52 protein-coding genes (2 of these 52 only partly in view) are annotated in these 56509 nt (G+C 70.7%); 30 read left to right on the top strand and 22 right to left on the bottom strand.

From position 1 onward, the window contains the following. On the top strand, window positions 1-634 hold the end of the coding sequence (locus IAI59_RS20970) for an NAD(P)H-dependent oxidoreductase (protein ID WP_207415329.1). 737 nt of this gene lie to the left of the window's left edge; only the last 634 of its 1371 coding nucleotides appear in the window; the start codon falls outside the window, past its left edge; the stop codon is at window positions 632-634. Here the strand turns inward: IAI59_RS20970 and IAI59_RS20965 are convergent. From IAI59_RS20965 to IAI59_RS20945, 5 genes are all read right to left on the bottom strand, one after another. Then, the gene (locus IAI59_RS20965) at window positions 631-1035 is read right to left on the bottom strand and encodes a DUF6525 family protein (RefSeq protein WP_207415330.1); all 405 of its coding nucleotides are present in this window, start codon (window positions 1033-1035) and stop codon (window positions 631-633) included. The two genes, IAI59_RS20970 and IAI59_RS20965, sit on opposite strands and share 4 nt — an antisense overlap. A gap of 52 nt (window positions 1036-1087) precedes the next feature. Next, on the bottom strand, window positions 1088-1498 hold the full coding sequence (locus IAI59_RS20960) for a DUF2000 domain-containing protein (protein WP_207415331.1): 411 nt from the start codon (window positions 1496-1498) through the stop codon (window positions 1088-1090). Between the two features lie 35 nt (window positions 1499-1533). After that, the gene (locus IAI59_RS20955; RefSeq protein ID WP_207415332.1) at window positions 1534-2391 is read right to left on the bottom strand and encodes an AraC family transcriptional regulator; all 858 of its coding nucleotides are present in this window, start codon (window positions 2389-2391) and stop codon (window positions 1534-1536) included. 64 nt (window positions 2392-2455) lie between these two features. Further along, a complete protein-coding gene (locus tag IAI59_RS20950) occupies window positions 2456-3058 on the bottom strand; it encodes an RES family NAD+ phosphorylase (RefSeq protein ID WP_207443945.1) in 603 nt (200 codons plus the stop codon). 1 nt (window position 3059) lies between these two features. Beyond that, on the bottom strand, window positions 3060-3722 hold the full coding sequence (locus IAI59_RS20945; protein WP_207415333.1) for a hypothetical protein: 663 nt from the start codon (window positions 3720-3722) through the stop codon (window positions 3060-3062). 158 nt (window positions 3723-3880) lie between these two features. Here IAI59_RS20945 and IAI59_RS20940 point away from each other — a divergent pair, with 158 nt between their 5' ends. Beyond that, a complete protein-coding gene (locus tag IAI59_RS20940) occupies window positions 3881-4552 on the top strand; it encodes a uracil-DNA glycosylase (RefSeq protein WP_207415334.1) in 672 nt (223 codons plus the stop codon). A gap of 70 nt (window positions 4553-4622) precedes the next feature. Here IAI59_RS20940 and IAI59_RS20935 read toward each other — a convergent pair whose 3' ends face one another. Genes IAI59_RS20935 through IAI59_RS20920 form a run of 4 tightly spaced genes read right to left on the bottom strand, consistent with a single transcriptional unit; the run spans window position 4623 to window position 7211 of the window. Next, window positions 4623-5384, bottom strand: a complete 762-nt coding sequence (locus IAI59_RS20935; protein ID WP_207415335.1) for a VOC family protein — start codon at window positions 5382-5384, stop codon at window positions 4623-4625. Beyond that, window positions 5381-6295, bottom strand: coding sequence for an SMP-30/gluconolactonase/LRE family protein (locus IAI59_RS20930; RefSeq protein WP_207415336.1), 915 nt, complete (start codon window positions 6293-6295; stop codon window positions 5381-5383). The genes IAI59_RS20935 and IAI59_RS20930 overlap by 4 nt, the downstream gene beginning before the upstream one ends. Window positions 6296-6300: 5 nt before the next feature. Further along, window positions 6301-6747 (bottom strand): cupin domain-containing protein, encoded by a 447-nt coding sequence (locus IAI59_RS20925; RefSeq protein WP_207415337.1) that lies wholly within the window; start codon window positions 6745-6747, stop codon window positions 6301-6303. Continuing rightward, window positions 6744-7211, bottom strand: coding sequence for a DoxX family protein (locus IAI59_RS20920; RefSeq protein WP_207415338.1), 468 nt, complete (start codon window positions 7209-7211; stop codon window positions 6744-6746). Before IAI59_RS20920 ends, IAI59_RS20925 begins: the two co-directional genes overlap by 4 nt. Before the next feature lie 137 nt (window positions 7212-7348). Between IAI59_RS20920 and IAI59_RS20915 the strand changes: the two genes are divergently transcribed. The 5 genes from IAI59_RS20915 to IAI59_RS20895 are packed head-to-tail and all read left to right on the top strand — an operon-like array spanning window position 7349 to window position 12881. Then, entirely contained in the window at window positions 7349-8932 is a 1584-nt protein-coding gene (locus IAI59_RS20915; protein WP_207443943.1) for a GMC oxidoreductase, read from the top strand. Next, window positions 8929-9858, top strand: a complete 930-nt coding sequence (locus IAI59_RS20910) for a cytochrome ubiquinol oxidase subunit II (RefSeq protein WP_207415339.1) — start codon at window positions 8929-8931, stop codon at window positions 9856-9858. The genes IAI59_RS20915 and IAI59_RS20910 overlap by 4 nt, the downstream gene beginning before the upstream one ends. Continuing rightward, the gene (locus tag IAI59_RS20905; RefSeq protein WP_207415340.1) at window positions 9851-11938 is read left to right on the top strand and encodes a cbb3-type cytochrome c oxidase subunit I; all 2088 of its coding nucleotides are present in this window, start codon (window positions 9851-9853) and stop codon (window positions 11936-11938) included. The genes IAI59_RS20910 and IAI59_RS20905 overlap by 8 nt, the downstream gene beginning before the upstream one ends. Next, window positions 11926-12573 (top strand): cytochrome c oxidase subunit 3, encoded by a 648-nt coding sequence (locus tag IAI59_RS20900; protein WP_207415341.1) that lies wholly within the window; start codon window positions 11926-11928, stop codon window positions 12571-12573. Before IAI59_RS20905 ends, IAI59_RS20900 begins: the two co-directional genes overlap by 13 nt. After that, window positions 12570-12881, top strand: coding sequence for a cytochrome o ubiquinol oxidase subunit IV (locus IAI59_RS20895; RefSeq protein ID WP_207415342.1), 312 nt, complete (start codon window positions 12570-12572; stop codon window positions 12879-12881). The genes IAI59_RS20900 and IAI59_RS20895 overlap by 4 nt, the downstream gene beginning before the upstream one ends. Before the next feature lie 148 nt (window positions 12882-13029). Here the strand turns inward: IAI59_RS20895 and IAI59_RS20890 are convergent, their stop codons facing one another. Genes IAI59_RS20890 through IAI59_RS20875 form a run of 4 tightly spaced genes read right to left on the bottom strand, consistent with a single transcriptional unit; the run spans window position 13030 to window position 18117 of the window. Then, a complete protein-coding gene (locus IAI59_RS20890) occupies window positions 13030-14085 on the bottom strand; it encodes a glycosyltransferase (RefSeq protein ID WP_207415343.1) in 1056 nt (351 codons plus the stop codon). Then, window positions 14082-15005, bottom strand: coding sequence for a galactosyltransferase-related protein (locus IAI59_RS20885; RefSeq protein WP_207415344.1), 924 nt, complete (start codon window positions 15003-15005; stop codon window positions 14082-14084). Before IAI59_RS20885 ends, IAI59_RS20890 begins: the two co-directional genes overlap by 4 nt. 2 nt (window positions 15006-15007) lie before the next feature. Continuing rightward, on the bottom strand, window positions 15008-16144 hold the full coding sequence (locus IAI59_RS20880; protein WP_207415345.1) for a hypothetical protein: 1137 nt from the start codon (window positions 16142-16144) through the stop codon (window positions 15008-15010). Further along, window positions 16141-18117: an HAD-IIB family hydrolase gene (locus tag IAI59_RS20875; RefSeq protein ID WP_237181246.1), complete on the bottom strand. Its 1977-nt coding sequence runs from the start codon at window positions 18115-18117 to the stop codon at window positions 16141-16143. Before IAI59_RS20875 ends, IAI59_RS20880 begins: the two co-directional genes overlap by 4 nt. Before the next feature lie 264 nt (window positions 18118-18381). On the opposite strand from IAI59_RS20875, the gene IAI59_RS20870 reads away from it, so the two are divergent. After that, the gene (locus tag IAI59_RS20870) at window positions 18382-18801 is read left to right on the top strand and encodes a hypothetical protein (protein ID WP_207415347.1); all 420 of its coding nucleotides are present in this window, start codon (window positions 18382-18384) and stop codon (window positions 18799-18801) included. Window positions 18802-18814: 13 nt separating this feature from the next. Here the strand turns inward: IAI59_RS20870 and IAI59_RS20865 are convergent, their stop codons facing one another. Genes IAI59_RS20865 through IAI59_RS20855 form a run of 3 tightly spaced genes read right to left on the bottom strand, consistent with a single transcriptional unit; the run spans window position 18815 to window position 21748 of the window. Continuing rightward, a complete protein-coding gene (locus tag IAI59_RS20865) occupies window positions 18815-19945 on the bottom strand; it encodes an NAD(P)/FAD-dependent oxidoreductase (RefSeq protein WP_207415348.1) in 1131 nt (376 codons plus the stop codon). 2 nt (window positions 19946-19947) lie between these two features. Further along, window positions 19948-20631 carry a methyltransferase domain-containing protein gene (locus IAI59_RS20860; protein ID WP_207415349.1) on the bottom strand — a complete coding sequence of 228 codons (684 nt, stop codon included), beginning with the start codon at window positions 20629-20631 and terminating at the stop codon, window positions 19948-19950. A 31-nt stretch (window positions 20632-20662) separates the two neighbouring features. Next, complete coding sequence (locus IAI59_RS20855; RefSeq protein ID WP_207415350.1) at window positions 20663-21748, bottom strand: type III polyketide synthase; 1086 nt, start codon at window positions 21746-21748, stop codon at window positions 20663-20665. Window positions 21749-22023: 275 nt separating this feature from the next. Between IAI59_RS20855 and IAI59_RS20850 the strand changes: the two genes are divergently transcribed. After that, window positions 22024-23298, top strand: a complete 1275-nt coding sequence (locus IAI59_RS20850) for a hypothetical protein (protein ID WP_207415351.1) — start codon at window positions 22024-22026, stop codon at window positions 23296-23298. Window positions 23299-23305: 7 nt separating this feature from the next. On the opposite strand, the gene IAI59_RS20845 is transcribed toward IAI59_RS20850, so the two are convergent. Beyond that, window positions 23306-24472 carry an aminotransferase gene (locus IAI59_RS20845; protein ID WP_207415352.1) on the bottom strand — a complete coding sequence of 389 codons (1167 nt, stop codon included), beginning with the start codon at window positions 24470-24472 and terminating at the stop codon, window positions 23306-23308. Between the two features lie 577 nt (window positions 24473-25049). Between IAI59_RS20845 and IAI59_RS23410 the strand changes: the two genes are divergently transcribed. The 3 genes from IAI59_RS23410 to IAI59_RS20815 all read left to right on the top strand — a co-directional run bounded on the left by IAI59_RS23410 (window position 25050) and on the right by IAI59_RS20815 (window position 29724). Continuing rightward, window positions 25050-27608 (top strand): carbohydrate-binding domain-containing protein, encoded by a 2559-nt coding sequence (locus IAI59_RS23410; protein WP_207415353.1) that lies wholly within the window; start codon window positions 25050-25052, stop codon window positions 27606-27608. A gap of 174 nt (window positions 27609-27782) precedes the next feature. Continuing rightward, a complete protein-coding gene (locus tag IAI59_RS20820) occupies window positions 27783-28166 on the top strand; it encodes a VOC family protein (RefSeq protein WP_207415354.1) in 384 nt (127 codons plus the stop codon). 154 nt (window positions 28167-28320) lie between these two features. Beyond that, complete coding sequence (locus tag IAI59_RS20815; RefSeq protein WP_207415355.1) at window positions 28321-29724, top strand: L-serine ammonia-lyase; 1404 nt, start codon at window positions 28321-28323, stop codon at window positions 29722-29724. Window positions 29725-29740: 16 nt separating this feature from the next. Here the strand turns inward: IAI59_RS20815 and IAI59_RS20810 are convergent, their stop codons facing one another. Together IAI59_RS20810 and IAI59_RS20805 are read right to left on the bottom strand one after the other, a co-directional pair. Then, entirely contained in the window at window positions 29741-29977 is a 237-nt protein-coding gene (locus IAI59_RS20810) for a hypothetical protein (protein ID WP_207415356.1), read from the bottom strand. A 53-nt stretch (window positions 29978-30030) separates the two neighbouring features. After that, window positions 30031-30651 carry a TetR/AcrR family transcriptional regulator gene (locus IAI59_RS20805; protein WP_207415357.1) on the bottom strand — a complete coding sequence of 207 codons (621 nt, stop codon included), beginning with the start codon at window positions 30649-30651 and terminating at the stop codon, window positions 30031-30033. Window positions 30652-30832: 181 nt separating this feature from the next. Here IAI59_RS20805 and nhaA point away from each other — a divergent pair, with 181 nt between their 5' ends. After that, window positions 30833-32020: a Na+/H+ antiporter NhaA gene (gene nhaA, locus IAI59_RS20800; RefSeq protein WP_207415358.1), complete on the top strand. Its 1188-nt coding sequence runs from the start codon at window positions 30833-30835 to the stop codon at window positions 32018-32020. A gap of 26 nt (window positions 32021-32046) precedes the next feature. Here the strand turns inward: nhaA and IAI59_RS20795 are convergent, their stop codons facing one another. Further along, on the bottom strand, window positions 32047-32958 hold the full coding sequence (locus IAI59_RS20795; RefSeq protein WP_207443939.1) for a LysR substrate-binding domain-containing protein: 912 nt from the start codon (window positions 32956-32958) through the stop codon (window positions 32047-32049). Between the two features lie 96 nt (window positions 32959-33054). On the opposite strand from IAI59_RS20795, the gene IAI59_RS20790 reads away from it, so the two are divergent. After that, a complete protein-coding gene (locus tag IAI59_RS20790; protein WP_207415359.1) occupies window positions 33055-34089 on the top strand; it encodes an aldo/keto reductase in 1035 nt (344 codons plus the stop codon). 122 nt (window positions 34090-34211) lie between these two features. After that, complete coding sequence (locus IAI59_RS20785; protein WP_207415360.1) at window positions 34212-35372, top strand: MFS transporter; 1161 nt, start codon at window positions 34212-34214, stop codon at window positions 35370-35372. A gap of 10 nt (window positions 35373-35382) precedes the next feature. Here the strand turns inward: IAI59_RS20785 and IAI59_RS20780 are convergent, their stop codons facing one another. After that, a complete protein-coding gene (locus IAI59_RS20780; protein WP_207415361.1) occupies window positions 35383-36234 on the bottom strand; it encodes a LysR substrate-binding domain-containing protein in 852 nt (283 codons plus the stop codon). 122 nt (window positions 36235-36356) lie between these two features. Between IAI59_RS20780 and IAI59_RS20775 the strand changes: the two genes are divergently transcribed. From IAI59_RS20775 to IAI59_RS20710, 14 genes are all read left to right on the top strand, one after another. Next, on the top strand, window positions 36357-37337 hold the full coding sequence (locus IAI59_RS20775) for a Bug family tripartite tricarboxylate transporter substrate binding protein (protein WP_207415362.1): 981 nt from the start codon (window positions 36357-36359) through the stop codon (window positions 37335-37337). Continuing rightward, window positions 37334-38323 carry a D-2-hydroxyacid dehydrogenase family protein gene (locus tag IAI59_RS20770; protein ID WP_207415363.1) on the top strand — a complete coding sequence of 330 codons (990 nt, stop codon included), beginning with the start codon at window positions 37334-37336 and terminating at the stop codon, window positions 38321-38323. The genes IAI59_RS20775 and IAI59_RS20770 overlap by 4 nt, the downstream gene beginning before the upstream one ends. Further along, window positions 38320-39147, top strand: coding sequence for an enoyl-CoA hydratase/isomerase family protein (locus tag IAI59_RS20765; protein WP_207415364.1), 828 nt, complete (start codon window positions 38320-38322; stop codon window positions 39145-39147). Before IAI59_RS20770 ends, IAI59_RS20765 begins: the two co-directional genes overlap by 4 nt. Beyond that, window positions 39144-41213 carry an acetate--CoA ligase family protein gene (locus IAI59_RS20760; protein ID WP_207415365.1) on the top strand — a complete coding sequence of 690 codons (2070 nt, stop codon included), beginning with the start codon at window positions 39144-39146 and terminating at the stop codon, window positions 41211-41213. Before IAI59_RS20765 ends, IAI59_RS20760 begins: the two co-directional genes overlap by 4 nt. Beyond that, on the top strand, window positions 41210-42559 hold the full coding sequence (locus IAI59_RS20755; RefSeq protein ID WP_207415366.1) for an MmgE/PrpD family protein: 1350 nt from the start codon (window positions 41210-41212) through the stop codon (window positions 42557-42559). The genes IAI59_RS20760 and IAI59_RS20755 overlap by 4 nt, the downstream gene beginning before the upstream one ends. Window positions 42560-42787: 228 nt before the next feature. Beyond that, complete coding sequence (locus IAI59_RS20750) at window positions 42788-43813, top strand: alpha/beta hydrolase (RefSeq protein ID WP_207415529.1); 1026 nt, start codon at window positions 42788-42790, stop codon at window positions 43811-43813. Window positions 43814-44160: 347 nt separating this feature from the next. Continuing rightward, on the top strand, window positions 44161-45099 hold the full coding sequence (locus IAI59_RS20745; protein ID WP_207415367.1) for an ArsR/SmtB family transcription factor: 939 nt from the start codon (window positions 44161-44163) through the stop codon (window positions 45097-45099). A 112-nt stretch (window positions 45100-45211) separates the two neighbouring features. Continuing rightward, window positions 45212-47119: an ABC transporter substrate-binding protein gene (locus IAI59_RS20740; protein ID WP_207415368.1), complete on the top strand. Its 1908-nt coding sequence runs from the start codon at window positions 45212-45214 to the stop codon at window positions 47117-47119. A gap of 4 nt (window positions 47120-47123) precedes the next feature. Continuing rightward, window positions 47124-48128, top strand: coding sequence for an ABC transporter permease (locus tag IAI59_RS20735; RefSeq protein WP_207415369.1), 1005 nt, complete (start codon window positions 47124-47126; stop codon window positions 48126-48128). Window positions 48129-48130: 2 nt separating this feature from the next. Next, window positions 48131-48991, top strand: a complete 861-nt coding sequence (locus IAI59_RS20730; RefSeq protein WP_207415370.1) for an ABC transporter permease — start codon at window positions 48131-48133, stop codon at window positions 48989-48991. Further along, a complete protein-coding gene (locus tag IAI59_RS20725; protein ID WP_207415371.1) occupies window positions 48991-49986 on the top strand; it encodes an ABC transporter ATP-binding protein in 996 nt (331 codons plus the stop codon). Before IAI59_RS20730 ends, IAI59_RS20725 begins: the two co-directional genes overlap by 1 nt. Beyond that, a complete protein-coding gene (locus IAI59_RS20720; RefSeq protein WP_207415372.1) occupies window positions 49983-50810 on the top strand; it encodes an ABC transporter ATP-binding protein in 828 nt (275 codons plus the stop codon). Before IAI59_RS20725 ends, IAI59_RS20720 begins: the two co-directional genes overlap by 4 nt. Then, on the top strand, window positions 50807-52351 hold the full coding sequence (gene arfA / locus IAI59_RS20715; RefSeq protein ID WP_207415373.1) for an arabinosylfuranosidase ArfA: 1545 nt from the start codon (window positions 50807-50809) through the stop codon (window positions 52349-52351). Before IAI59_RS20720 ends, arfA begins: the two co-directional genes overlap by 4 nt. A 547-nt stretch (window positions 52352-52898) precedes the next feature. Beyond that, window positions 52899-54824 carry an oxidoreductase gene (locus IAI59_RS20710; RefSeq protein WP_207415374.1) on the top strand — a complete coding sequence of 642 codons (1926 nt, stop codon included), beginning with the start codon at window positions 52899-52901 and terminating at the stop codon, window positions 54822-54824. A gap of 2 nt (window positions 54825-54826) precedes the next feature. Here the strand turns inward: IAI59_RS20710 and IAI59_RS20705 are convergent, their stop codons facing one another. Further along, the gene (locus IAI59_RS20705) at window positions 54827-55792 is read right to left on the bottom strand and encodes a Bug family tripartite tricarboxylate transporter substrate binding protein (protein WP_207415375.1); all 966 of its coding nucleotides are present in this window, start codon (window positions 55790-55792) and stop codon (window positions 54827-54829) included. Window positions 55793-55827: 35 nt separating this feature from the next. Here IAI59_RS20705 and IAI59_RS20700 point away from each other — a divergent pair, with 35 nt between their 5' ends. Beyond that, window positions 55828-56509, top strand: the start of a protein-coding gene (locus IAI59_RS20700) for an FAD-binding protein (protein WP_207415376.1). 737 nt of this gene lie beyond the right edge of the window; the window shows 682 of its 1419 coding nt (coding positions 1-682); its start codon is at window positions 55828-55830; its stop codon lies beyond the right edge, outside the window.

The raw sequence follows: 56509 nt of genomic DNA, 5'->3' as shown, positions 1-56509 counted from the left end.
CACGGGCCTGCTGCCGTCCCGCGACGCGCTGAGCTACCCGGTATGCCGCATCACCGAGCTGGCGGACATCTTCGTGCCACGCGAGCACGGCGGCATCCTGGACCGCACCGGCGTGGTGGATGTGTTCAACTGCCTGCGCCGCACCGACGAGGTGAGCTTCGGCGGCGGTGTCTTCGTGATCGTGAAGTGTGGCGACAGCAAGGTGTGGGAGATGCTGCGCGGCAAGGGTCACGTGGTCAGCCGCGACGGCCGCCACGCCTGCATCTTTCTGCCGTATCACTTCATGGGCCTGGAAACGCCGCTGTCGCTGCTGTCCGCCGTGGCGCATGGCCGAGCCTCCGGCAGCGACCGGCAGCGCGCCCATGCGGTGATGGTGGCACGCGCCGACCGCGACTTTCGTGCCGGCGAGGTGCTGCACATGGGTGGCCACCACCACGTGATGACCGACACCACCGCCTTGCTGCTGCCGGCGGCGGAAGCCACGGGGCTGGCACCCTTCTACCTGGCCGCCAACAAGCCGCTGAGCGCCCCTGTGCGGGCGGGCGAGCTGATCCCGGAAAGCGCGGTGGAGCTGGACGGCTCCTTTCTGCACAACCTGCGCCGGACCGTGGCGGTGCCGGAACAGGCGTCCTAGCGCCGGCGGCGGCGGCCCGCGGGGGGCTTCTTGCCCCGCGCCTTGACCGGCATGGGCGCCGCTGGCGCAGGCAAGGGCGCGGGAATGCCCGCCGCCCCGGCATAGCGCTGCAGCGTGGCCCCGGCCGCGAGATGCGGGTAGGCCGGGGCCCCCGCCGGCCACAGCTTGGCGAAGGCCGCCACCTCCGCATGGTCCTGCCCACGGATGGTCTGCACCAGGAACGATGCCGCCTGCGCCGGCTTCAGCCGCCGGTCCCGCAGGAGGTGCAGGTGCCATTCGCGGGCGCGCAGCGGGCACCAGTCCACCAGCGCCTCCCGCAGTGCCGCGCGCACCTCGGGCGGCAGGGCCTCGAAGGCCCGGTAGGGGTCGCCCTTGAGGCTGCTGCGGGGCTTGGCGGCCATGCTGTTGTCCATGGCGGCCTTGTAGCCAGACGTGGCGCGGAGGGAAACGGCGTCAGGGATGCATCGCGGCGCCCTTGGTGGCCTTGTCCACATCCTTCTTCGGGCCGCGCAGCGCCAGGCCCACGAAGTCCGGCGCATCGGCCGGCTCGGCCGCGAAGGCCGCGCGGTTGGCGGCATCGTGCCCGGTGGAGAACATGGCACGCACGTAGACGGCGCGTGTCAGGCCCCGCTCGTTGGCCTGGCGAAAGGCGCGCTGCAGCACCTCGGGCGTCGCGGCCAGGATCAGCATGGGCTGGCCCAGAAGGGCGGCGTGGCGGCGGCCGGCGGCGTCCTCGTAGGGCTCGCCCATGGCTTCCGGCGCGGCGCCGGCGATGCCGGTGGCCAGGAATGCCGCGACATTAAGCTTCTGCCACACGGCCAGATCCTGCAGCACCAGGATCGCCACCTTGGTGTCGAACGTCATGCCGGCTGCTCCTCCCCCCGGGTTGAGGGGGCATCTCAGCCGCCTTGCGCCGCTCTGTCTGGAACATCCGTGCACAGCGCGCGGTAGGCCGCCGGGGTGATGCCGTAAGCGCGGCGGAAGCGGCGCCCGAGATGGCTCTGGTCCGCGAAGCCGCAGGCGGCGGCCGCCGCCGCCGGCCGTTCCCCGCGCGCCAGCAGCCGCCGCGCCCTGAGCAGGCGGATCTGCACCAGGTAGGCGTGCGGCGAGGTGCCGAAGGCGGCGCGAAACGCGCGGGACAGGTGGAAGCGGTCCGCCGCACCCGCCGCCCGGGCCAGGGCATCCGCGCCGGGGTCTTCCGCCAGCAGGGCATGCAGGCAATCCCGCGCGCGCTCCGCCACGCGGCTGTCGCGCCGCGCCGCCGCCGCGCGGGAGGCCAAGCCCAGATGCGGCCGCAACAGGTGCAGCACGGCGTCCATGGCGGCATCGCGCCGCAGCCGCTCGTTCGGCTGGAACAGCGCCAGGCTGGCGGCGCGGATGGCGGCGCCGAGCGCCGGATCGTCATGGAGGCAGGCGGCGAAGCCCGGTGCGCCACGCGCGGCGTGGTCCAGGCCGTGCCGCAACCACGCCTGGGGAAGATACAGCATGCGGTAGCTGAAGCCGCCCGGCGCGCCGGCCTGCCCGTCATGCGCCTCGCCCGGCTCGATCAAGATCACCCGGCCGGCGGTGCTGCGTTGCCGCACGCCGCGGCACAGAAAATCCTGCACCCCATGGTCGGTGACGCCGACCAGCCATTCGTCATGGCGGTGCAGGTCATAGGCATGCGCGGCGAAGCGGGCGCCGACCGCCTCCACGCCCGTCGCGTCGTCGCGCACGATCCGGACGTGGTCGGGGGTAGCGGGGGCATCGGCGGTCATCGCCCGAGATCATAGGCCGGGCGGGGCCGCCCGATCGAGGCCCGGAGCGCGGGCGGCAGCGCTATCAGCGGAGGGCGATGCCGAGGTCGTCCAGGATGGTGGCCAGCTCATCGCGGCAATCCAGCAGGGGTTCCGACGCCACGGCCTGCAGCTTCGGCACGGCCCGGTCGTAGACGGCGATGCAGCGGTCCTCGTTCAGCCGCGACGGATAGAAGATGCCGTCGGGTTGCTCGGCATGGGCATGAAAGGCGGCCGACCAAGCCTGCGCCAGCCGCTGGTCCCTGGCCCCGACCACGTCCGACGGCACGCCCATCCGCAGGCCGCCGTCACCGGTGAGGTCGACCAGGCGCAGCGCCACAGTGGGGCGGATGCGCGCCAGCGACCGCGCGGCGATCTCCGCCATGGCGACAATGCAGCTCTCGCCCCTGCCGTCGGCCCGGTCGCGCAGAATGGTTTCCACAAAGGCGACCTTGGCGGTGGCACCCAGATACACCAGGCCGAAGGCTGTGCCCGTGGGGTCGCTGAACCGGCTCCGGCCATGGCCCCACCCCAGCGGGTCCGGAAAGCGGGTTTCGAACATCCGGCGCCAGACCGCACCGGCCGGAATGGTTTTCAGCACAAGGGCGCGCCCGGCCAGCGCCGGGCCCGGCAAAATCGGCGGCAGCATGCTAGGCGAAGGCGCCGCCGGCCTGGTTGCGGGCCACCTGCAGAACCGCGTCGAGGCGCCCGGCCTTCAGGGCGTTCAGCGCCGTCATGCCGCCGAGCTCCGCATGGGCGGTACGAAGAAAGCGGAACACGGCCCAGGGCTGGCCGCCCAGCAGGGCGAACACATCCGGCAGGCCGGGCAGCGGCAGGCCGGCATCCGTCACCTGCCACGCGGGATACCGCACGCCGCGGGTGGTGCCTTCCAGGCCCAGCAGCTCGTGCCGCCGCCGCTTGGCGTTGACCGTCTCGTGCGATGCCCCGATCAGCGCTCCGAAGTCGCGGGCCGTCAGCATGTCGGGGCCCCGCAGGATCTCGGCCGCCTTGACCGCGCCGCGCGCCCTGGCCCGCGCCAGGGCGGCATCCAGCCGGTCCCCATCCGGGGGGGGCGCGGCGGCGTCGCCGACCGCCTCGGCCACGCCATCCGGGGTGATCTTGTAAGTGATGGTGATGGTTTGGCCGGTCCGCCGCGCCTTGGCCGCGACATCGGCGAAGCCCGAGATCACCGTCCCGATGCTTTGCCCCATGCTGCCGATATGGCGGTACAGCGCCCGGGGCACCCGGATCTCCGCCACGTCGTCGCCGGCCTTGAGGGCAAGCGGCCGGCCGCCGGTCCGCTTGGCGGGCACGCGCCGGGTAAGCGCCTGGGGTTGGGTCGCGGCGTCCTTCATGGATGATAAACTCGGCATTCCTGTCAGGTTTGTCAAGTTCGTCAAGCTGGTCAACCGGCTGTGGCATCCCGCGCCCATGCCTTTTCCCCACATGACCCGGCCCCACATCCTTTCGCATGGGCCACCGCCTTTCCAAGACCGCTTCCCACAGCAACAGCCCTGGCCAGCCGGAGCCACTATCGGACGCTGCAGCCGCCGTGCCGATGGCCGGGCGGGAAGCCTTGCTGGGCGCGCCACATATGCGCAGCCTGGAAGCCTATCGTGCCGCGCTGCTGCCGCGCTGGCCCCGGATGCCGCATTTCGATCCGCTGGACGGCGGCGCCGGCGCCCGCATGCTGGTGTTGCTGGAAAGCCCGGCACCGGGCGCAGACGAACTTCGCTTTGTGTCGCGCGACAATGCCACGGGCACCGGGCGAAACCTGCGGCGCTTTCTGGCCGCCGCCGGCATCGCACGCGAGCACACGGTGCTGTGGAACGCCGTGCCCGGCATCCTGCATGCCCCCGGGGCCCGCAACCGCGCACCCCGCGCCGCGGAGGTGGCGGCCGGCCTGCGGGAACTGCCGGCCTTGCTCGACCACCTGCCACGGCTGCGGCTGGTGCTGCTCGCCGGGCGGGTCGCGGCGCGGGCGGCGCCGCTGCTGTCCAGCACCCGCCCGGCGCTGGCCATGCTGACCATGCCGCATCCCAGCCCGGTCTACGTCAACACCAACCCGACCATCGCCGCCGGCATGCTGGAGGTGCTGCGGCGCGCCCAAACGCTGCTGGCAGCCGACGGGGCAGGGGAGTGATGCCCTTCGGCGGCTCGCTGCCCCCCCCTTTCGGAGCGCGTAAGCGCCACGGATCAAGGACGGCCGGGTGCTAGGCACTTCCGGCGAGGTCCGGGGATGCCGGGCACAGGCGGTGTCCATCGGGGTCGGTCGTGGCCTGCTCCTGCCCATGCAGCAGCACGGCGGTGGCCGCCGCACTGCTCGCCGCGGCGGCGGCGGGCACCGGCACCGGCCGGCGGTAGCACAACAGTTCCAGGTGCGGCGGGCCGCCGGTGCCGGGCCGCAAGGCGGTCACTTCCACCACCGCCTCGTCCAGCCCGTCCAGCCGTGCCTGTTCCGGGCCATGGTTCAGCTGCGTGGCGTCGGCCACAAAGCCCAGGGTGTTGTAGAAGGCGACGCTGCGGGCGGTATCGGCGATGCTGATGGCCGAATGGTCGATGCCCGCGAACAGGGCCGTTGCACCCCGCCAGGCCGGGGGCACGGCGTCCGGCGGGAATTGCAGCAGCTCCAGCGGATGCCCGTCCGGGTCGCGGAACTTGAAGGCCGTGGCGCCGCCGGATGAAAGGGGCAGCCGCTCCGGCCCATGGCGGGAGATCGCGGTCCAGCCAGGAACGGTAACCAGGTGGCGCATCGCCGACGCCATGTCCGGCACCACGATGGCGCAATGCTGAAAGCCCGCCTCGAAGCCCGCGAAGTCGCGGCGCGCCGTGCCCGCCGCCGGGCGGAGCAGCAGCCGCTGGCTGCCCAGCCGCAACGCCGGCCCTTCCGTGAGTCCGCAGCCGAAGGCGCGGGCATAGAACGCCGCCGTGGCCTGCGGGTCCGGGCAACGCAGCAGAACGGCGGCGATGCTCACGGCCACGTGGCGCCCCGCCGGTTCAGGAACACCGCGTACAGCGCATGCGAGGCGCCGATGAACAGCCGGTTGCGTTGCGGCCCGCCGCCGAAGCACAGGTTGGACACCCGCGCCGGCAGCAGGATGCGCCCCAGCAGCGTGCCATCGGGGGCGATGCAATGCACGCCGTCGGCGGCGCTGGACCAAATGTTCCCGTCCTCGTCCACCGCCATGCCATCCGTGTAGCCGGGGTCGACCTTGTGGAAATCCCGGAGCGGGCCGCACACCGCGCCATTGGCCGACAAAGGCAGCACCCGCAGCACCTGCACCGGGTCAAGCCGCGTCTGGTCACCCGTTTCGGCGACGTAAAGCAGCCGCTCGTCGGGCGAGAAGGCGAGGCCGTTCGGGCCATCAAAGGCGTCCGACACCCTGACCAGCGGGCCACCTTCCGCCGGCAGGCGGTACACGGCCGGGCGCAGCTCGCTGGGCTGCCGCAGGCCCTCGTAGTCGTTCGCGATGCCATAGACCGGGTCGGTGAACCAGATGCTGCCGTCGGAGCGCACCACCACGTCGTTGGGCGAATTCAGCCGATGACCCTCGAAGCGGTCGGCCAGGGTGGTCAGGCTGCCGTCATGCTCCACCCGCTGCACCGCGCGTGCCAGGTTGCTGCACAGCACGATCCGGCCCTGCCGGTCGCGTGCCTGGCCGTTGGCCTTGCCGGAGGGCTGGCGCCACACCGAAAGGCCGGTGGCCTCGCTCCACAGCATGGTGCGGTCACGCGGCAGGTCCTGGAACAGGAGGGCGTTCCAGTCGCCCATCCACACCAGCCCCTCCACCCAGCGGAACCCTTCGGCCAGCTTTTCCACCGGCGCGTTGTCCAGCACCAGCTTCCGGAAGCGCGGGTCGTGCGGCAGGAAGCCGGGCTCGGCCATGGCGGCTAGCCGAAGCGGCAGGGGGTGGTGGCATCCCGGCGGCTGTCGAACTGCACCACCATCAGGACCGCCGGCGCGTCGCCCACCGTGCCGGACAGGTGGCCCTTGCGGCCATCCCGTTCCCGGCAACCCTGGTCCTCGCCGAAGGAAATCTCGCCCGGGCCCATTTCCACGCGGCTGCCATCCATCGCTTCCACGAACCAGCGGCCGGACAGCGGGATGATCCATTGCGGGGATGGGTTCTCATGCCACGCGCCCTGCCACCCCACCGGCTGCACCGTCACCATCACGGTCATGCCGTCATGGTGCTTGCGGCCCTGCCATTGCGGTGCCGCCGGGGGCTGCATGGACTTCAGCTCGAACTCCGTCATGTGGCAACGCCGATGCCGGCTGACGCCGTCCGCGTCGGTGTAGAGGTGCCAGTAGGGCACGGTGGGGCTGGGATCGCTCATGGCAGGGTCCGGTGCTGGTAGGGATGGGTGGAGGACAGCGGGTCGGCCAGCAGCCCTCGCAGCCCCACGCCGCCGCTGAGCGCCAGGGCCACCAGAGCGCCCGCCAGGGCGATGTTCTTGAGGAAGTCCCAGAACACGTCCCGCCCCTGGCTGGGCCCGCGCAGGCGGAAATCCGGCGCCGCCCAGAAGCGCTTGAACAGCAGCGCGGTGACGGCGCAGTAGCCGGCCAGCACCACCGCACCGAGCCGGTCGGCCACGCCGGTCAGCAGCGACAGAGAGCACAGCACTTCCGTCGCCAGGCCGAGCAGCACCATCGCCCCCGCCAGGGCGGGCATGGCCACCGCCTGCTTGGCCTGCGTCACGGCGCCACGGAAGTTCAGCAGCTTGTCCAGTGCGCTGAACGGCAGAAACAGCAGCACCAGGGCGCAGCGCGACAAAAGGACGGCGAGGTCATCGAGGCTCATGGGACGGGCGCTGCCGGTACGGTTCGCTTTCACAATGCCGCGCCGCGGTGCCGGGTTCCGCACGTGACAAACACTTCAGAATGGAACGCCGGGGCGGTCACGGGCATTCTTGCAGCGATGAAACCGGGGGCGCGGCCATGATCCAGGAACGCTACGACGTGGTGATCGTCGGCTCTGGCCCGGGCGGCGGCACCATGGCCTGGAAGCTGGCGCAAAGCGGCAAGCGCATCCTGCTGATCGAGCGTGGCGACTACCTGAAGCGCGAGCGGGAAAACTGGGACACCCGCGCGGTGTTCGCCGAGGGCCGCTATCAGGCGCCCGAAACCTGGGCCTCCTCCTCCGGCGACCACTTCCATCCGGGGCTGCACTACTTCGTGGGTGGCAATTCCAAGGTCTATGGCGCCGCGCTGTTCCGGCTGCGGCAGGAGGATTTTGGCGCGGTGCGCCACCCGAATGGCGTATCCCCGGAATGGCCGGTCAAGTACGACACCTTCGAGCCGTATTACCAAGCGGCCGAGGAACTGTTCCAAGTGCGTGGCCAGCGCGGCGAGGACCCCACGGAGCCGCCCGCCCCGCGCGGCTACGCCCACCCCCCCATCCGCCACGAGCCGCGCATCCAGCAACTGGCGGACGACCTGGCCGGCGAGGGGCTGCACCCGTTCCACCTGCCGATCGGCGGGCTGATGGAGCAGGACGAAACGGGCGCGGCCACGCCGCATTCCCCCCTGCTGCGCTGCGACCCGTTCGATGGCTACCCCAGCCTGACCAACGGCAAGGCCGACGCGCAGATCATCTGCGTCGACCCTGCCCTGAAGCAACATCCGAACCTGACGCTGCTGCGCAAAGCCTATGTGGAACGCCTGCTGACCGACCCGGCCGGGCGGACCGTGACGGGGGTGGAAACCGTGGTGGACGGGCAGCGGCACGTGATCCAGGGCGACCTGGTGGTGGTGGCCTGCGGCGCGCTGTCCTCGGCCCTGCTGTTTCTGCGCTCGGCCACCGATGCGCATCCGGACGGGCTGGCCAACCGCTCGGGGCAGGTGGGGCGCAACTACATGCGGCACAACAACGCGACCGTGCTGGCCATCTCCCGCGCCCCCAATCCGACTGAATTCCAGAAGACGCTGGGGCTGAACGACTTCTACCACGCGCATGACCGCAGCCCCGCCAACCCGCATGACTTTCCGCTCGGCCATATCCAGATGGTCGGCAAGTCGGACGGCACGCAGATCGAGGCGGAGGGGCTGCCAAGCTTCCTGCAATGGCTGCCGGAAAAGCCCTTCGGCTGGATCGCGGAACATTCGATCGACTTCTGGCTGACGTCGGAAGACCTGCCGCGCCAGGAAAACCGTATCTTCTACCGCGACGGGCAGGTGCATCTGGACCTGACGCCCACCAATATGCAGGCGCATCACCTGCTGCGCGAAACCCTGCGGCAGATCTGCGACAAGACCGACATCCACCCCCACCTGTTCAACCGCACCCTGTACCTGGGCAAGAACACGCCGATCGGTGGCACTGCCCACCAGTCCGGCACCCTGGTCTTCGGCGAGGACCCGGCGGCATCCGTGCTGGACCTGGATTGCAAGGCCCACGGCATCGACAACCTTTACGTGACGGATGCCAGCTTCTTTCCGTCCATCGGCGCCGTGAACCCGACGCTGACCATCATCGCCAACGCCTTGCGGGTGGCCGACGTCATCGCCGGCCGCTGGGCATGACGGGGCGCTCCGCCCGCGCCGGGCGGTGTTGCGGCGCGCTGGCCACGGCGCTGCTGCTGGGCGGCTGTGATGTGCTGGACCGGGGCTTCCTGTCGCCCGCGGGCCCGATCGCCTCGGCCATCCGCGACGAATTCGTCCTGGTCTGCCTGATCATGCTGTTCGTGGTGGTGCCGGTGCTGCTGCTGGTGCCGCTGATCGCCTGGCACTACCGCCTGTCCAACACCCACAACGCCTACCGGCCGCAATGGGGGTTCAGCTGGCCGCTGGAAGGCTTCATCTGGATCCCGCCGGTGCTGATCGTGATCGTGCTGTCGGTGTTCCTGTGGCGCAGCACGCACCGGCTGGACCCCTACAAGCCACTGCCGGGCGAGGCCATCACGGTGCAGGCCATCGCGGCGGACTGGAAATGGATCTTCATCTATCCCGAGCAGGGAGTGGCCAGCGTGAACCGGCTGGTCATCCCGGCCGGCCAGCCCGTCCACCTCGACCTGACCAGCGCCACGGTGATGCAGTCGCTGATGATGCCCCGGCTGGCGGGTCAGATCTACGCCATGGCCGGCATGCGCACGCAGCTCAACTTCGCGGCCGACATGCCCGGCAGCTTCCGCGGTGAGAACACGCAGTTCAACGGCGCGGGCTTCCAGCAGCAGAAGTTCGAGGTCGCGTCGCTGGACCGCGAGGGCTTCGCGCGCTGGCTGGCCGAGGCACGGGCGCAGCCTGGGCGGCTGGACGCGGCGGCATACCAGGGCTTGTCGCGACGTTCCGTGCTGCCGCGCCCGCTGCTGTTCGGGGCGGTGGAACCTGGATTGTTTGACCGCGTCCTGTCGCTGGAGCAGCCCAGCGGCCACGCGCTGGACCTGCAGCGCCTGCCGCCCCGCCCCTTGCCGATGGACACCCACCAGGACATGCCCCAACACCATGACTGACACCGACATCTGGCAGATCCTGTTCGGCAAGCTGAGCTGGGGGGCGCTGCCCTTTGTCCGTGCCTGGCAGGACCCGAGCCTGAGCGAGATCATCGGCGCCGGCGCCGGGGCCGCCGTGATCCTCGGCGCCGCCGGGGCTATCGTGGTGATCACCTGGCTGCGGGCCTGGCGGTACCTGTGGACCGAATGGTTCACCAGCCTGGACCACAAGAAGATCGGCATCATGTACGTCGCCCTGGCCGGGGTGATGCTGCTGCGGGCGCTGATCGAGGCGGTGCTGATGCGCGTGCATCAGTCCATGGCGGTCAATGCACCGGGCATCGTGCAGCCAGAGCATTTCGCGCAGCTGTTCAGCACGCACGGCTCCATCATGATCTTCTTCATGGCAATGCCGTTCCTCACCGGCCTGATCAACTACGTGATGCCATTGCAGATCGGCTCGCGCGACATGGCCTTTCCTTACCTCAACTCGGTGGGCTTCTGGCTCACGGCGGGGGGGGCGGGGCTGATGATGGTGTCCCTGGTGGTGGGTGCGTTCTCCACCGGCGGCTGGAGCGGCTATCCGCCTTATACCGAGCTGGCCTACAGCGGCGGGCCGGGGCCGGACTACTGGATCTGGGCGGTGACGCTGTCCTCGCTGGGCTCCATGACGGTGGGCATCAACGTCGCCTGCACCATCTATAAGTTCCGCGCGCCGGGCCTGCACTTCCTGCGGATGCCGATGTTCTGCTGGACCTCGCTCTGCACCGCCATCCTGATGATCTTCGCCATGCCGCCGCTGACGGTCGCCACCCTGCTGCTCGCCGCCGACCGATACATGGGCATGCACTTCTTCACCGACGATCTCGGTGGCAACATGATGAACTACGTCAACCTGTTCTGGCTGTTCGGCCACCCGGAGGTCTACATCCTGATCCTGCCGGCCTTTGGCGTATATTCCGAGGTCATCTCCGCCTTCTCCTCCAAGGAACTCTACGGCTACAAGTCGCTGGTGCTGGCGACCATGGCCATCGCGGTGCTGTCCTTCACCGTGTGGCTGCACCACTTCTTCACCATGGGGCAGAGCGCCAGCGTCAACGCCGCTTTCGGCATCGCCACCATGACCATCGGCGTGCCCACGGGCGTCAAGATCTATGACTGGATCTGGACCATGTTCCGTGGCGAGGTCCGCTTCACGCCGCCCATGGTGCTGTCGATCGCCTTCATGATGACCTTTGTGATCGGTGGCTTCACCGGCATCATCCTGGCCACGCCGCCGCTGGATTTCATGGTGCACAACACGGTGTTCCTGGTGGCGCATTTCCACAACATGCTGATCCCCGGCCTGCTGTACGGCATGCTCGCCGGCTACATGTTCTGGTTTCCCAAGGCCTTCGGCTTCCGCCTGGACGAGCGTTGGGGCTGGATCAGCGCCGGCTGCTGGATCGGCGGCTTCTACCTGGCCTTCTTCCCGCTCTACGTGCTGGGCGCGGCCGGCATGGCGCGGCGCACGCAGCAGGTGTTCGACCCCGCCTTCCGCCCCTGGCTGTTCGCCGCCCTACTGGGCGCGCTGCTGCTGCTCGCCGGCCTGATGTCGCTGTTCGTGCAGCTGGTCGTTTCGATCCGCCGCCGCCATGCCTATGCCGTGCCGGTGGGCGACCCCTGGGACGCGCGCGGCCTGGAATGGTCGGTATCCGCACCGCCGCCGGAATGGAACTTCGCCACCATCCCGCAGGTCGGCAACCTCGACCCCTTCTACTGGCGCAAGCGCAACCACGGGGCCTACCGCCCGGCCGACCATTACCACGACATCGAGATGCCGAAGCCCAGCGCCTGCGGCGTGTTGATCGGCATCGCCGCGGCCACCTGCTGCTTCGGGCTGGTGTGGCGCATCTGGTGGATGGCCGCGCTGTTCGGGGCCGCCGTGCTGGCCGTCGTCATCTTGCGCTCCTTCATGCGCGACGTGACGCGCATCATTCCAGCCGCGGAGGTCGAGGCGGTGGACCGGCGCTGGCTGGCCCGCGCCGCGGCCGCCCACCCGGTGCCGCGCCAGCTCGAAACAACGACGCAGAACCGGGGGCTCGCCAAATGGATGTCCTAGGGGCGGAACGCCGCCATGTCGGCCTGAACCTCGCCAACGACCCGCGCGACACCAGCCAGCACGCGGAAAGCGACGTCTTCGGGTTCTGGATCTTCCTGATGAGCGACGCGGTGGTCTTCGCGCTGCTGTTCGCCATCTACGGCACGATGCTGGGTGCCACCGCGGGCGGGCCCGGTGCCGCGGACGTGGCCAAGATCGGTCCGGCCTTCGCGGAAACGCTGATCCTGCTCACCTCCTCCTTCACCTTCGGCATGGCGTCCATCGCGCTGAAGCGCGACCACCGATCCCGCCGGCTGGTGCTGTGGCTGCTGGCAACGCTTGCCCTCGGACTGGCCTTCATGGCGATGGAGGTGAATGACTTCGTGGGCATGGCGGCGGATGGCGCGACGGCCGGCCGCAGCGGGTTTCTGTCGGCGTTCCATGTTCTGGTGGGCATGCACGGCCTGCACGTCGCCGCCGGCATCGTCTGGTTGCTGGTGATGCTGGCTCAGCTCGCTCTGCTGGGAAAGGACGAGAAGGTGAAGGTCAACCTGGTGCGGCTGTCACTGTTCTGGCACTTCCTCGACATCGTCTGGATCGCGATCTTTTCCGTCGTCTACCTGCAGGCGCTGATCCCGCCGGGGGGCACGCCATGACGTCGCCGCGCCTGGAGCGGACGGAGACGCTGCTCTACGTCACCGGCTATCTGCTGGCCCTGATGCTGACCTGCGCGGCCTTTGCCCTGGTCTGGTTGCAGTGGATGTCAGGCCGGGCCGCTTTTTTCACGGTGCTTGGCCTCGGTCTGGTGCAGATGCTGGTGCATTTCCGATGCTTCCTGCACATCGACCTGAAGCGGAACGCCCGCCCCGACCTGCTGCTCCTGCTGTTTTCCTCGCTGATCATTCTGCTGATGGTCGGCGGCACGCTGGTGGTGCTGTTCAACCTGCACCACCGGATGATGTAGCCTTCGCCCTGCCGGCTGCGGCTCGCCGCATCAGGTGTTTCTGGATAGGCTCAGGCTGTGCGCAACGCGGTCACGGCCCGCGCGCCTCCCGGTGGCCTTCTGGACCGGGCGGCGCGCAGGCGGCAGCGCGGACGGCGCGGCGCATCACCTAGGCGGCGACGACCTCATCGTACAGCGCTTCGCACCGGTCGAGCCAAAGGTCGCGGGCGAACATGCCGGATGCCCGCGCGTGGGGCACGTGGCGGGGAATGGCCAGGGCCGCAGGCAGGGCGTCGGCCAGGGCCGCCACGTCGCCGGGGGGCACGAATACACCGGCTTCGGCGATCACCTCGCGCGCCGCGCCCATGTCCGTGCTGGCCACCGGCAGGCCGCAGGCCATGGCCTCGGCGGCCACCAGCCCGAAGGGCTCGTCCCAGCACGGCGTGAACAGAAAGGCCGAGGCCCGTCCCATCGCCTCCGCCAGCTCCGTGCCGCCGAGATGGCCGCCGTAGCGGATGCGCTCGCCGAGCCACGGCGCGACCTCGGCTTCCCAGTAGGATTGCTCCTCGATCGCGCCGTACAGCGTCAGCGAAAGCCCGGCCCGCCGCGCCGCCTGCACCGCGAGGTGCGTGCCCTTGTTGGCCGTGATGCGGCCGCTCCATGCCAGGCTGCCATCGCCCTGCGGCGTGAACGGCCAGGCGGCGATGTCAATGCCGTTGTGCAGGATCCCGGCGCCGGCCGGCGCGCCATCCGGCCACCAGGCGTGCAACTGGCTGGCCGAGGTGACCGTCAGCCGGTGCCGCGGGGCGTCGCTGGCCTTGACGAACCAGTGCAGTGCGTCGAATGGCGGCACGTGCAGGGATGTCACGGTGGGCACGCCGTGGTCGGCGGCCAGCCGCAGCGGAAAGCGGTGCAGGCTGTTGTTGTGCACCACGTCGAAGTCGCCGGCCACGATGCGCTCGCAGGCGCCCGCGTAGCCGGCATCCACATGCGCGATCAACGGCGCGCTGCCCTTGTGCTCGGCCCAGGGGAAGGTCCGCTCGTAGTGCTCGTGCAGTACGGGGTCGAGGGTGAAGCGCGCGTCGCTGTCGCCGCTGGCGAACAGCACCACCTCGTGCCCGCGCGCGCGCAGCCCGGCGGCGAGGTTCCAGCTATGGGCCTCCATGCCGCCCATGAACGGTTCGGCGATCGGCTGGCGGACATGCGCCAGAATGGCGATCCTCACGCCGAGATCGGCGCCGCGGCGGCCTGGCGCTGTTCCAGCAGGCGGATCACGCGGGCGGTATTGGCGTAGGGCTGGTCACTTTGCTGACCGGTCAGTGCCAGGTCATCCGGCCCCGGGCGGCGCAGGATGCGGATGGGCCGGCCCGGCGCGTCGTCGATCAGCCCCATCAGGCGGAAGGCATGCAGCCAGTGCCCCATGGTCCGGTAGCCCCACTTGGTTTCGAACAGCTGCGCGTTGCGAACGACGCTGTCCAGGTGGTGCACCGGCGGCATGTGGTGCGGGTGGTACTGATGGTAGGCGAGGCCACCCTTCAGCCATGCGATGGGCACGCCCAGGCCATCCAGCCCCTTGCCGAAATCCGTGTCCTCGCCACCATAGCCGGCGTAGCGCTCGTCGAAGCCGCCGGTGGCCAGGAACCGGTCGCGCCGCATGGCGAAGTTCAGCGACCAGAAGCAGCGGTAGTCCTCGCAGCGCTCGATGCCCTGGGGCGGCGGGCCGCGCCGGTCGGAATGGCGCACGGCGACCCGGGCGAAGCCGTCGAAGTCCAGGCCGCCCGCCGTGGCACCGCCGGGCAGGTACATCACCTCGCCCATCAGCAGCCCGTCCAGTTCCTGCAGGGCCGCCGCGTAGTCGGCCACCAGCCCGGGCGCCGGGATGCAGTCCATGTCCAGAAAAACCAGCACGTCGCCGGTCGCCGCGCGGGCGGCGGCGTTGCGCGCGGCGGCCAACGGCAGCGTGCCACCCTCCACGGGCATCTGGCGGATGGGAAAGGGCGCGTCCGGCAGCACGTAGGGCGCATCCTGCATCACGCCCACGATCAGCTCGACCGGAAGCTGGCTTTGTTGCGCGATGCCGAGCACGAGGTTGCAGAGGTGCTCCGGCCGTCCGCCGGCCAGGGTCACGATCGAAACGCTGTGCATGGTCAGGCAGGCTCCAGAGGCAAGGGGGTGGTGGTGGCCGGGACCGGCCAAAGGGTTTCGGCCAGGCGTTCCAGCCATGCGCCGGCGATCAGGGCGGGCTCCGGCTCGATCATCAGGCGCTGCGCGTCCGGGCGGTGGCCGGCCAGCGTGTCAGCCAGGGCCTGCCGCCAAGCGTCGGCCGAGGATGGCAGGTGCGGGCGGACACAGGCCAGACCGGCGGCGGCTAGCGCTTCCGCCTTGCGGTGCTGCTCGTCGAAGTACCGCCATTCCGGCACCGCGAGCCACGGCCGGGCGGCCGCCAGCACCTGCCCGCAGGTGGTGTTGCCGGTCGAGGCGATGACGATGTCGGCGGCGGCGACGTAGTCGCCGGCGCCGGACACCCAGCCGCGGTGCTCGATATTCGCCGGCTCGGTCGCGTGCCAGTCGCGTTCCACCGGGCCGATGGTGATCCAGCGCGCGTCCGAACGGCTACGGGCCCCGACGCCGAGCGGCGCCTGCGCGAAGCCGCTGCCGCCGCCGCCGGCCATCACCAGGATCATCTCCTCCGCGGCATCGATGCCGAGCCTGCGGCGGGCTTCCAGGCGGTCGGCCACGCGGGTGTCGATGCCCAGGCCCCCGGCGAAGCAGGTGCGGGCGCGCATCGCCGCCGTCCATTCCGGTTGCGCCAGCGCGCCGTGGAACGGTGCCAGCAGCCCGGCGGCGCCGTCATAGGCGGCCTGGTGCCCGGCATCTCCCCGGTCGCCATGCTGCAGGACCTTGACGTGCGGCACGGAGCAGATGCGGCACAGCTGGGCGATCTCGGCCGACACGTCGCAGATCATCAGCGCAGGGTTCGCCTCGTCGAACCAGCCGGCGAGCACGGCCATGGCGCGGCGGATGCCGGGCCAGCCGAGCGGCGCGCAATGCAGCGTGTCCGGCGTCGGCAGGTGGTCCATGGTGTTCACCTCGTCGCCGCGCGGCTCGAATAGCGAGGGAATGACCACCACCCGGGCCTGTGGCGGCAGGACGGGAAAGATGTCGTCGCGCGCGCAGAAGATCACCAGCGGCCGGTCGGCCGGCAGGGCGTGGGCAATGGCGGCGCAGCGTTCCGCGTGGCCGCGCCCCTGGTGGTGGACGAAATACCCGAAGGGACGCTTCATTCCGCCACGCCCAGGGCCGTGAGGCCTTCCATCACCCCTGCCGCGTGATGCGCCCGCACGCGCTGCAGCCCGGCGCGCGGGGCAAGGCCATCGAGCTCAGCCGAGGCATTGCCGACGACGATGGCGTGCCCGCAGGCCTGCAGCATGTCGGCATCGTTGCCGCTGTCGCCGGCGGCGACGCAATGGGCCAGCGTCATGCCCCGCATGTTGGCATAGGCCGCCACGGCGGCGGCCTTGCCGCCCTGCGGCGCCAGTACGTCGATCAGCCGGCCGTGCGAGAACACCACCCGTGCGCCCAGCGCCGCCGCCGCCAGGGCCAGGCGGATGTCCTCCGCTTCCTGCTGCGTGCCAAAGAAGCTGAGCTTGTGGGGGCCTTCGGTTTGCACGGGTTGCGGCGTCAGCGCGAGTGGCCGCAGGGTGGCGGCCACCGCCTCGCGGTCCCAGCCGGTGTCGAGCCGCGCCGCGTAGCGCGGGCATTCGCGCCATTCACCGTCCTCGCCCGGCAGCATGATGCGCGTGCCGACATCGACCACATAGGCGTCGGGCTGCGGCAGTTGCCAATCCCGCAGCACGGCGCGGGCTTCGGCGAAGGAGCGCCCTGTCGCGACGATGAAGGGGAGGCGCTGTTCCGCGCGCCAGCCGCTAAAGGCAGCGGCGCCGGCGGGGCAGCCGGTCAGCGTGTTGTCGATGTCACTGGCCAGCAGGCCCGGTGCCTGACGCAGCGACGCATAGACACGCGTGGAGGCTGCCGCGTAGCGTGCCCAGTCATAGGCCGACACGTTGCGCCGCGCCGCGTTCGCGCATTGCGCGTGCAGCACCGGGTCCGTCGTCAGGCGCAGGCAGGCAGCGGCGATGGCGGCGTCGTCGCGCGGGTCGACCAGCAGGCCGTGGCCAATGGTGGCAAGGATCTCGGCCGGCCCGCCTTCGCGCGTCGCGACCACGGGCACGCCGGCGGCGGCGGCCTCGATCAGCGTCAGGCCGAAGGGCTCGTGCAGGGCGGGGTTCACGAAGGCGCCGCCCGCCGCCGCGCGGCGGTACAGCGCCGCGACGTCGGCTGCGTCATGCCGGGGCGGCAGGGCCACGCGGCCACGCAGTTCAGCCGCGCCGCACAGTTCCTGCAATTCGGAAATCACCGCGTGCTCTTCTTCCGAGCACGCACCGTGATGCTGGCCGGCCAGGACCACCAGATTGGCATGCGTCGCCAGTGCCGGGGTGGCGGCGTAGGCCCGCACGAGCGCCTGCAGGTTCTTTTTGCGCACCGGACGGGCGATGGCCAGCAGGATGGGCTTGTCCGCATCGTCCAGCCAGCCCTGCAGCAGGGCCGCCGCAGTACCCGGCTTCGCGGCCTGCAGATGCCCCGGCACGCCGGGCGGCAGGCAGTGGATGCGGCCATCGGTCTCGACGCCATAGGCGCGCACCTGCCGCCCGGCCTCGTCCTGGGTGGAAACGATCAGCGCATCGGCCTGGGCAATGGCCTCCCGCTCCGCCGCGATGCGTGCGCGCAGGTCGCCGCCGCAGTGTTGGCGCAGCTTGTCGATGCCCAGGGCATGCGGCGTATACACGAAGGGGATGCCAAAACGGGCCCGCGCCGCGGCGGCCACCGCGGCAGCGTCCGAGAAATGCGCATGGATGACATCGGGGCGGCGGGGCAGGGCGGCGAGGTGACGCAGAAACCCGCTGGTGAAGGATGGCAGCTCGGCGGCCAGCGCCTCTTTTTCCAGGTAGAGGGAGGATGCCGTGGCGATGCGGTCGATGGACAGCTTGGGGGCAAGCGGCTCGTGCGCGCGGCAGTGCGAAGCGCCGAGGCCGGGGTCTTCAAACAGCCGCGTAACCACTGAGACCCGGGATACGGTGGGCTGCGCCGCCTGGGCTGCCGCGGCGTCCAGCACATAGGCGATGTGGCCGCCCGTGTCGGTCGTGATACCGAAGTTGACCGGCGGCGGCCGAAGGCACCCCCCCAGTGCCAGATGCAAGATAAACAAACCGCCCTCCATATTTCGCCGGGACAACGTTCGGCGGCACGGAATGACGGCATGGCGAAAATATTTATTTTTACTACGTTGAAATTTTCCGGATCGACCCAGAGTTGGTCATCTTCATCGCAGGTATTCCACTACGCGAACCATCGCCTGCAAGCGCTTGAATCGCTGCTTCTCGGCATTGGCGAATATCCGTTCTATACTTTGCGCGATACGCAAATATGGCCAGGGTTGCGTCGCTTCCTGAGGATAAGTCGCATGGAGATCGAGATCCCGCCGATGCTGGAGCGCATCGAGAACCGGCTGGAGCGGCTCGACACCGCGCCACAGGAGGCATTCCGCCTTGCCGGCCTGCCGGAGGATTTTCCGCAGCGCCTGCGCGACGGCCGGGCGCCGGTGCCGCGTGGCAAGCGCCTCGTGGCGCTGGCGGAGGCGCTCGGCACCTCCGTGTCCTATCTGGTCGGGCTGGACCCCGATACCGAACCGCCATCGGAGCTGCTGGAAGAGGACCAGGCATCACTGGGCCTTCTGGCCGGTGACGAGGAGGCCCTGTTGCGGGCGTATCGCCGCCTGGACGTGCCCGGCAAGGCCGCGATCGTGCAGGTCGTGGTGCGGATGGCGGGGCCGGAGCCGGAGGAGCCGGCCAAGGCGAAGGCCAGGGCCAGCCGGCGCCTGTGATCCGGCCGCCCGGTCAGGCCCCGCTGCCGCCGGCGACCAGGGGGCGCAGCGCGGCGGCGGGCAAGCGCGTCGTGGTGGCGGCCAGGGCAAGCGTGCCAGGGGCGACGCGCAGGCCGCCCAGCAGCATCGACTGGCCCCAGCCACGCACCAGCAGGCGCGACATCGCCGTTGCCCGCCACACCAGGGCGGAGACGTCCCGGCACAGGCGCTCCTGAAACTGCGCGGCCGTGGAGCCCGCCAGGTAGCATTGCGCCGCCAGCGCGGCGCTGTGCAGCGCGATGGACATGCCCTCGCCCGCGAAGGAGGGAATCACCGCTGCCTGATCGCCCAGGCGCCAGCAGCCATCGCCCCGCCGCCGCACGAAGCCGTAGGGGATGCCCGCGATGGATAGCGGCCGCGACTGCAACGCCACGGCGCCATCCATGCGGTGGGACAGGCCGGGCGAGACGGCCAGCATGGCGGCCAGCAGCGCCGGCCATTGGCCACCCCGCGCGGCGAAGTGACCGCGGCGAACGACGAGGCACAGGTTGGCCCGCGCATCCTCCACCGCCTGCAGGCCTGCATAGCCGCCGGGAAACAGCGTGATCTCCACCGCGCGTCCCAGGGCCGCCGCCTGCCCGGGGCGCAGCCGCAGGTGCTGCTTGAAGCCCAGCAGGTCGGGTTGCGGGCCGGGCGGGCGGCGCCAGCCACGCAGGTCGTGCTTGCCCGTGCACAGAAAGGCCTCGCGCGCCGCGATCTCCTCGCCGCTGCTCAGCCGCGCGCGCCAGCTCCCGTCCCGCCACTCCAGCGCCTTGACCGCGACGCCGCGGCGCAGGGTGGCGCCCGCGTGCCCGGCGGCGGCCAGCAGCGCCTCGTCCAGCCGGCGGCGCGACAGGCTGAGGGCGGGAAAGGGCAGCGCACAGCCATGCGACCGATGGCCACGCGCAACGGACACGGCCTCCACCGGCACGGCGCCGAGCGCGGCGAGATCCAGGCCGAGCTGCCGCAGATACAGCACCGCCTCGCCCGACAGGAACTCACCGCAGACCTTGTCATGCGGGCCCGCCTGCCGCTCCACCAGCAGCACGTCGCGCCCGGCTCCGGCGAGGTGCCCGGCCAGAGCCGCACCCGCCAGCCCGCCGCCGACAACCAGTGCATCGTGCATGGTCATCCGGCGCGCAGCCGCGTCACGCACAGACGGAACGGCATCCACCACGACACGCCGGCCGCCCCGGCCGGGATGCCCGCCTGCGCAAGCAGCGCGTGCCATTCCGTGGCCGTGAAGCCGCGCGCGATGGAGACCGGACCGTCATGCCGCACGAAGCGATGCAGCCGCAGCGCGCGGGATGCCCTCGCGAACAGGTGGAACGGCAGCGGGTGGCGGTGCAGGTCGTTGACGAACCAGCCCAGCCCGGCGGTGGCTTCCATCCAGCGCAGGAAGTCCCGCAGCACCGGGTCCGGCAGGTGGTGGGCGAACAGCGCGCTCAGCACCACGTCCACCGGCGCGTCCGGCCGGAAGCGCAGCACGTCCGCCGTGTGCCAGCGCACCGGCAGGCCGGGCGGCGTGGCGTCCCGCGCCGCACGCGCCGACCAGGGGCTGAGGTCCACCCCGTCCAGCGCCACGTCCACGCCGCGCCGCCGCGCCCAGTGGGCCACCTGCCGCAGGGTGTCGCCATGGCCGCTGCCGGCATCGAGGATGCGCAGGGGCCGCCCGCGTGGCAGCCGGCCGCGGCGCCACAGCCCGTCCAGGAAGTTCAGCGTCGGCCGGTACCCCAGGGTCAGGCGGTTGACGCGTTCCAGGTCGACCAGGCAGGCGCGAAAGGTCTCGTAGTCGCATGACTGGTCGTCCATCAGCTCCGGTTCCGCCGAGCGGCGGGAAAAGTCACGCCGGCTCATGTTGCCCGACGGTGTGGAACAGCATGGTTTCCGCCACCATGCCGGGGCCGAAGGCCATGGCGCAGCCCCGCTGCCGGGGTGCGGCGTCGCGCAGCATGGCCTTGAGCACGAACAGCACGGTGGCCGAGGACATGTTGCCGTTGCCGCGCAGCACGGCGCGGGAGGTATCCAGCGCGTCGGGCGGCAGCCGCAAAGCGGCTTCCACCGCGTCCAGCACCGAGCGCCCGCCGGGGTGGATGGCCCAAAGAGCGATGTCTCCGGGCGCCGCACCGCGCAGCACCGCGCCGGCACCCTGGCGTAGCCCCTCCGCCACGCCGGCCGGCACCTGCCCGGACAGCACCATGTCGAACCCCGTGTCGCCGATGCGCCAGGAGATGTTCTCCTCCGTGCCGGGCACCAGCAGGGCCTGGAAGCTGTCCAGCGCCAGGCCTTCGGGCTCGGCCGTCACCAGCGCGGCGGCGCAGCCGTCGCCGAAGATCAGAAAGGACAGCACGTCCTCCAGGCTGCCGCCTTCCTGCAGGTGCAGGGTGCAAAGCTCCACGCACACCAGCAGCACGCGCGCGTCCGGCTCGGACCGCACGATGTGGCGCGCGAGCTTCAAGGCGTTGATGGCGGCATGGCAGCCCATGAACCCGACGCCGCTGCGCTCGATGCCCGGGTCCAATTCGAAATGCCGCATCAGCGCGAAGTCGAGTCCCGGCGCCGCGAAGCCGGTGCAGCACACCGTGATCAGGTGGGTGATGCGGGCGGCATCGTCGCCCAGCCCGAGATCCTCCACCGCCCGGATGGCCAGCGGGGCCGCTTCCTGCTCGAAGCGCCGCATCCGCGCGGCGGTGGAGGGAAAGGCGCCCAGGGTGTAGAAGCCCGCCTCGTCGATGCGCCCGGCGGTGTCGGCCCCGCAGGGCAGACAGGACCAGCGGTGCGCGATATGGCTGCGGTCCGCCATGCGGCGGAACAGCGCCTGCACGCGGCGGTCCGGCAGGATGCGCCCGGCGCGCTGCACAAAAGCATCGTGCACGTCATGGGCCGGCACGGCGGTGCCGATGCGGTTCACATAAGCCGTGGCTGGCAAGGTCGGGCCTCCGGTTCACTGCGCGGGCCGCGGGGGTCCTCGCTGGTTGTCCGTCGGGTTTCCAACGCCGGGCGGGATCACAAGCCAGGACGCGCCGACGCGGGGGCGACCGCCATGGCGGCGGACGGAAAGCCCTGGTCCTCCTACATGGGGGCTGGGCCGGGTCTGCCAATGCGTGGCGGGGGGCGTGCCTCGCCATCGCGGCCGCCCGCGCTATGCTGGCGCCGGGAACCGCGCCGCGACCCGCAGCCGGAACAACAAGGGGAAACCCCGCCATGCGGATCCTGGCGATCGGCCCGCGCATCTATCTGGGCGACATCTACCTCGCCCTGCAGCGCGAAGGGCATGAGGTGCGGGTCTTCGCCGAGGACCCTCCGGCCGAGCGATCCTTCGGCGGGATGATCCATGGCGTGGCGGACTGGCGCGCGGAACTCGACTGGGTGGGGCGCGACGGCATCGTGTTCTTTGAGCGTGTCGGCCATGGCGAAACCCAGGACGCGCTGCGCGCCCAGGGCTTCCGCGTCGTGGGCGGCAGCACCTTCGGCGACCGGCTGGAGCAGCAGCGCGCCTTCGGGCAGGAGGTGCTGCGGGACGCCGGCATCGCCGTCGCGGGCAGCATGTCCTTTTCCGGGCCCGGCGCGGCGCTGGAATGGCTGGCCCGGCACCCCGGCCGCTACGTGCTGAAGCATGACACGGCCGGCCGCAACACCTTCGTGGGCGAGCACCCCGAGGGCGCGGATGTCGCCTTCATGCTGCGCCGGGCGGGTGCCGGGCGCGTGCTGCTGATGCAGCGGATCGAGGGGGTGGAGGTGGGCATCGGCGCCTATTTCGACGGCACCGGCTTTCTGCACCCACCCTGCATCGACTTCGAGCACAAGCGCTTCTTTCCCGGCGAGATGGGCGAGATGACCGGGGAAATGGGCACCCTGGCTTCCTTCCAGGACGCGGAAAGGTTGTTCGAGGCGACGCTCGGCCGGATCGCACCGCTGCTGGCCGGGGCGGGGCATGTCGGCTACGTGAACCTCAACCTGATCGTCAACGAGCAGGGGACCTGGCCGCTGGAATTCACCTGCCGCTTCGGCAATCCCGGCTTCGCGGTGCTGGCCGCGCTGCAGCCGGACGGCTGGGGCGATCTGCTGGGCCGGATGGCGGGGCTGGTGCCGCGCGGCGACGGCCGGTTCCGCGCCGGACCGGGCTGGTCGGTGGCCATCGTGCTCACCACCCCGCCGTTTCCCGCCACGCTGGACGGCTGCGCGCCCGGGGACGACCCGCCGGTCTTCTTTCTGGAACAACCGCGGGGCGACGAGCTCGGCCACTACCATCTCGTGGATGTCAGGACCGAGGCCGGGCAGTTGCTGGCGCGGCGGCGCTCCGGCCACGCCATGATCGTCACGGGGACCGGGGCTACCGTCCAGGACGCGCAACAGGCCGCCGCCGCCGCGGCATGCAACGTGGTGATCCCGGAACTGCGCTGGCGCGCCGATATCGGCGAGCGGTTCCTGAACGGCGAGCGGGACCGGCTGCGCGCGCTCGGATGGTTGCCGGGGTGAGGGTGCCTTAGCGGCCGGCGGCGCGCAGCCGCCGTTCCATCAGGCCGATCCCGGCCCCGTCGACATTGGCGAAGGCGATGCGCAGGTGGGCTTCCTCGCCGGCGAAGGCGGGGCCCGGCAGGCACATCAGCCCATGCTCCACCGCCAGCCGCCGCACCACGTCCCAAGCCGGCACGGCCCCGAAGGGGTGGCGCACATAAGCGAAATACGCGCCGAGCGCGTCCAGCCGCCAGCCCGGCAACCGCTGGAACGCCGCGCGCACGGCGTCCGCGCGGCGGTGCATCTCTGCCCGGTTCTCCGCGCGCCACGCATCCAGCGCTTCGAGCCCCCAGGCCAAGGCGGCCTGCCCCGCCCGCGCGGCGCAGATCTGCACGCAATCCATGACCTTGCCGAGGTCTGAGGCCAGCGCCGCCGGCGCCACCAGCGCCCCCAGGCGATGCCCCGGGATCGCGAAGCCCTTGGAAAAGCTGTAAAGCTGAACGAGGTTGTCCGGCCAGGCCGGGCCGCACGCCAGCTCATGCGGGCGCGACTGGCCGGGCGGCAGGAAGTCGCGATAGGTTTCGTCCAGCACCAGCCAGATGCCGCGATCGCGGCACAGGGCATGGAAGCGGGCAATCACCTCCGGCGGGTAGATCGCCCCCGTCGGGTTGTTGGGCGTCACCAGCACGATGGCCCGCACCCGTCCGTCGATCAGCGCCGCCGCGGCATCGGGGTCCGGCACGAAGCCGTGCTCCGCCCGGCATGGCAGCGGCCGCGCCTCCACCCCCAGCATGTCCAGCGTCATGCGGTGGTTGAAGTACCACGGCGTGGGCAGCAGCACGGCGTCGCCGCGCTGGACCAGCGCCATCATGGCCACGAAGTAGGCTTGGTTGCAGCCGGCGGTGATGGCGATCTGTGCTCCGTCGCAGGCACCGCCGTAGCAACGGCTCAGTTCCGCCGCATAGGCATCCTGCAGGGCCGCGTCGCCCATGATGGGGCCGTAGGATGAGGTGGCGGGGTCGGCCGCGGCCTGGGACAGGCGATGGAGAAAGCCGGGTGCCGGAGCATGCGAAGGCACCGCCTGGCACATGTTCAACAGTGGCCCGTCCGCCCCGTCATATTGCTGGCCCCAGGCCTGGATGGTCGGGATGGGCGGGCTGCCCGTGTCATGAACCAGCGGATTGACGGGGGGCATCGAAACTCCTGACGGAGGTGAACAGGAGCAACGCCGCGAAGCTGCAATGGTGTCGGTGGACCGGGCGGTGTGCCGCTGGCCGGACTGCTTCGCGGACACTGATTGCATGGCGGACCAAGGCGCCACCAGCCCGTGGCGGAGGGTGCCTGCCTCGAGCTTGGCAGAACCTCATGATTGCATGGCGGCTGAATTGATCATCGCCTGAGGCGATATTCGGCACGCGGATCCGGCAGCGGCACAGCACTGCGCATCGCGCTATCAATGGTATCCAAATACAGCAAAGACAGCAGGGCCGCCCGGTCCCACGATTTACCGGTGGCCCAGGCCTGCGCCTCGCACGCGGCCGCGCCGACGAACCCCAGGACATTGGCAGGCCAGGATTGTTACATGTCATCCACGATAATTTTTCGATTTATACATCATTGACCATTGCGCTCACGAGTCCGTGATAATAGGGTCCGCCGCCACCAAAGCCTCGCCGCCTTTGTCAGGCGGGTCCGGTGGGTTGGATTCTTGCGCAGCCATGGGGTGCCGAAAGGCAGCCGGGGCGCGGGCGCACAGGAAGGGACTTCAGACCATGGCAACCCTGACCGTCGGCAAAGGCCAGCAGTATTCGACAATCGCATCCGCCGTCGGCGCATCGCGGGATGGCGACGTGATCGCCGTCAATGCCGGCACCTATGTCGATGATTTCGTGACCATCAACACGCGCATCACGATCCAGGGCGTGGGTGGCATGGTGGAGCTGGTCGCGTCCCATGCGCCGCCGAACGGCAAGGGCATCTTCGTCACCAACACGGATGTGACGCTGGACCACCTGTCCTTCTCGGGCGCCGCCGTGCCAGATGGCAACGGCGCCGGGGTCCGCTACCAGGGCGGCAATCTCACCATCCTGAACTCATACTTCCACGACAACGAGAACGGGCTGCTGGCCAACCCTTCGGCCACCGGGACCATCACCATCAAGGGGTCCGAGTTCAGCCACAACGGGCGCGGGGACGGCTACACCCACAACCTGTACGTGGGGGAGATCGCGAGCCTGACCATCGATCGCAGCTACTTCCACGACGCCGTGGTGGGGCATGAGATCAAGAGCCGCGCGCATGCCACGACCATCACCAACAGCCGCATCACGGACGGCAACGATGGCACCGCGAGCTACAGCATCGACCTGCCGAACGGCGGCCGTGCCGTGCTCAGCGGTAACGTGATCGGGCAGGGCGCGAAGTCGGGCAATCCGGCCATCGTGCATTTCGGCGGCGAGGGCTCCGCCTACGGGGATTCCAGCCTGCAGATGACGGGCAACACCGTCGTGAATGACCTGTCATCGGTCAGCTCGCGGCTGGTGGTGAACCAGACCTCCGTCGCGGTGGGTGTTGCCGACACCAAGGTGATCGGCCTGTCCGCGGTGCAGATCGCGACCGGGCCGGCCAATGTGTCCGGCACCGAGATGCTGTCGTCCCGCCCATCCCTGGACACCTCGTCGCCCTGGTCGGCGGGCGGCGCGCAGGCGGCGCCCGCCAACCCGCCGGCCACGGCGCTGCCCGCACCGTCCGGCAGCAGCACCACCGTGGGCGCTGGCCCCGACAGCCTCGTGCTGAAGGTGTCCGAGCAGGCGTGGAACGGCGATGCGCAGTTCACCGTCAAGGTGGACGGCAAGCAGGTGGGCGACGTCTTCACCGCCAGGGCCGACCACGCCGCCGGCGTCTCCGACACCTTCACCCTGAAGGGCAACTGGGGCGCGGGCGCGCACAAGGTCGAGGTCAACTTCGTCAACGATGCCTGGAACGGCAACTTGGCGGAGGACCGCAACCTCTACCTCGATGGCCTGACCTTCAACGGCAAGGCGGTGCCATCCAGCGTCGTGCCGATGCTCGGCGGCGGGGCGGTGCAGCTGGACATCGCGGCCACCGCGGCATCCGCCTCCCCGGCGGGCAGCAGCACCACCGTGGGCGGCGGCCCCGACAGCCTGGTCATCAAGGTGTCCGAGCAGGCGTGGAACGGCGATGCGCAGTTCACCGTCAAGGTGGACGGCAAGCAGGTGGGCGATATCTTCACCGCCAAGGCCGACCACGCCGCCGGCGTTTCCGACACCTTCACCTTGAAGGGCAACTGGGGCGATGGCGCCCACAAGGTCGAGGTCAACTTCGTCAACGATGCCTGGAACGGCAACCTGGCCGAGGATCGCAACCTCTACCTCGATGGCCTGACCTTCAACGGCAAGGCGGTGCCGTCCAGCGTGGTGCCGATGCTCAGCGGCGGGGCGGTGCAACTGGACATCGCGGCGAAGACGGCGGCGGCCACCAGTACCAACGCTGGCAACGGCAAGGATGCCCTGGTCATCAAGGTGTCCGAGCAGGCCTGGAACGGCGATGCGCAGTTCACCGTCAAGGTGGATGGCAAGCAGGTGGGCGACATCTTCACCGCCAAGGCGGACCACGCCGCCGGCGTTTCCGACACCATCACCCTGAAGGGCAACTGGGGCGACGGCGCGCACAAGGTCGAGGTCGACTTCGTCAACGACGCCTGGAACGGCAACCTGGCCGAGGACCGCAACCTCTACGTCGATGGCATGTCCTTCAACGGCATCGCCGTGCCGGCGGGCTCGGCCGAGATGAAGCAGGGCGGGGCGGTGCTCTTTGCCATGCCATCCGTCATCACCGGCGACGCGGCGGACAACACGCTGGTCGGCGACAGCCAGGCCAACGTGCTGAACGGCCTGGCGGGCAACGACCGGCTGCAGGGCGGCGGCGGCAATGACATCCTGATCGGCGGCGCGGGGGCTGACATCCTGCAAGGCGGCGCAGGGGCCGACGCCTTCCGCTTCGCAAGCCCGGCCGAAGGGGGCGACACCATCCTCGACTTCGTGTCGCGGGAGGATTTCATCGAGATTTCCGTGGGTGGCTTCGGCGGCGGGCTGTCTGCCGCCACGAACCTCGCCTCCGCCGCCCGCTTTGTCAGCAACACCACGGGCCTGTCCAACGCACCCGCCGGGACGGGCCAGTTCATCTACGAAACGGACGCGGCGAAGCTCTGGTGGGATGCGGACGGGGCGGGGTCCGGCGCAGCGACGGTGATCGCCACCTTCTCGCCGGGCACCACCCTGGCGTCCGGCGACATCCACCTGATCGGGTGATGCCGGGGGGCAGGGCGCCCGGAGATATCCACAGTTCAGGGGGACAGAGCTGTGGACGACTGGGTGGACAGCTTGTGCCAGCCCCCGGAAAGCCGGGCTTTCGGCCGCAGTCCGCGGCCCTGACCTCTGCCCCATGCCCGTGTTAGGCTGCGACGCCAACAACAAGGAAACGCCATGTTCAGCCATGTCATGATCGGCAGCAGCGACATCTCGCGCTCCAAGGCGTTCTACGACGCGCTGTTCGCCGCCATCGGCGGCACACCGGGCACGCAAGACCCCAAGGGGCGGCTGGTCTATGCCCACCGGGGTGGCCGGTTCCTGATCACCCCGCCGATCAACGGCGAGCCGGCGACCGGCGCCAATGGCGGGACCATCGGCTTCACGGTCGACAACCCGCAACAGGCCGATGCGTGGCACCAGGCCGGCGTGCAGCATGGCGGCACCTCGGTGGAGGATCCGCCGGGCATCCGCCAGGGTGGCGCCGGGAACCTGTACCTGGCTTATCTGCGCGACCCGGACGGCAACAAGCTGTGCGCGCTGCACCGCATGGCAGCCTGACCGGCTGTGATGGGCAAAGCCGCCACGGCGGGGGGCGCCCCGCGCGGCCGCCGCGCGTGGCGGCGGCTGGCCTAGCCGCCGGCGCCTTGGCCTCGCGCGGCCACGCCCTGAACCCGGGTGCCTGAGGCCGGGGGAGCGGCTATGGAAGGGTGCGATGGCCCAGAACCCTGACCCCCGGTCCCCCGCCACGCCGCTGCCCTGGGCAGGGCTGTTCGACCTGTTCCGCATCGGCATAGGCCCTTCCAGTTCCCACACCGTCGGGCCGATGGTGGCCGCCGGGCGCTTCATGGCGCAGCTCCCCCCGGGGGACTACCTGTCCGTGGTGGTGGAGCTGTTCGGCTCGCTGGCGCTTACCGGCAAGGGGCATGCCACGGACACCGCCGTGGTGCTCGGCCTCCTGGGCCAGAAGCCGGACCGCATCGACCCCGACGAAGCGCCGGCCTTGCTGGAGGCGCTGCGCCGCTCCGGCCTGCTGCCGCGCCCGGGCGGCCCCGGCGTGCCGTTCCGCCCCGAAGCCGACATCCTGTTCCACAAGCGCGAGGTGCTGCCGCGCCATGCCAACGGCATGGCCTTTACCGCCACGGCGGCGACGGGCGAGACCATCCGCCGCGTGTTCTATTCGATCGGCGGCGGCTTCATCATCGAGGATGGGAATGACCACGAGGCGGCGGGCTTTGTCGCCCCCGCCGTGCCGTTTCCCTTCGCCACCTCCGCCGAGCTGCTGTCCATGGCCGCCGCCGCCGGGCTGAGCATCGCCGAGCTGCAACGGTGCAACGAGCGCGCCTTTCGCGATGACGCGGCGATCAGCGAAGGCATCGCCCGCATCTGGGCCGCCATGCGCGACTGCGTCGGCCGAGGCCTGCGGCAGCGCGGCGAACTGCCGGGCGGGCTGCGGGTGCGGCGGCGGGCGCCCGGGCTGCACGAGCGGCTGCAGGCCCGCGCCATGAGCAACGACCCGGACCCCATGCGCGGCATGGACTGGGTCAACCTTTACGCCCTGGCGGTGAACGAGGAGAACGCGGCCGGCGGGCGGGTGGTCACGGCGCCGACCAACGGCGCCGCGGGCATCGTGCCCGCCGTGCTGCATTACTACATGGAATTCGTCCCCGGGGCCGATGCGCGCGGCATCGAGACCTTTCTGCTGGCGGCCTCGGCGGTGGGCTCCCTGATCAAGCGAAACGCCTCGATCTCCGGGGCGGAAGTGGGGTGCCAGGGGGAGGTGGGCGCGGCATCCGCCATGGCGGCGGCGGGGCTGGCGGCGGCGCTGGGCGGAAACAACCCGCAGGTGGAGAACGCCGCCGAGATCGGGCTGGAACACAATCTGGGCCTGACCTGCGACCCGATCGGCGGGCTCGTGCAGATCCCCTGCATCGAGCGCAACGCGATCGGCGCGGTCAAGGCCATCAACGCGGCGCGCCTCGCGCTGCATGGCGATGGCCAGCACCATGTCAGCCTGGACCAGGTGATCCGCACCATGCGCGAAACCGGCTACGACATGCTGTCGAAATACAAGGAAACCTCGGAAGGCGGGCTGGCCGTCAACGCCGTGGAATGCTGACGGGGGCGGCGGCCTGTCAGGGCGGGGGCGGGTTGGCCTGCCAGTCCAGCCACCAGGGCTGCTCGGCCACCATGTCCGGCCCGGCGCCGCTGATCAGCATGCTCAGCTCCAGCAGGCGGATGGTGGCTTGCAGCGCCTCCAGGCTGACGGTGACCAGGCTGTCGGGCGGCATCAGTCGGACCACATCTTCCAGGTGGCGCAGCTCCTCCAGCGTAGCCCAGGCCTCGCCGGCCTGCATCGGATCGAACCTCAAACGCATGGCCTCCCGGCAATAAGGAAATGACCGTTTCCTAATGGCGCCGGAGTTCAATCCAGCAGGCGCACCGCCTGCCTGACCACCGCCATCACGTCCTCGCGCTTCATGCCCACTTTTCCGACCACCCGTAAACCCTGAACGACGCACAGCAGCGTCTGGGCCAGCGCGGCGGGGTCGACGGCGAGGGAAACCGACCCGTCGGCCTGCCCCAGCCGAACCAGTTCCAGCAGCTTGGCGTCCACCCGCCGCAGGGCGGTGGCCACCATGTCGGCTAGGTCGGCATCGAAGGTGGCCATCTGCGAGGCGCTGCCCACCACCAGGCAGCCCCGCCGGCCTTCCAGCCCGTGCGCGACCTCGGCGTAGTGTTCCAGCATCGCCTGCAGCTTGCCGCGCCCGGTGGTCTCCTCCGCCAACCGCTCCTGCAGCCCGGCGTAGCGCAGGTGCAGGTAGCGCTGGAACGCCAGGGCGAACAGCGTCCGCTTGTCGGTGAAGGCCTTGTAAATGCTGCCGGGCGTCAGGGCCATCGCGGTGCTGAGGTCGGCGACGGAGGTGGCATGGAAGCCGCGCTGGCGGAACACCAGCAACGCGGCGTTGAGCGCCGCGTCCGCGTCGAATTCCCGCGGCCGCCCGGGGCTGCGACGGGGCGGTGCTGAAGGCGGCGCTAGGGACATGCCTTCCCGATAGGGGCATTCGCCGTCCCGGATCAACGCCGCGCCGCGCGGGGCAGGGCGTGTTGCCAGCCATGGCCCCCCGGTGCGATACAGCGCGCGGGTGTTCGCGCCGCCCCGGCACGGGCAGGTTTCAGGCGCTGGTCGGGCCGTCAGCGCGTCGAATCACGCCCGGAGGTCCGCCATGACTTCGAATCACCTGTCCCACCCCAGCGCCCTGCGACGGTTTCTCCAGGCCCAGTCCTCTGCCGGGTTGGTGCTGATGGGCGCCGCCGCGCTCGCGCTGGTGATCGCCAACTCACCCTGGGGGCCGGGCTACGAGGCGCTGTTGCACGTGCCGGTCGGCCCGCTGTCCCTCGGCCATTGGATCAATGACGGCCTGATGGCCGTGTTCTTTCTGCTGGTCGGCCTGGAGATCAAGCGCGAGGCGCTGGACGGCCAGCTCGCCACCTGGCCGCGCCGCATCCTGCCGGGGGTCGCGGCCGCCGGCGGCATGGCGATCCCGGCCCTGGTGTACCTGGCGCTCAACACCGGCCCGACCCTGCGGGGCTGGGCCATCCCGGCGGCGACGGACATCGCCTTCGCTCTGGGCGTCATCTCGCTTCTGGGCCGGCGGGTGCCGGCGTCGCTGCGAGTGTTCCTGACGGCCCTGGCAATCATCGACGACCTGGGCGCCGTGGTCATCATCGCGTTGTTCTACACGGCGGGCATCTCGGTGCCGGACCTACTCGGCGCCGCGGTGGTGGTGGCCATCCTGGTGGCGATGAACCGGATGGGCGTTTTGCGTCTGGCGCCCTACCTCCTGCTCGGCGCCGTGCTGTGGGTGCTGGTGCTGCGGTCGGGCATCCATGCCACGCTGGCCGGGGTGATCCTGGCCTTCACGATCCCGCTGCAGGCCAGCCCCGGCCGGCCGGACGACAGCACCACCAGCCCGCTGCACCGGCTGGAGCATGCCCTGCACCTGCCGGTCGGCTTTCTGATCGTGCCGTTGTTCGGGCTGGCCAATGCCGGCGTGCCCTTTCTGGGCCTGCCGGCCGAAGCCCTGGTGGCGCCGGTCACGCTCGGTGTCGGCCTGGGCCTGCTGCTCGGCAAGGTGGTGGGGGTGTTCGGTTGCTCCATGCTGGTGATCCGCCTTGGGTTCGCGGACATGCCGGCCCATGCCAGCCGGCGGCAGATGTTCGGCACGGCGCTGCTGTGCGGCATTGGCTTCACCATGAGCCTGTTCATCACGCTGCTGGCCTTCCCCGGTGAGCCGGTGCTGCAGGCGGAAGCCAAGATCGGCATCCTGGCGGGCTCCCTGCTATCCGGCCTGCTGGGCTACGCCATGCTCCGCGTGGCGCCGCAGGACCGGCCGGGCACGCCGTCGCGTTGACCTGACCCGGTCGCCGGGCCCGGCCATCAGGGCCGCAGCGCCTCGGTCAGATAGTCGACGAACACGCGCACCCGCGCCGGCATGTTGGCTCCCCCCACGAACACGGCGTGGATCGGCTCCGCGTCGCCCGGGTTGAAGGCTTCCAGCAGCGGCACCAGCCGCCCGGCGGCGATGTCGTCCACCACCCCGAAATTGCCCACCCGGGTGATGCCGACGCCGGCCAGCGCCAGATGCCCCAGCGTTTCGCCGTTGTTGGCCTCGATGTCGCCGGTCACGGTCAGCGCGTAGTCGCGGCCGTCACGGCGGAACGGCCAGGTCGGCTCGGCACGGCGGAAGTTGAAGTTCAGGCAGTTGTGGCCGTGCAGGTCCTCGGGCACCCGCGGCGTGCCGCGCCGCCGGAGGTAGTCGGGCGAGGCGACCACGCTGCGCCCCGTTTCCCCCAGGCGCCGGGCGGTCAGCGGGCTGTCGGCCAGCGGGCCGAAGCGGATGGCGACGTCGGCCTCGCCGCCCGCCACGTCGACCACCGTGTCGGTCAGCCCGATATCCACCAGGATATGCGGAAAGCGCCGCACGAAGCCGCCCAGCAACGGCACGATGCTCAGCCGGCCGTGCGTGAAGGCGGCGCTGACCCGCAGCCGCCCGCGCGGCGCGCCGCGGTCGGCGATGATGCGTTCGGACTCGTCGAGGTCAGCCAGGATGCGCCGCGCCGCCGCCAGGTAGCTGTGCCCTTCCGCCGTCAGCGCGATGGCGCGCGTGGTGCGCAGCATCAGCCGCACGCCGAGCCGCGCCTCGATCCGGTCGATCCTGCGGCTGATGGCTGAGGGCGTCAGCCCCAGCGTGCGCCCGGCGGCGGACAGGCTGCCGCCTTCCGCCACGGCCGCGAAGACCGCCATCTCCCGCGCGCGGTCCGCGCCGCCCTCCGCCACCTTTGCGTCCATGACAAAAATCCTTCGCCTTCGCGATCCCTACCGCCAGGGCTTCGCCTCGTCCATCTGTGCGGCCAAGCACGGCCAACCAGATCGCGGACCAACACCATGGAATATCGTCAACTCGGACGCTCGGGCCTGCGGGTCCCCGTCCTCAGCTTCGGCACCGGCACCTTCGGGGGGACCGGCCCCTTGTTCGGCGCCTGGGGGCAAAGCGACGCGCGCGAAGCGCGGCGGCTGCTCGACATCTGCCTTGATGCCGGCGTCAACCTGTTCGACACGGCGGATGTCTATTCCGACGGCGCCTCGGAGCAGGTGCTGGGCGAGGCCATCCGCGGCCGGCGCGACGCCGTGCTGATCTCCACCAAGACCGGCCTGCCGACCGGGGATGGCCCCAATGACTGGGGCGCTTCCCGTGCCCGGCTGGTGCGCGTGGTGGAGGGCATGCTGCAGCGCCTGGGCACCGACCACATCGACCTGCTGCAATTGCACGCCTTCGACGCCTCGACCCCGGTGGAGGAGCTTTTGGAAACGCTGGACCGGCTGATCGCCGCCGGCAAGCTGCGCTACGCGGGCGTGTCCAACTACCCCGGCTGGCAGCTGATGAAGCTGCTGGCCGCCGCCGACCGCGACGGGCGGCCGCGCCCCGTGGCGCACCAGGTGTACTACTCGCTGGTCGGCCGCGCCTACGAGGCCGACCTGATGCCGCTGGCGGCCGACCAGGGCGTGGGCGCGCTGGTGTGGAGCCCGCTGGGCTGGGGCCGCCTGACCGGCAAGATCCGCCGCGACACGCCCATCCCGCCCGGCAGCCGCCTGCACGCGACCGCCGCCTTCGCGCCGCCGGTGGAGGACGAGCACCTGTTCCGCGTGGTCGATGCGCTGGAGGCCGTGGCCGCCGAGACCGGGAGGACGGTGCCGCAGGTGGCCATCAACTGGCTGCTGCGGCGGCCGACCGTCGCGTCCGTGATCATCGGCGCGCGGGACGAGGCGCAGCTGAAGCAGAACCTCGGCGCCGTGGGCTGGAGCCTGACGCCGGCGCAGGTGGCCGCGCTGGACGCTGCCAGCGACGTGCTGCCACCCTACCCGCACACGCCCTACCGGCAGCAGGAAGGCTTCGCGCGGCTGAACCCCCCGCTGGTTTGAACACAGACGGACACTCCCCATCACGCCTTCACAGACGGGGCCTCAGGTCCCTGGCGGGGAAAGTGCGAGAAGGGCAGCGCCCTTCTCGATCCGCCGCTGACGCCCCCAACGGATCGACGATCATGACACTGAACCTTCCCCTGCTCGCCCTGGCGATCGGTGCCTTCGGCATCGGCGTCACGGAGTTCGCGCCGATGGGCCTGCTGCCGGTGATCGCCGGCGACCTCGGCGTGTCCATCCCGACCGCCGGGATGCTGATCACCGCCTATGCCGTCGGCGTCATGCTCGGCGCGCCGCTGGTGACGCTGACCACCGCGCGCGTGCCACGCCGCACGTTGCTGGTCGCGCTGATGGCCGTCTTCACCCTGGGCAACCTGCTGGCCGCCGTATCCACCGGCTATGGCATGCTGCTGGCGGCGCGGCTGGTGACGTCGCTGAACCATGGCGCCTTTTTCGGCGTGGGCTCCGTCGTCGCGGCCGGCTTGGTGCCGGCGGACCGGCGGGCCGGCGCGGTGGCCGCCATGTTCATGGGGTTGACGGTGGCCACGGTGCTGGGCGTGCCGCTGGCCACCTGGGCGGGCGACCAGCTCGGCTGGCGCGCCACCTTCTGGGCCATTGCGGGGCTGGGCGTGGTCGCCATGGCGGCGCTGCGGCTGACCCTGCCGGCCGTCGCCGCCGGGGCGGGCGGCGACATGCTGGCCGAACTGCGGATGCTCGGGCGCGGCCCCGTGCTGGCGGCGCTGACGCTGACGGTGCTGGGCGCCAGCGCGATGTTCACCGTGTTCACCTACATCGCGCCGATCCTGCAGGAGCAGACCGGCGCCTCTATCGGCTTCGTCACCGCCATGCTGGTGCTCTACGGCGTCGGGCTGACCCTGGGCAACTGGTTGGGCGGGCGCTTCGCCGACCGCTCGGTGGACCGCACGCTGGCGGTCACCCTGGCGGCGCTGGTGGTGGTGTTGCTGCTGTTCGCCGTGGCGATGCCCTTCGCGCTGCCCAGCGCGGTGCTGATCTTCCTGTGGGGCGTCGCCAGCTTCGCCATCGTACCCCCGCTGCAGATGCGCGTGATGACGGCCGCGGCGGGCGCGCCCAACCTGGCCTCGGCGGTCAATATCGGCGCCTTCAACCTTGGCAACGCCATTGGCGCGGTGCTGGGCGGGGCGGTGATCGGCGGCGGGCTAGGCTATCCCGCCGTGGCGCTGGCGGGTGCCGCGGCGGCGGCATCCGGGTTGGGCTTCATGCTGCTGGTGGCCCGGCGCGGCGGCACCGCCATGCCGGCCTGACCCGGCCCCGTCAAAGGACGGCCTGCCGCTCCAGCCAGTCGGCAAAGGTCGCCAGCGGCGGTGAAACGCGGCCGCCCGGCAGGCTGAGCCAGTAGCAGTCGCCCGTCACCAGCGGCTGGCCCGGCAGCCCCGCCAGCCGGCCGGCGGCCACCTCCGCCACCACGAAGGCGGGCGTGCAGATCACCACGCCCAGACCCTCCAGCGCCGCCTGGATGGCCAGGGTGGTGCTTTCATACAGCAGCGGCTGCGCGGGGGGCAGCGCGTTGGCCGCCTGCCAGCGCGGCCAGTCCGCCGCCCGCACCTTGCTGCCGATCAGCCGCCGCTCGCCGCCGGCCCAGGCGGCGGCCAGGGTGGGCGTGGCGAAGGGCGCCACCACCACCGGCTGCAGCCGGCGCGCCGCCGGGGCGGGGGGGCGTCCGCAGGGGGCGGTACTGATCGCGGCGTCCACGCCTTCGCGCGCCAGGTCCACCACGGCGGTGGAGGTGCTCACCTCCACCTCGATCCCCGGGTGCTGGCGGCGAAAATCCGCCAAGCGCGGGATCAGCCAGCGCAGCGCCCAGGTGGTATAGGCGCGAATGCGCAGCGGCGCGGCCTGAGCCCGCAGGGCCTGCGTGGCCGCCTGCAACTGCGCGAAGCCGGGCGCGATGGCCGCGGCATAGCGCTGGCCCGGCGCGGTGAGGCTGATGGCATTGGCCCCGCGCCGCAGCAGCGCCGTGCCCAGCAGCGCTTCCAGGTCGCGCAGCCGCTTGCTGACCGCCGGCTGCGTCACGCCCAACGCCTGGGCCGCCGCCGTGAGGCTGCCGGTTTCGCTGACAAGGTGGAAGGCCCACAGGCTGTCTAGGGGCGGCAAGGTGCGACGCATGCGCCAGCATAACCAAGGGTTGGGGTAGCACAAGAAAATCTAGGACTTCCCGGTGGCCTGTGGCGGGAGGAACCTTCCGCCCAACCCCGCGCCGACGGGGATGCAATCCGGAGGACGCCGTCATGATCACCCGCCGCCATGCCCTGGCGCTGGCGCCCGCGCTGGGCGCCCTGCTGGCCCGCCCCGCGCTCGCGCAGGGGCACTACCCCGACCGGCCGATCCGGCTGATCATCCCCTTCGCCTCCGGCGGCAGCAACGACATCGTCGGCCGCGTCATCGCCGAGGGCATGGGCGCGCGGCTCGGCCAGACCCTCGTGGTCGAAAATCGCGGCGGCGCCGGCGGCCTGCTGGGCAACGAGGCGGTCTCCACCGCGCCCAAGGACGGCTACACCCTGTTGCTCGGCGGCAGCGGCAGCTTCCTGATCAGCAGCCTGGTGCAGCCGAAGGTCCCCTACGACATCATCCGGGACTTCACCCCGATCGGCTTCATCGGCAACGCGCCCAACGTCATCACCGTGAATCCCACCGTCCCGGCGAAGACCATGGGCGAGCTGCGTGATTTGGCGCGCCGCGCCAAGCCGCCGCTGTCCTATGCCAGCCCCGGCGTGGGCACCACCGGCCACGTGCTGGGGGCGCTGCTGTCGCTCGAATTCGGCGCGGAGATGGAGCACATCCCCTATCGCGGCACCGGCCCCGCCATCACCGACGTGCTGGCCGGCCGAGTGCAGATCCTCACCAACGCGGCGGCGCCGCTCACGCCACATATCGAGGCCGGCAAGCTGCGCGCCATCGCCGTCGCCTCGCCGCAGCGGCTGGAAATCCTGCCGGACGTGCCGACCACGGTGGAGCAGGGCTTCCCCAACGTGCTGTCCTCCACCTGGTATGGGTTGCTCGGTCCGTCGGGGATGCCGGCGGCGGTGGTCACGGCGCTGCATGGCGCGCTGAACGCCACCCTGGCCGACGCCGCGACCAAGAAGCGCCTGGACGAGGAAGGCGTGGTGCTGGAGCCCAGCCCGACACCCGCCGACTACGGCCGCTTTCTGCTCAGCGACCGCGCGCGCTGGCAGGAAGTCGTTACCCGCGCAGGCATCCGCGTCGAATGAACGGCCGCCCGCCGCTGCGGCGCATCGTGGTGCTGGACGACTACGGCGATGCCGCCGGGGCCGCGGTCGACTGGCGGGACCTGCCGGTGGAAATCTTGCGCGACAAACTGGCGCCGGACGCGCTGGTGGCACGGCTGCGAGATGCCGATGCCGTGGTGCTGATCCGTGAGCGCAGCGCCATGCCGGAGGCTTTGCTGGCGCGCCTGCCCGCATTGCGGCTGGTCGTCACCGCCGGCATGCGCAACCGGGTGCTGGACCTGGAAGCCTGCGATGCGCGTGGCATCGCGGCCTGCGGCACGGAGTCCAGCGCCTCGCCCACCGTGGAGTTGTGCTGGGGGCTGATCCTGGGGCTGGCGCGGCGCATCCCGCAGCAGGAACGGCTGTTGCGGGCGGGCGGCTGGCAGCAGGGTGCCGGGCTGGGGCTGGAAGGCGCCACGCTGGGCATCGCCGGCTTGGGCCGCATCGGCGCCGGCGTCGCCGCCATTGGCCGGGCCTTCAACATGCGGCTGCTGGCCTGGAGCCCCAACATGACGGCGGACACCGCCGCCGCCGCCGGGGCGGAGCTGGTGAGCAAGGCAGGCCTTTTCGCGGGCTCCGACATCGTGACCCTCCATCTCGGCCTTGGCCCCGCCACGCGCGGCATCGTCGGCGCGGCGGAACTGGGCGCGATGCGCCCCGGCGCGCTGCTGGTGAACACCGCGCGCGGCCCGCTGGTGGACGAAGCCGCGCTGCTGGCCGCGCTGCGCGACGGCCCGCTGGGCGGCGCCGCCATCGACACGCACGAGCCCGAGCCGCTGCCGCTGGGCGCGCCGATCCTGGACGCGCCCGGCACGCTGCTGACGCCGCATCTCGGCTACGTCACGCAGCAGAATTTCCGCCACTACTTCGAGGGCGCCACGGCCTGCCTGCGGGCCTGGAACAGCGGCGCCCCCCTGCCGCGGCCGCTGAACGCCGCCGCGCGCGACAACCAAGGACACACCGCATGACGCCCGCCCCCGACGCATCCGACGCCATCCTGCTGCAGGCCGACGGCCCCGTGGCGGTGCTGACGCTGAACCGCCCGCGCGCGCGCAACGCGATCGACGATGCCATGCGCGGCGAGCTGATGGCGGCGCTGGACGAAGTGGCGCGCACCGACAGCATCAAGGCACTGGTGCTGACCGGCGCCGGCCAGGGCTTCTGCGCCGGCGGCGACGTGAAGTCCATGCAGGCGCGGCTCGCCGTGCCGCAGGGCGAGGTGGCGATGGCCGGCTGGCGCCGCCAGCAACGCACGCACCATGCGGTGTCCATGTTACACGCCCTGCCCAAGCCCACCATCGCCGCCGTCAATGGCGCCGCCACGGGCCTCGGCTGCGACCTGGCGCTGTGCTGCGACTTCATCATCGCCTCGGATCAGGCGCGCTTCGCGATGAGCTACATCCTGCGCGGGCTGATCCCGGATGGCGGCGGCATGTACTTTCTACCGCGCCGCGTCGGCCTGGCGCGCGCCAAGGAACTGATCTTCACCGGCCGCACGGTGGAGCCGGAGGAAGCGCTGCGCCTCGGCATGATCGACCGCGTGACCGGTGCGGAGGCGCTGCTGGAGGACGCCCGCGCCTGGGCGGCGGAGCTGGGCGCGGGCGCCCCGGGCGCGCTGGCATTGGGCAAGAACATCCTGGACCAGACCTTCGAACTGTCTGTCGAGCAGGTCTTCAGCATGGGCAGCCAGGCGCAGGCAATCTGCTACAGCTCCAGGGAACACCAGGAGTCCGTCGCCGCCTTTCTGGAAGGCGTGGCGCAGCGCCGCGCGGCCAAGGCGCAACAGGCATGAGCGCGATCACCGCCCTGCTGAACCCGCGCAGCGTGGCTGTCATCGGCGCCTCGGCCGATGCCGGCAAGATGACCGGGCGCCCGGTGGGCTACCTGCAGAAATACGGCTTCACCGGTGAGATCTGGCCGGTCAATCCGCGCGCCGAGACCATCGCCGGCCTGCGCTGCTTTCCGGACGTCGCCTCGCTGCCCGCGGCACCGGATGCCGCCATCGTGCTGCTGGGCCCGGAGCGGGCCGAGGCGGCGGTGCGTGACCTCGCCGCCAAGGGCTGCCCCGCCGCCATCGTGCTGGCCAGCGGCTATGGCGAGGCCAACGAGCAGGGCGCGCGCCGCCAGCAGGCCCTGAAAGACGCCGCCGGGTCCATGCGGCTGCTCGGTCCCAACACCATCGGGCTGGTCAACCTGTCCGACGGCATGATGCTGTCGGCCACCGGCGCGCTGGAGGTGGACGGGCTGCCGAAGGGCCGCATCTCCGTGGTGTCCCAGAGCGGTGGCATCCTCGGCTCGCTGCTGTCGCGCGCCGCCGACCGGGGCATCGGCTTCAGCAAGCTGGTGTCCACCGGCAACGAGGCCGACCTCGACAGCAGCGACTTCATGGAACACCTGGTGGAGGACCCGGCGACCGACGTCATCGCCGTCTACATGGAAGGGCTGCGGCGGCCCGACGCCTTCCGCCGCGCGGCGCGCCGGGCGGCCGAGCTGGGCAAGCCGATCGTGGTCTACAAGGTCGGCCGCTCGGAATCCGGCGCCCGTGCCGCCACCTCGCATACCGGCGCGCTGGCGGGGGCCGACCGGGTGTATGACGCGCTGTTCCGCCAATGTGGCGTGATCCGCGCGGAAAGCTTCACCGACCTGCTGGACATCCCGGCCGCGCTGGCTTCCGGCCGCCGCGCCGCCGGCGGGCGCGCGGCCATCCTCACCTCCACAGGCGGTGCCGGCACGCTGCTGGCCGACAATTGCGGGCTGGCGGGCATCGAGATCCCGGCGCCGGACGCGGACACCACAGAGCGCCTCGCCACCCTGCTGAACGAGGACCCGGCGGCGATCGGCCGCAACCCGGTGGACGTGACCCTGGCCGGGCTGCGGCCGGACCTGTTCCGCGGCGCCATCGACGCGCTGCTGGAAAGCCCCGCCTACGACGCCGTCGTGGTGGTGATCGGCTCGTCCGCCCTCGCCACGCCGGACATCGTGGCGGGTGCCATCGTCGAATGCCAGGCGCGCAGCGACAAGCCGGTGCTGGCCTATGTCAGCCCGCACGCGCCGCATCTGGTGCGGCTGCTGAACGGCCAGGGCATCCCGGCCTTTGCCACACCGGAAAGCTGCGCCACGGTGCTGCGCGCCCTGCGCCGTGCGCCCCTGCCGCCGCTGCCCGAGGCCGCGACACCAGACCCCGCGCTGTTGCACGGCCTGCCCCCCGGGCCGCTGAACGAGGCCGAAAGCAAGGCGCTGTTCGCCCGCTGCGGCGTGGCCGTGACGCGCGAGCACGCGGTGGCCGATGCGGCAGGCGCCGCCGCCGCCGCGCGGGCGCTGGGCGGCGAGGTGGTGCTCAAGGTTCTGTCCCGCCGTATCGCCCACAAGAGCGACCTCGGCGGCGTGCGCGTCGGCCTGACGGCCGAGCAGGTGCCGGAGGCCTGCGCCACGATGTTGGCCCAGCTGTGCGAAGCCGGTGCGCCCGAGCCGGAGGGCTTTCTGGTGCAGGAGCGGGTGCGCGGCGGGGTGGAGATGATCCTCGGCTTTCACCGCGACCCGCAGCTGGGGCCGGTGATCCTGTTGGGCTCGGGCGGCGTCGCGGCCGAATTGTTCCAGGACACCGCGCTGCGCCTCCTGCCCGTGTCCCGCAGCGATGCGGAGGCGATGGTGGCGGAACTGAAGGCCGCCCGCCTGCTGAGCGGCTTCCGCGGCGCGCCGCCGGCCGACGTTGCCGCGCTGGTCGATGCGGTGCTGGCCTTCGCGAGAATGGCCGGCGCGGCGGGCGAGCGGCTGCTGGAAGCCGAGATCAACCCGGTCTTCGTGTTGCCCGAAGGCCAGGGCGTGCGCGCGGCGGATGGGCTGGTGGTGCTGCGGTGAGTGGCAGCCCGCTGGCCGTGCTGTCGGCGCACGCCGCCGGCTGGCGTGGCCGCCCCTGGCCGGACGGACTGGAACATCACGCGCGCCGTGCCCTTCTGGACTGGTTCGCCGCCATGTTGCCCGGCACGCGCGTGGCGCCCGCCACGCTGCTGGCCGCCGCCATGGTGGAGGAACGCGGCACCGGCCAGGCGGTCTGCTACGTGGATGGCGGGCAGGGCGCCGCCCGCCACGCCGCGCTGCTCAACGCGGTGAGCAGCCACGCGGTGGAATTTGACGACATCCACCGCGATTCCGGCCTGCATCCCGGCAGCCCCACCGTGGCCGCCGCGCTAGCCGTGGCCCAGGCGCGGGGCGCTAGCCTGGACGCGCTGCTGCGCGCCATGGCGGCGGGCTACGAGGTGGGCGGGCGCGTGGCGCTGGCGGTGCAGCCCAGCCACTACCGCATGTGGCACACCACCGCGACGGTGGGCACCATCGCCGCCGCGACCGCCGCCGCCTTGCTGCTGGGCTGCGACGAAGCCGGCATCGGCCACGCCATGGCCCTGTCCGCCACCATGGCGGGCGGGCTGCAGCAGGCCTTCCGGGGCGGGGGCATGAGCAAGCCCATGCATGCCGGCCACGCCGCCGAGGCCGGCATGCTGGCCGCGCGCGCCGCCGCCGCCGGCGTGACCGGCGCGGCCGACGTGCTGCACGGCCCCGCCGGCTTCGCCGCCGCCACCAGTGATTCGACAGGGCAATGGGAGATGGCCCTGGAAGGGATCGACGAATGGTTCGTGATCGGCCGCATGACAATCAAGAACCACGGTTGCTGCGGCCATCTGTTTCCGGCGCTGGATGGTCTGCTGGCCCTGCGCGCCGCGCACCCCTTTCAGCCTGAGGATGTGGCGCGCATCCACATCGCCGGCTACCGCGCCACGGTGGAGATCTGCGACAGGCCGGAGGCGCGCACGGAGCAGGATGCCCGCTTCAGCGCGCAGTACTGCGTGGCGGCCCTGCTGCGTCTCGGCGCCGTGCGCCTGGAGGCGTTCTCGCCGGAGCGACTGCGCGACCCGGCGCTGCGCGCGCTGATGCCGAAGGTGACGCTGGGCCTGGCACCCGATCTGGCGGATGCTTATCCGCGCCGCCGCGCCGCCCGCCTGAGGCTGGAACTGCGCGACGGGCGCAGCTTCGAGCTTGAGCAGCCCTTCCGCAAGGGCGACCTGGAGCAACCGCTGACGGATGCCGAACTGGATGGCAAGTTCCGCGAGTTGGCGGTGCCCGTGATCGGCGCGGCCGCCGGCGAGGCGCTCCGCCGGCTGATCCGCGATGGCGACCGCCTGCCCGGACCGCTGCCGCGCGCTGGCTGACCCCCACCGCCCGCGATGCCAAAGGCCCGCCCATCGGCCTCCCGGCGGGATGGCGGCCCGGCATTGCCGAAACGATACTGGCGGCGATGTGCCGGCGCGCCCACCATGCGGCCGGCGCGGCGGTCTGCCGCCCGTCACACAGGTTGAACAGGGAAACGCCTAGAAATGAGACGAGCATTCCTGCGGGCGGCGGCGATGACCGCGGCTGCCGCGGCGGCGCTGCCGCGCATGGCGGGGGCGCAGAACGCCACTGCCCCCGTGCCGCCGGCCGGCGCGCCACCCACCGCCGCCCGCGCGCCGCTGACGCTGGCCGACTTCGGGTCCTTCCATGTGGGCGGGCGCGACTACGTGGTGGCCGGCCAGCCGGTCAAGGAGGTGCGCTTCTCGGCCAATGGTCCGCTGACACGGGTGGACCCGAACGGCACCTTCGTGATCGGCGGCATGTATGCGCAGTACACGGTGCCCGCGCCGCAGCGCGGGCGGCTGCCGCTGCTGATGTGGCACGGCGGCGGGCTGACGGGCGTGACCTGGGAAACCACCCCGGACGGTCGCGAAGGCTGGCAGCACTTCTTTCTGCGGCGGGGCTGGCCTGTTTATGTGTCGGATGCGGTGGAGCGGGGCCGCGCCGGCTGGACCATGCTTCCGGAGGCGACCGGCGGCCAGCCGGTGTTCCTGACGGAGGACAACCCTTACGAGCGGTTCCGCATCGGCGACGGCCCCGGCTCCAGGGCGCGGGGCACCACGCTGCCTGGCAACCAGTTCCCGGCCGACCCGGTCAATTACCGCAACTTCATGCGGCAGAACGTGCCGCGCTTCACCACCACGGACGAGCTGACGCTGGACGCCTACCTCGCGCTGCTGGACCGCGTCGGGCCCAGCGTGGTGATGGTGCACAGCCAGGCCGGCCTGTTCGGCTGCCGCGCCGCGCAGGAACGCCCGGAGCTGGTCAAGGCGCTGGTGCTCGCCGAGCCGGCGGCGGCGGGCGACATGGCCAAGGTGGCGGCCGTGAAGGGCATTCCCATGCTGGTGCTGTATGGCGACTACATTGACGGCGACGCCCGCTGGCGCACGCTGCGCGCCAACGGCATGCAGTTCTTCGAGGCCGTGCGGGCCGCCGGCGGCAGCGTGGACGTGGTGTCCCTGCCGGAACGCGGCATCCGCGGCAACAGCCACATGATGATGATGGACCACAACAGCGATCAGGTGGCCGGCGTGGTTCAGGATTGGCTCGCCGCACGCGGCCTCTGGGCGTGAGACACGGCGCGGCGGCCGCGAGCCGCCGCGCCAACGGCCTGCTTCCGCTGTCGCACGCGCTGCGGGATTCGACGCATGACTGCCCAGCATGGCTCCAGACGAGGTACAGATGCTTGCTGTCCCGCCTGGGTGGCAGGCGTCCGTCATGGACGACGTGATACACTGTTATCCCGTGTGCCTTCCCTCGATGCTGCCTTTGGCAATCAGGAACTCCTGCTCTCCCCAAGGCTCTTGCCCGTGATGGCGACGAAGGAGCGGCCAGAGCCGATCCGGGTCACGGCGAAGACGATATGCTGACAGCACCCGTTTACCGGGTATAGTCACACGTCATTTCCAAGCCGGGGCGTATGACCACCTTCCCAAACCGCGCCTTCCTGACCATCGTCCCGGAAAGCAGCCCGGAGGCATTGCGCGGCATCGCATCCACCGTCCGGTTGCAAATCCTGCGCCTGCTGCGGCAGCAGGGGCCACTCAACGTCAACCAGATCGGCGGGCTGCTGGGACTGCCGCAATCGACAGTGGCCGCGAACGTGACGGTGCTGGAGCAATGCCGGCTGATCGAGACCGAACTCGTCAAGGCTGCCAAGGGACAGCAGAAGATCTGCCACGTGCGCTTCGACGACATCGTCATTCGCCTCGACGGGCCGGCGCCGCAACGGCAGCAGGATTTGGTGGAAGTCTCGATGCCGCTCGGCCTCTACACCTCGTGCGATGTGCGGGCGCCTTGCGGACTATGCTCCCAGCGCGGCGTGATCGGACTGCTGGATGTGCCGGATTTCTTTCTCGATCCGGCGCGGGTCGAGGCCATGCTGCTGTGGTTCTCTCGTGGGTTCGTGGAATACAAGTTCCCCAACAACGCCAAGCTGCTTGGCGCGCAGGTGCGAGGGGTTGAGTTCAGCCTGGAGATGTCGTCCGAGGTGCCGGGCACCAGCCTGAATTGGCCTTCGGATATCACGCTGTGGGTCAATGGCGTGAAGATCGGCGTCTGGACCTCGCCGGCCGACTATGGCGACAAGCGCGGGGCGCTGACACCGCCGTGGTGGAAGCTCAAGGGCTCGCAATACGGCCACCTCACACACTGGCTGGTGAACGAGCATGGTACCTTTCTGGACGGTGTCCGCATCTCCGGCACGACGCTGGACGCGCTGAAGCTGCCGGAACATCATTCGATCCGTCTGCGCGTCGGCATCGAGGATGACGCGGCCCACCCCGGCGGCATCAACATCTTCGGCCGGCAGTTCGGCAACCATGAGCAGGACATCGTGATGCGGCTGCATCTGCGCTGATAGAACCCATTTTTCGGGTTAATACCGAAGAAACGGTTGACGCTGGCCGAACAAGGCTCCTAGCCTTCCCGCAACGATCCGCCGGCAACAGGTGGAATGGGAGGATGGGTCCATGTCGTTCAGCCGCAGAAGCCTGCTGGCCACGCCGATCGCGCTCGCCGTCACGCCCGCCATGGCCCGCGCGGCCAGGGCACAGTCCGCTGGCGGCGGCGCGCCGCCGCGCCGCGAAACGCTGATCCTGGAAAACCCAGAAGGCGTCATCCGCAACCCGAGCTGGTTCAACATCTGGGCCATCAACGCCGGCAGCCAGTACAACGGGCTGCAGCAGCTGGTCATGGACACGCTGTGGTACATCGATCCCGAAAGCGGCATCGACGGCGCCTTCGACAATTCGCTGGCTTCCGAACCGCCCATCTACAACGCCGACTTCAGCGAGATGACCGCCAAGCTCCGCCAGGGCCTCTACTGGAGCGACGGCGTCGAGTTCACCGCGGCCGACGTGGTGCACACGGTCGAGACGCAGGTGAAGAACCCCGGCATGCGCTGGAGCGCGCAGCTGATCCTCAACGTGGCCGAGGTTTCGGCGCCCGACCCCTACACGGTGGTGTTCAAGCTCAAGAAGCCCAACGCCCGCTTCCACGCCAACTTCATGGTCCGCTTCAACGCCATCTGGATCATGCCCAAGCATGTGTTCGAGAAGGTGGCGGACCCCGTCCGATTCGACTTCAACCCGCCCGTCTCGCTCAGCGCATACAAGCTGCACAGCTTCGACCAGGAAGGGCGGCGCTTCACCTGGGAACGGCGGGATGACTGGCAGCGCACCTCGCTCGGCCGCTTCGGCCAGCCGGGGCCCCGCTACGTCTCCTATGTCGATGGTGGGCCGGCGGACAAGCGCGTCATCGCCCAGCTCAACCACGACCTCGACGTGGTGCACGACGTGGCGCCGGAGGGGATGTTCACCCTCGCCCGGCAGTCCGAGCAGGTGCGCGGCTGGTTCCCGAAGTTCCCCTACGCCCACCCCGACCCGACGCTGCCGGCGCTGATCTTCAACACCCAGAACCCGATGTTCGGCGACCGCCGGGTGCGCTGGGCGCTGGCGCTGTTGATCGACATGAAGGCGGTGTCGATGGCCGGCTACCGCGGCGCGGCCACCATCTCCGCCATCGCGCTGCCACCCACCGGCACCCACCCACGCGACTACCACGGCCCCTTGCAGAACTGGCTCGCGGCCTTCGAACTGGACACCGGCAAGCAGACCATCAAGCCCTACGACCCCAGCATTGGCGCGCAGATCGCGGCGCTGGTGCGCCCGTCCAACCCTAACGTGCCGACTGATGCGGCCGAGATCGCCCGCTCGCTCGGCCATGGCTGGTGGAAGCCCAACCCGCAGGCGGCGACGGAGCTGCTGGAAGCCGCCGGCTACCGCAAGCGCGGCAGCAACTGGATGACGCCGGACGGCAAGCCCTTTGCCATCAAGGTGGTGGTGGAAGGCGAGACGCGGCCGGTGATGACCCGCACCGGCACCATGATCGCGCAAAACTGGCGGCAGTTCGGCATCGACAGCCGCATCGACGTGGCGCAGGGCACCAGCCTGGCCGACCGCCGCAACGCCGGCGACTTCGAGACCATGATCGCCTGGAGCGTGGAGACCTATGGCGGGCATCCGGACCTCGCCTATTTCCTCGACAGCTGGCATTCGCAATACGTGGCCAAGCCCGGCCAGGCGCAGCCCTGGCGCAACTGGCAACGCTGGTCCAGCCCGCAGATGGACGCGATCATCGAGCGCATGCGCGCGACACCCTTCGCCGACCCCTCGGTGGTCGAGATCGGCCGCGACTATGCCAAGCTGATGGTGCAGGAAATGCCGATCATTCCGCTGATGGCCTACAACGTCTTCACGACGATGGACACCACCTACTGGACCGGCTTTCCCACGGCGGAGAACCCCTACACCAACCCGGTGCCGAATTGGGGCAACAGCCGCTACATGTTCTCGCGCCTGAAGCCGCGCCAGGCCTGATCCGATGCGCGGCTATGCCGTCTACCTGGTCAAGCGGCTGCTGCAGTTCGCCCTCGTGGTGTTCGTCGGCATCAACGTCACCTACCTGATCACGCATGCGACGCCGATCGACCCGGTGGAACAGACCATCACCGCGGCCACCTCTTTCGGCACCACCAGTCCGGAGGCGATCGCACTGATGCGGCGCTCGCTGCAGGACCTTTACGGCACCGGCGGCGGCGCGCTGCACCAATGGCTGGCCTTCTGGGGTCGCATCGTGGTGGGTGACTTCGGGCCCTCGCTGTCCGCCTTCCCGACGCCGGTCTCCACGCTGATCCGCCGGGCGCTGCCCTGGACTGCCGGGCTGATGCTGGTGGCGACCGTGCTGTCCTGGGGGCTGGGCAACCTGCTCGGCGGCCTGGCCGGCTATTACCGCCGCAACCGGCTGCTGAAGTTCGCGGGCATCGTGGCCATGGGCGTGCACCCGGTGCCCTACTACATCGTCGCCTTCGTGCTCCTGATCGTCTTCGGCTACGTGTGGCCGGTGCTGCCGATCACCGGCGCCTACGCGCAGGGGCTGCAGCCGGGCTTCACGCTGGAATTCGCCGGCAGCGTGGTGCGCCATTCGTTGCTGCCTGCGGCATCCCTGGTGCTGGTCGGCATCGGTGGCTGGTTCATGGGCATGCGCTCGCTGGTGTCCAACGTGGTGACGGAGGACTACACGATCTACGCGGAGCTCGCCGGCGTCAGGCGCCGCCGCATCCTCGGCTCCTACGTCATGCGCAACGCGCTGGCCCCGCAGGTGACCGGGCTGGCGATGACGCTGGGCGCCATCTTCAACGGCGCCATCATCACCGAGCAGGTGTTCGGCTACCCGGGCCTCGGCTCGCTGCTGGTGGCCGCCGTGCATGCCGGCGACTACAGCCTGGTGATCGGCGTCACCACGGTATCGATCCTGGCGGTGTCCTTCGCGGTGCTGCTGGTCGACCTGCTGTACCCGTTGCTTGACCCCCGCGTGCAGGCGCGCTGACCATGTGGAAGATCCTGCGCGACCTGTTGCGCTACAACTGGGAATTCACCACCGGCGTGGTGTTGCTCGGCATCGTCGCGGCGATCGCGCTGCTGTCCTTCGTGTCGCCCTATCCGCCGCTCGATGTCTACGTGGTGGCACCCGACATGCCGCCGTCGATGGAGCACTGGCTCGGCACCACCTCGCGCGGGCAGGACGTGTTCTGGCAACTCTCCGCCGCCATCCGCAACACGCTGGCCTTCGGCATCGTGGTGGCGGTCCTCAGCCGCGTCATCGCGCTCGCGGTCGGGCTGTTCGCCGGCTATGCGGGCGGGCCGGTGGACCGGCTGCTGATGTCAGTCAACGACACCTTCATCGTGGTGCCGATCTTTCCCATCCTGGTGCTGTTCTACTTCGTGATGCGCGACCAGATGAGCTGGGCGCTGCTGGCGCTGGTCGCCGCCTGCCTCGGCTGGGCCTACGACGCACGGCTGATCCGCTCCGTGGCCCTTTCGCTCAAGACGCGCGAGTTTACCGCGCAGTCGGCCTTCTGCGGCATGGGTGCGCGGGAGATCGTGACGCGCGAGCACATGCCCTATGTCATGCCGGTGGTCTTCACCACCACCATGAACAACATGAACTGGAGCATCGGGCTGGAGGTGACGCTGTCCGTGCTCGGCTTCACGGACGTCAACACGCCCACCATCGGCGGCATGATCTACTGGGCCAACCAGCACGCGGCGCTGGTGTCGGGCATCTGGTGGTGGATCGCGGCCCCCGTCGCGCTGGTGGTCATCGTCTTCATCGCGCTGTTCCTCCTGGCGGTCTCGATGAACGAGTACATCGACCCCCGTTCGCGCCTGGCCCGGATGGGGGGCGGCTGATGGGACCGGTGCTGGCCGTCGACGGGCTCAAGGCCTACTACCAGACGCGCTTCTTCGGCACGCTGCGCGAGGTGCGCGCGGTGGACGACATCACCCTGGAGGTACGGCGCGACGAGATCTATGGACTCGCCGGCGAAAGCTCCTCCGGCAAGAGCACGCTGATCAAGACCATCGCGCGCGCCATCCGCCCGCCGCTGAACGTGGTGGCCGGCAGCGTGCGCTTCGACTTCGGCGGCCAGGGCGCGCACGACATCTACGCGCTTCCGGCGGGCGAGCTGGCGGCCACCCGCTGGCGGCACCTGTCCTACATCATGCAGGGCTCGATGAACGTGCTGAACCCGGTGCGCCGGATCCGGCATTCCTTTGTCGACTTCGCGTACCGCCACATGGCGCTGCCGATGCCCGCCTTCCTCAGGCGCGTGGAAGAGCATCTGGCGCACCTGTCGCTCCAGCCCGCGGTGCTGGACAGCTATCCGCATGAGCTGTCGGGCGGCATGCGCCAGCGCGTGACCATCGCCCTGGCCACCGTCTGCCGCCCCGAGTTCATCATTGCCGACGAGCCGACCACGGCGCTCGACGTGGTGGTGCAGAAGGGGGTGCTGGGCATGATCCGCCGGCTGCAGCGGGAGATGGGCTCCTCCGTGCTGTTCGTCACGCACGACATGGCGGTGCATGCCAACCTGACCGACCGGCTCGGCATCATGTATGCCGGCCGGCTGGTCGAGGAGGCGCCGACGCGCGACCTGTTCCGCCGGCCGCTGCACCCCTACACCGCCCACCTGATCCGCAGCCTGCCGCGCATCGGTGACGACGCGCCGCGCCACGGGCTCGAAGGCAAGCCACCCAGCCTGGCGGCGCCGCCCCCCGGATGCCGCTTCCACCCCCGCTGCCCGCTGGCCATGGAGGTCTGCCGGCAGGAAGTGCCGGCGATGCGGGAGCTGGCACCCGGCCATCGCGTCGCCTGCCATGCCGCCGAGCAGGGGATGCTGCCATGACCGCGCCGCTGCTGGAGTTGCGCCACGTCGGCAAGACTTATGCGGGCGGCGGGCTGCTGTCGCGCCGCAAGGTGTCGGCGGTGAAGGACGTGTCCTTCACGCTGGCGGCCGAAACGCCGGAAGTCTTCGCCATCATCGGCGAGTCCGGCAGCGGCAAGTCCAGCCTGGCGCGCATGGTGCTGGGCATGGGCACGGCGACGGAGGGCCAGGTTCTCTTCCGCGGCCAGGACCTCGCCCGGCTGCGCGGCCGCGCGGCGCGCCTGGACTTCATGCGGCAGGTGCAGCCGATCTTCCAGAACCCGTTCGAGGCCTTCAACCCCCTGACCCGGGTGGACCGCTACCTGTATGCCACCGCCCGCAACCTGGCCGGCGCCGACGGCCAGCCGGCAGCGGAGGCAGCGGCCGACCGCGCCTTGCAGCAGGTCGGCCTGTCGCTGGACGAACTGCGCGGCCGCTTTCCGCACGAGCTGTCGGGCGGCCAGTTGCAGCGTGCGGCGATCGCCCGCGCGCTGATTCCCGGCCCCGCCCTGCTGGTGGCAGACGAGCCGGTCTCGATGATCGACGCCTCGCTGCGCATGACCATCGTCAACTTGTTCCGCGAGCTGCGGGACCGGCTGCAGGTGTCGATCCTCTACATCACGCATGACCTCGCCACGGCCTACACGATCAGCGACCGCATCGTGATCATGCGCCAGGGCGAAGTGGTGGAGGCGGGTGACGCGCGGGCGGTCCTGGCGCACCCGACGCATCCCTACTCCATCCAGCTCAAGGATTCCGTGCTCTCGGTCGAGGGCGCGTGGCAAGAAGAAGGAACGAGGCCTTGAAGGCACGAGTGACCATCGACCGCGACGTCCTCATCGGCGAAACGCATGACCGGCTGTTCGGCGCCTTTGTCGAGCATCTTGGCCGCTGCGTGTATGGCGGTATCTTCGAGCCCGGCCACCCGGAGGCGGATGAGAAGGGCTTCCGCCAGGACGTGCTGGCCCTGGTGCGCGAGCTGGCACCGACCATCATGCGCTACCCCGGCGGCAACTTCGTGTCCGGCTACAACTGGGAAGATGGCGTGGGCCCGGTGGAACAGCGGCCGCGCCGCCTCGACCTCGCCTGGATGAGCACCGAGCCCAATACCTTCGGCACCAATGAGTTCATCGACTGGTGCCGCGCGGCCAACATCGAGCCGATGCTGGCCGTCAACCTCGGCACCCGCGGCGGCGACGCGGCGCGCAACCTGGTGGAATACTGCAACCACCCGTCAGGCACCCATTGGTCGGACCTGCGCCGCGCCCATGGCTGGGAGCAGCCGCACGAGGTGAAGTTCTGGTGCCTGGGCAACGAGGTCGACGGACCCTGGCAGATGGAACACAAGACGGCCCGGGAGTACGGCCGCGTGGCCACCGAATCCGCCAAGATGATGAAGTGGATCGATCCCAGCCTGGAGCTGGCGGCCTGCGGCTCGTCGGCCCGCAACATGCCGACCTTCGGGGCCTGGGAGCGCGAGGTCCTGCAGCACACCTTCGACCACGTCGAGTTCATCTCGCTGCACACTTACCTAAACGACTATGCCGGCGACATGCCGAGCTTCCTGGCCAGCGCGGACCTGATGGACAGCTTCATTGAGGAGGTGGTGGCCATCGCCGATGCCGTCGCGGCCGAACGGCGCTCGGACAAGCGGCTGATGCTGAGCTTCGACGAATGGAACGTATGGTACCGCACGCGCGGCAAGAAGGAAGGCCGCACCGTGCCGGGCTGGCCGGTCGCGCCGCAAATCCTGGAGGAAGTCTATACCATGGGGGATGCGCTGGCCTTCGGCGGCGCCTGCATCTCCCTGCTCAACCATGCGGACCGCGTCAAGGCCGCCTGCCTGGCGCAGCTGGTCAATGCCATCGCACCCATCATGACGGAGACCGGCGGCCCGGCTTGGCGGCAGACGATCTTCTTTCCATTCGCGCAGATGTCCAACCTGGGACGTGGCCGCGTGCTGCGGGCGCGCGTGGAATCACCCACCTACAGCACCAGCTACTACGACCCGCGCGGCGCGCAGGAGCACCGCTTCACGCTGCCTGAGGTGCCTTATCTGAAATGCGCCGCGGTGCACGACGCGGATGGCGGCTTTGCCACCTTGTTCCTGCTCAACCGCCACCTGCAGGAGGACGTGGCGCTGGAAGTGGAACTGCGCGGCCTCGGTGCCGGCTCCGTCGTTTCGGCCGAGACGCTGCGGCACGACGACCTTTCCGCCACGAACACCAAGGATGCCCCGGAACGGGTGGCACCGGCCCCGTTGCCCGGCGCAGCGCTGCAGGACGGCGTTTTGCGAGCGACGTTGCCGGCCGCGTCCTGGAGCGTGATCCGCGTCAAGCTCGGCTGACCCTGTTGTGGCCCGCCGCCGGTGCGGCGGGCCACATCGGCAACGGCGTCATCATAGGCCTGCCGCGCCCCCTGACACCGCGGTCTGGGCGACGTCCTCACCCTGCAAGCGATGAGCAGCCGACCCTCGCCTCCGTGCCGGTCTAGGACCTGAACGCCGCCCCCCGCTTCGTTCGCCGGCTGCCGGTGGTCAGCATCGGGCTATCCCGGCTCCATCACAGCCCTTTCGCCGCCTTCTGACGTGTACATGCTGGGCCAGGGCCTGGCGACGTAGTATTGCCGCTGGTGCTTGGCTAGCTGTTCGGGCTGTTGTGCTGGCGGGGCGGCAGATCGGGCGGCCGCTGGATGACCCCGGCATCCTCGCCTCACCCGTGACGAGCTTGCTGTCCGTTCCCGGCATGCTGGCGGCGCGCGCCCAGGCGATCGGCATGGCGTGGAGCGGTTGCTTTGGCCCGCTCCGCCCGAGCCGGCAGCGAACCGGCGGTTGAAAGGCTGGCAGCTCGGCCGCGGAACCTTGCCGGATGCGGGAAGCATGGCAAGCTGGCCGCATGCAGCCGCCCTTTCCGCTTCTCCTGTCGCCGCTGACCCTGGGCGGCGTGACACTTCGCAATCGCGTCGGCTTCGCGGCCATGTCCTGCCGGCTCAGCGCGGGCGGGCGGGCCACGCCGGCGCTGCTGTCCCATCTGCAAGCCCGCGCGGCGGGCGGTGCCGCCCTGGTGGTGACGGAAGCCCTGCCCGCGGCGGCCTCCGCCGCCACGCCCACCCGCGTCGCGGCCTTTGATGAAGCCGCCCTGCCGGACCTGCAGGCCATGGCCGCCGCCGTGGCGCGCCACGGCGCATTGCCGATCGGCCAGTTGTGGCACCCGGGCTCGGCCAACCGGGGGCAAAGGGCGGTGGATGCGGTGGGCGCATCCGCGGTGCCCGACGGCCTCTCCTGGACCGTGCCGCGCATCCTGTCCGATGGCGAGATCGAGGCGCTGTGCGCGGAATACGCCGGCACGGCCGCCCGGCTGCAACGCGCCGGCTTCGCGGGGGTGGAGGTTTCGGCGGCGCATGGCTTTCTGCCGCTGCAGTTCCTGTCGCCCGCCAGCAACCGGCGGCAGGACCGCTGGGGCGGCGACCTGCACGGCCGCAGCCTGTTTCTGCGACGGATCATCGCCAACATCCGGCACAGCTGCGGCCCTGGCTTCCTGCTGGGGCTGAAGCTGCCGGCCGATGACGGGGCGCCCGGCTCCATCGACCCGGACGAGGCCGCGCGCATCACCGCCCTGCTGGCGGCCGAAACGCCGCCGGACTGGTTCTGCTTCAGCCAGGGCACGCACGGCTGGTCGCTCGGCATGCACGCGCCAGACCAGCACGCCACGCCGATGGGCTACCGACCGCTGTGGCGCCGCATGCGCGCGGCGGCGGGCGGCGTGCCGGTGGCCGCCGTGGCGCGCATCGACCACCCGGCGGCGGCGGAATCCGTGTTGGCCGCCGGCGATGCCGACCTGGTGATGCTGGCGCGCCCCCTGCTGGCCGACCCCGACTGGCTGGGCAAGGCCGCTGGCAACCGCCCCACCGAGATCCGCCCCTGCCTGAACTGCAACGCCTGCTGGGGTGAAATCAACAAAGGCCTGCCCATCGCCTGTGCCGTGAACCCCTCGGCAGGTGGGCGCGAGGTGGCAGCACCCGGGCGCGTGGCCACCGCGCGGCGCGTGGTGGTGGCCGGCGGCGGGCCCGCGGGGCTGCAGGCGGCGCTGGCCGCCGCGCGGCGGGGGCACCGGGTGACACTGCTGTCGGCCCGCCCGCCCGGCGGCGCGGCGCGGCTGGAGGCCGCACTGCCGGGCGGCGCGTCCATGATGCGCTTTCTGGATTACCTGACCGAAGCCGCCACGCGGGCCGGGGTGGTGATACGCCAAGGCGTTGCCGATGCCGGGGCGATCCTGGCACTGCAGCCCGATGCGACGATCCTGGCCACGGGCGCCGGGATGACGCGCCCGGCCGGGCTGCAGGGTGAGGGCCAGGACCTGCGGAACATGCTGCGCACCCCGCCCCCCGGCGGCCGCGTGGCGGTGCTGTACGATCACGACCAGACCGCTGCCACCTACGCCGCCGCCGAATGGCTGGCCATGCGATTCCGGCGCGTGGTGCTGGTGACGCCGCGCGACAGCATCGCGCAGGACGTGCCGTTGCTGTCCGCCCAGGGCATCCACCGCCGTCTGGCGCGGCTGGGCGTGGAGATCCTGCCTTATCGCGCGCCGCTGCGGCACGCGGCGGGGGAGGTGGTGCTGCGCCACCTGCTGACGGAGGCGGAGGAGGTGATCGGCAGCGTCGACCTGTTCACCTGGTCGACGCCCCGCGCGCCGCGCCAGGACCTTCTGCCGGCGCTGCTGGCGGCCGGGCTCGCCGTGCATCTGGTGGGTGACGCCCTGGCCCCGCGCCTGATGCTGTCCGCCATCCGGGAAGGGGAAGAGGTGGGCGGCGGCCTTTAGCCTCACTCCACCTTGGCGCCGGAAACCTGCACCGCGCGCTGCCACTTGCGCATTTCGGCGCGGTGAAATGCGGCGGTGTCCGCTGCGTTGCTGCCGAACAGCGTGGCGCCCTGTTCCAGAAGCTTCTGGCGGATGGCGGGCTGGTCCAGCGCGGCCCGCATGGCGGCGGACATCGCGTCCACCACCGGCTCGGGGGTGCCGGCCGGCACGAAGTAGATGATCCAGGCGGCGGCGTCGAAGCCGGGCACGGTTTCCGCCACGGCGGGGACCTCCGGCAGCAGCGCCGACCGCTCCGCCGAGGTGACGGCCAGCGGCAGCAGCAGCCCCTGGTTGATCATGCCGGGCAGCGATGGCACGCCCTCAATGGCGAGCTGGATGTCGCCGCCGACCACTGCCTGCACCGCCTGGCTGCCGCCGCGGAACGGCACGTGCACTAGGTCCAGCCCCAGGGCCGCCTTGAACAGCTCCATCGCCAGGTGCGACGTGGTGCCGCTGCCCGACGAGCCGTAGTTCAGCCGGCCCGGCTCCGCCTTCGCCCGTGCCACCAGCTCCGGCAGGGAGCGGATGCCGAGCCTGGGGTTTACCACAATGGCCTGCGGAAAGGACACCGCATGGCTGACGGGGGCGAAGTCCTTGATGGCGTCGTAGGGCAGCGTGGGAAACAGAAAGGGATTGATGCCCATGGTGCCAGGCGAGCCGACCAGGATGGTGTAGCCATCCGGCCGCGCCCGGGCCACCGCTTCCGTGCCGATGTTGCCGGAGGCGCCGGTGCGGTTTTCCACGATGAACTGCTGGCCCAGCTGCTCCGACATGCCCTGCGCCAGCAGACGCGTCACCACGTCCACGGCGGAGCCCGCCGTGAAGGGATTGACGAAGCGGGCAGGGCGGTCCGGCCAGGTGCCCTGCGCGGCGGCGGGGCGGGCCAGGGGCAACAGGCCGAGGGCCGCGAGCAACGAACGGCGGTGCATGATCAACTCCGTTTGTGACAGGGGAAATGGCGGGTGTGCTGCCGACAACCCGCGCCCGCCATGCCATGCTGGCGGAGACGGTGAGCGGGGGAAGTGGCGGCATGGCGGACTGGGATGTGGTGGTGGTCGGCGCAGGCGCAGCCGGCATGGTGGGGGCGTTGCGGGCCGCGGCCGGCGGTGCCCGCGTGGCCCTGCTGGAACGCGATGCCGCCGCGCCCAGCAACCTGGCCTTGTCCGGCGGCCTGTTTTCCGCCGCCGGCAGCCGCTGGCAGCACGAAGCGGGCGTGGAGGACGGGCCGGACCGCTTCGCCGCCGACATCACCGATAAGACCGGCGGCGCCGTACCGCAGCCCTTGCTGCGCACGGTGACGCAGGGCGCGCGGGATGCTGCACATTTTCTGGCAGACAGTGCCGGCTTGCCGATCCACTTGTCGCAAACGGCAAGATTCCCTGGCCATTCCGCGCCGCGCCTGCACGCGACACCGGCGGAATCGGGTGCCGAACTGGCGGCGCTGTTGCGCGCGGCCGTGCGCCGGGCGCCGCGCATCGCCTGGCTGGAAGGCTGTGACGCCGTGGCGTTGCGGAGCGGTGCCTGCGGCGTTGCGGGGGTCGAGGTTTCCGATGGGGGCGCCGCGCGCCGGGTGCTGCCCGCCGCCTGGGTGCTGCTGGCCGGCGGCGGCTTCGGCGGCAACGCGGCGCGGAAGGCGCGGCACCTGC

It is taken from the genome of Roseomonas haemaphysalidis (assembly GCF_017355405.1).
Taxonomy (GTDB): Bacteria; Pseudomonadota; Alphaproteobacteria; order Acetobacterales; family Acetobacteraceae; genus Pseudoroseomonas; species Pseudoroseomonas haemaphysalidis.
Note: the sequence above shows the minus strand (reverse complement) of the source record. Positions and strands in the feature narration are given on the sequence as shown.

Bases quoted from the DNA above. Each gene is read 5' to 3' on its own strand.
- IAI59_RS20965 (WP_207415330.1), bottom strand. From the start codon at position 1,035: ATGGCCGCCAAGCCCCGCAGCAGCCTCAAGGGCGACCCCTACCGGGCC.
- IAI59_RS20960 (WP_207415331.1), bottom strand. From the start codon at position 1,498: ATGACGTTCGACACCAAGGTGGCGATCCTGGTGCTGCAGGATCTGGCC.
- IAI59_RS20955 (WP_207415332.1), bottom strand. From the start codon at position 2,391: ATGACCGCCGATGCCCCCGCTACCCCCGACCACGTCCGGATCGTGCGC.
- IAI59_RS20950 (WP_207443945.1), bottom strand. From the start codon at position 3,058: ATGCTGCCGCCGATTTTGCCGGGCCCGGCGCTGGCCGGGCGCGCCCTT.
- IAI59_RS20940 (WP_207415334.1), top strand. From the start codon at position 3,881: ATGGGCCACCGCCTTTCCAAGACCGCTTCCCACAGCAACAGCCCTGGC.
- IAI59_RS20930 (WP_207415336.1), bottom strand. From the start codon at position 6,295: ATGGCCGAGCCCGGCTTCCTGCCGCACGACCCGCGCTTCCGGAAGCTG.
- IAI59_RS20925 (WP_207415337.1), bottom strand. From the start codon at position 6,747: ATGAGCGATCCCAGCCCCACCGTGCCCTACTGGCACCTCTACACCGAC.
- IAI59_RS20920 (WP_207415338.1), bottom strand. From the start codon at position 7,211: ATGAGCCTCGATGACCTCGCCGTCCTTTTGTCGCGCTGCGCCCTGGTG.
- IAI59_RS20915 (WP_207443943.1), top strand. From the start codon at position 7,349: ATGATCCAGGAACGCTACGACGTGGTGATCGTCGGCTCTGGCCCGGGC.
- IAI59_RS20910 (WP_207415339.1), top strand. From the start codon at position 8,929: ATGACGGGGCGCTCCGCCCGCGCCGGGCGGTGTTGCGGCGCGCTGGCC.
- IAI59_RS20905 (WP_207415340.1), top strand. From the start codon at position 9,851: ATGACTGACACCGACATCTGGCAGATCCTGTTCGGCAAGCTGAGCTGG.
- IAI59_RS20900 (WP_207415341.1), top strand. From the start codon at position 11,926: ATGGATGTCCTAGGGGCGGAACGCCGCCATGTCGGCCTGAACCTCGCC.
- IAI59_RS20895 (WP_207415342.1), top strand. From the start codon at position 12,570: ATGACGTCGCCGCGCCTGGAGCGGACGGAGACGCTGCTCTACGTCACC.
- IAI59_RS20885 (WP_207415344.1), bottom strand. From the start codon at position 15,005: ATGCACAGCGTTTCGATCGTGACCCTGGCCGGCGGACGGCCGGAGCAC.
- IAI59_RS20880 (WP_207415345.1), bottom strand. From the start codon at position 16,144: ATGAAGCGTCCCTTCGGGTATTTCGTCCACCACCAGGGGCGCGGCCAC.
- IAI59_RS20870 (WP_207415347.1), top strand. From the start codon at position 18,382: ATGGAGATCGAGATCCCGCCGATGCTGGAGCGCATCGAGAACCGGCTG.
- IAI59_RS20865 (WP_207415348.1), bottom strand. From the start codon at position 19,945: ATGCACGATGCACTGGTTGTCGGCGGCGGGCTGGCGGGTGCGGCTCTG.
- IAI59_RS20860 (WP_207415349.1), bottom strand. From the start codon at position 20,631: ATGGACGACCAGTCATGCGACTACGAGACCTTTCGCGCCTGCCTGGTC.
- IAI59_RS20850 (WP_207415351.1), top strand. From the start codon at position 22,024: ATGCGGATCCTGGCGATCGGCCCGCGCATCTATCTGGGCGACATCTAC.
- IAI59_RS20845 (WP_207415352.1), bottom strand. From the start codon at position 24,472: ATGCCCCCCGTCAATCCGCTGGTTCATGACACGGGCAGCCCGCCCATC.
- IAI59_RS23410 (WP_207415353.1), top strand. From the start codon at position 25,050: ATGGCAACCCTGACCGTCGGCAAAGGCCAGCAGTATTCGACAATCGCA.
- IAI59_RS20820 (WP_207415354.1), top strand. From the start codon at position 27,783: ATGTTCAGCCATGTCATGATCGGCAGCAGCGACATCTCGCGCTCCAAG.
- IAI59_RS20815 (WP_207415355.1), top strand. From the start codon at position 28,321: ATGGCCCAGAACCCTGACCCCCGGTCCCCCGCCACGCCGCTGCCCTGG.
- IAI59_RS20805 (WP_207415357.1), bottom strand. From the start codon at position 30,651: ATGTCCCTAGCGCCGCCTTCAGCACCGCCCCGTCGCAGCCCCGGGCGG.
- nhaA (WP_207415358.1), top strand. From the start codon at position 30,833: ATGACTTCGAATCACCTGTCCCACCCCAGCGCCCTGCGACGGTTTCTC.
- IAI59_RS20795 (WP_207443939.1), bottom strand. From the start codon at position 32,958: ATGGACGCAAAGGTGGCGGAGGGCGGCGCGGACCGCGCGCGGGAGATG.
- IAI59_RS20790 (WP_207415359.1), top strand. From the start codon at position 33,055: ATGGAATATCGTCAACTCGGACGCTCGGGCCTGCGGGTCCCCGTCCTC.
- IAI59_RS20785 (WP_207415360.1), top strand. From the start codon at position 34,212: ATGACACTGAACCTTCCCCTGCTCGCCCTGGCGATCGGTGCCTTCGGC.
- IAI59_RS20780 (WP_207415361.1), bottom strand. From the start codon at position 36,234: ATGCGTCGCACCTTGCCGCCCCTAGACAGCCTGTGGGCCTTCCACCTT.
- IAI59_RS20775 (WP_207415362.1), top strand. From the start codon at position 36,357: ATGATCACCCGCCGCCATGCCCTGGCGCTGGCGCCCGCGCTGGGCGCC.
- IAI59_RS20770 (WP_207415363.1), top strand. From the start codon at position 37,334: ATGAACGGCCGCCCGCCGCTGCGGCGCATCGTGGTGCTGGACGACTAC.
- IAI59_RS20765 (WP_207415364.1), top strand. From the start codon at position 38,320: ATGACGCCCGCCCCCGACGCATCCGACGCCATCCTGCTGCAGGCCGAC.
- IAI59_RS20760 (WP_207415365.1), top strand. From the start codon at position 39,144: ATGAGCGCGATCACCGCCCTGCTGAACCCGCGCAGCGTGGCTGTCATC.
- IAI59_RS20750 (WP_207415529.1), top strand. From the start codon at position 42,788: ATGGCGGGGGCGCAGAACGCCACTGCCCCCGTGCCGCCGGCCGGCGCG.
- IAI59_RS20745 (WP_207415367.1), top strand. From the start codon at position 44,161: ATGACCACCTTCCCAAACCGCGCCTTCCTGACCATCGTCCCGGAAAGC.
- IAI59_RS20740 (WP_207415368.1), top strand. From the start codon at position 45,212: ATGTCGTTCAGCCGCAGAAGCCTGCTGGCCACGCCGATCGCGCTCGCC.
- IAI59_RS20735 (WP_207415369.1), top strand. From the start codon at position 47,124: ATGCGCGGCTATGCCGTCTACCTGGTCAAGCGGCTGCTGCAGTTCGCC.
- IAI59_RS20730 (WP_207415370.1), top strand. From the start codon at position 48,131: ATGTGGAAGATCCTGCGCGACCTGTTGCGCTACAACTGGGAATTCACC.
- IAI59_RS20725 (WP_207415371.1), top strand. From the start codon at position 48,991: ATGGGACCGGTGCTGGCCGTCGACGGGCTCAAGGCCTACTACCAGACG.
- IAI59_RS20720 (WP_207415372.1), top strand. From the start codon at position 49,983: ATGACCGCGCCGCTGCTGGAGTTGCGCCACGTCGGCAAGACTTATGCG.
- IAI59_RS20710 (WP_207415374.1), top strand. From the start codon at position 52,899: ATGCAGCCGCCCTTTCCGCTTCTCCTGTCGCCGCTGACCCTGGGCGGC.
- IAI59_RS20705 (WP_207415375.1), bottom strand. From the start codon at position 55,792: ATGCACCGCCGTTCGTTGCTCGCGGCCCTCGGCCTGTTGCCCCTGGCC.